Raw genomic sequence first — 57,671 nt, forward strand, 5'->3', positions numbered from 1 at the left:
CGAGCCGTCCCGCCAGATTCCCTGGCCGGTCGCTCTTCCGCTAGAGGCGGCGCTTTCCGCTTTGTTTCTCCTAAGTTACCACGCTTTTCTCGGAGGCGCCTAATCGGCATTTCCGGGAAGTCCGCGGTAAGTCGCCCTCGCATGATTCCGGGCGGTCGGAGAACCGCTGGAACAGACTAACAGTGCGGAGACAGTGCTCCGACCGTTCGGTCTTGGAAGGGATGCGGTCCGGTTCCGGCCCCGGAGGGCCGCCGTCCCGCAGCGACTCGTCAACTATAGGTGCCGCGCCGAAGGTCGTCAAACCACCCTCCGGGGAGTCTCCCGGAGGGAGGGGCTTCGGCTCGCGAACCGGGTCCTCGGGCTCCCCGGAGCGGGGCGGGGTCACCGGTTTCGCGGTAGGTCGTATGTGGTTGCAGCGGATTACCTCCCCGGCGGCCCCCTGGGCTAAACGCCCCTCCGGCCGCTTTTTCCCGGGTTCGTCCGCGGTACTCCCCGGTCCGGTGCCCCCGGTCCGGTGCCCCTGAACGGCGGCGGCCCCGGTGCCCGCGGGGATACCGCGGGCACCGGGGCCGTTCCGGCGGCTCGGGATCAGCCGGCGACGTCGACGCCGCCGACGTTCCGCTTGCCCCGGCGCACCACCAGGAAGCGGCCGTGCAGCAGATCGGCCTCGGTCGCCTTCGCCTCCAGGTCGGTGACCTTGGTGTTGTTGAGGTAGGCGCCGCCGTCCTGGACCGCGCGGCGCGCGGCGGACTTGCTCGGCACCAGCCCGGTCTCGGCGAGCAGGTCGACCACCAGGACCCCGTCGCCCAGGGCGGGCAGCTCGGTCCGGGGCACCTCGGCGAGCGCCGCGCCGAGCGTGGCGGCGTCCAGGGCGTCCAGGTCTGCCTGGCCGAACAGGGCGCGGCTCGCGTCGATGACCTTGCGGCACTCCTCCTCGCCGTGGACCAGAGTGGTGAGCTCCTCCGCCAGGGCGCGCTGGGCGGCGCGCGCGGCGGGGCGCTCCTCGGTCAGCCGGGCCAGTTCGTCGATCTCCTCGCGGGTGCGGAAGCTGAACACCTTGAGGTAGCGGACGACGTCGCGGTCGTCGGTGTTGAACCAGAACTGGTAGAAGGCGTACGGCGTGGTGAACTCCGGGTCCAGCCAGACCGCGCCGCTCTCCGTCTTGCCGAACTTGGTGCCGTCGCTCTTGGTCAGCAGGTTGGTGGTGAGCGCGTGCGCGGGGCCGTGCGGGACGTTGGCGTCCATCCGGCGGATGAGCTCCAGCCCCGCGGTGATGTTGCCCCACTGGTCGCTGCCGCCGGTCTGCAGGGTGCAGCCGTGGTCCCGGTAGAGGCGGACGAAGTCGTAGGACTGCAGCAGCACGTAGCTGAACTCGGTGTAGCTCATGCCCTCGCCGTCGAGGCGGCTGCGCACCGTCTCACGCTGGAGCATCTGGTTCAGGCTGAAGTGCTTGCCCACGTCCCGGAACATCTCGATCGCCGACATGGAGCGGAGCCAGTCGGCGTTGTTCGCCATGATCGCGTCCGTGGGGGCCGGGGCCTCCCCCTCCGGGGTGAAGCGGAGGAAGGGGGCGAGCTGCCGGCCGAGCCGGCCGACCCACTCCGCGACGGTGTCCTCGGAGTTGAGGCTCCGCTCGGAGTTGGGCTTGGGGTCGCCGATGAGGCCGGTGCCGCCGCCCACCAGGGCGATGGGGCGGTGCCCCGCCCGCTGGAAGCGCGCCAGCGTCAGGATCTGGGTGAGGTGTCCGACGTGCAGGCTTCCCGCGGTGGGGTCGAAGCCGCAATAGAGGGTGACCGGGCCATCGGCGAGCGCCTTGCGAAGTTCGTCAAGGTCGGTGGTCTGCGCGAGGAGGCCGCGCCATTCGAGTTCGTCGATGATGTCGGTCACTGTGTTCTTCCGTCGTGTCTCGTCGGCCGGCGGCCGGTTCGGGCCGCCGGATTACACCTGGTGCCGTCTACGCTATCCGCTGCTCAGGAGAGCTCCGCAACCGGTTTCCCCTCCGCCGGACGCCGGCGGGGGCCGGCACCCGGCCCGCCCCTGTTTTTCGGCGGGGATGCGGGCCCGGTTTTCGGACTCCGCTAATCGGTCCGATCGTGCGGATTCCTCTGTCCCGTAAGGATTCTCGCGATCCGCCCACCGGGACGGCCGGCGCGCCGTAATCCCGCCCCGCACTTCGCCGCGAAGCGGCGGTATACCGCTTTTCCCGGACATGACCAGGGCGATCACCGAATGGAGCGGAGTGTCCGGTCGGCTTCCCGCGACCGGTCCAGCGGCCGCGGTGTCCGCGGCACCGGTCGACCTGTGACCGGCGTCACACCTCACAGCGCACTCATACGGTCCGTAGTCGGTGATCATGGTCCCTGGCTCCCGGGCGATCACCGTCCGAAAGACCCCCGGGGCCGCCCGTGTCCGGCTCCGGTTCCCCCTATCGCTGCCGACATGCGGCGGTCCCGGGCCTGTCCGTCCTGTTCAGCAGGGAAAGGACGGGTGCGGCGCGCACGGCCGCGTGTCCGCTCCGGGAGAGCACCGACCCCCCTGCCGCCCCGGCCCGCCGCCCGCCGGCCATGTCCCCGCCGGTCCGATGCCGGTCACGCACGATCTGACTCTGCGCATCCACCGGGCGGCGGCCGGGAGCCGGCGGGGCCGATGGGGCGCCGCCGAGCAGGCGGCCGCGCGTCCGGCGGAGCGGAGCGGGAAGGCGCGGCGTTCAGCGCGCCGCGAGCGTCTTCTCCCCCAGGTACTCCGCGATGGCCAGGGAGGACGTGGCCGCCGGGGAGGGGGCGTTGCGCACGCAGACGAACCTGCCGTGCACGTCGATGGCGAAGTCGTCGAGCAGCGATCCGTCCCGGGCCAGCGCCTGGGCGCGGATGCCTGCGGGAGCGGGGCGGAGGTCGGCCGCGGTGATGCCGGGGACCAGCCGGGAGGCCTCCCGGGCGAACACCGCGGCCGAGGCGGACACCGCGACCTCCCGGGCGCCGACCGCCCAGTGCTCGCGGGCCAGCCGCCAGAAGCCGGGCCAGGACAGGGTTTCGGCCAGGTCCCGGCGGGCCACATCGCGGAGCCGGTAGCCCTCGCGGGCGGCGGCCAGGATCGCGTTGGGGCCGGCCATCACCTCGCCGTGCACATGCCGGGTGAGGTGCACCCCGAGGAAGGGGTAGCGCGGGTCCGGCACCGGGTAGACCAGGCCGCGGACCAGGTCCCGGCGCTCGGGGACGAGCTCGTGGTAGAGGCCGCGGAACGGCACGATCCGGGGGTCGGCCCCCGCCCCGGCCATCCTGGCCAGCCGGTCGGCCTGGAGTCCGGCGCAGATCACGACGGTGTCGAAGCGGTGCCGGGTCCGCTCCCCCGCCGGATCCCCGGTGAGCACCTCGGCGCCGCCGACGCCCTGGCGGAGCGCGATGACCGGGGCGCCGAGCCGGACCCGCCCGCCGGAGCGGCGCACGTCGTCGGCGAGCGACTCGGCGACCGCGATGAAGTCGGTGATGGCGGTGTGCGGGGAGTGCAGCGCCTCGACGCCCTCGGCGTGCGGTTCGATCTCGCGGAGCCCTTCGGGGCCGAGCCGGCGCACCCCGGGGACGCCGTTCTCCCGGGCGGTCCGCTCGATCCGGTCCAGGCGCTCGGCGTCGTCGGCGTCCCGGGCCACCAGGACCTTGCCGACCTCCTGGTAGGGCAGGTCGCGCTCGGCGCAGTACTCGCGGAGCAGGAGCATGCCGCGGCGGCAGAGCTCCGCCTTGAGCGACCCCGGCCGGTAGTACAGGCCGGCGTGGACCACGCCGCTGTTCCGGCCGGTCTGGTGCGCGGCGACCCGGTCCTCCTTCTCCAGCACGGTGACCCGTGCCCCGGGCCGCTCCCGGGTGATCCACCGCGCCAGGGCCAGCCCGACGATTCCGCCGCCGATGATGCCGATGTGGTCGCTGCTCACGGCGGACCACGCTAGCAAGGGCCGGTTCCACCCGAATCAGCGCCCGCCCAGGCTCAGCGCCCGCCCAGGTAGGCGTCGGCGGGGACGGCGACGGTGTGCCCGGAGTCGAAGCGGATCTCGACGCCGTCCTCGTCCCAGTCCGTGCCGGTGATGCGCGGCGGGTCGTCGGGGAGGGCCGCCGGGATGCGCACCGGGTGGAAGTACACGTCCGGCTCGCGGCCCAGGCGCAGCTCGTACCGGGTCCCGCCGAGCGTCAGGTGCCGGACCAGGAGGAGTTCGCCCTCGCCCTGCTGCTCCCGGTGGACGACCTCGGTGTGCAGCGGGACGTCGGCCGCCGCCGCGCCGAGCGGAACACCGGCGGCCAGGGTCGCCAGGACCGCCGCGCCGATCGCGGTTCTCGTGCGCACGTCACCTCCGTTCAGGGCCGGCCGAGCGGTCGACGGGAAGGACGCCGGCGGGCCCTTCCGCCCGGCCCCGATCCTGGCGGCCGGCGCGCCTTCCCGGCAACCGCGAAGACCGGAGGGCGGACCGCCGCACGCACCCGTGGTCGGGTCGGGCACCGCCTCGGGAAGGGCACCGCGTCGGAGAGGGGTGAGAGGGGGCGTGCCGGTCGGTCAGCCGGTCGGGCGCGGCACCCCACAAGGTGAAGGTCCAAGCAGGCGGCAACGGCACAGGCAGGGGCCAGGGCGAAGGCGATCACCCGAGCGCGGCGCCTCACGGAGCGAAGGTCCAAGCAAGCAGCGACGGCAGCGGTAGGAGCGGGACGCAGCCGGCCACCCGAGCGCGGCGTCTCGCGGGGTCGGGGTTCAGGCCAGCGGCGACGGCAGCGGTAGGGGCGGGGCGCAGGTGGTCGCCCGGGCGCGGCACCCACGGGGTTGGGCTTAAAGCGAGCAGCGAAGGCGGGGAGGAGCACCGGCCGGTCGGTCGGGCGCGGCACCCCGCGAGGCGAAGGTCAAGACGGGCGGCGACGGCGGAGGTGGGGGCGGGGCGGAGGTGGTCGCCCGGGTACCGGGCCCCACGGGGTCGGGGTTCAGGCCGGCGGCGAGGGCGGGAGCGGGGTGGGCGCCGCGTTCACCGGCCGGGCCCGGCGCGTGCTCCCGGCGAGGGGGGAGGCGGTGCTCCGGTGAAGGGGGCAGGCCCACTTGCCCCGGCCCACCTGGGGGCCTTATCCCTATATGCCTGGTTCGCAGCGGGGATCGGGCGAGGGTGGAGGCGCCCTGCGCACCGCGAGAGCACCCCGATTACATCTACCAGCGAGTAGTGAACCTCGAGGACCCCACCGCCCCTTCGTCGATTACCCAGAGTGGTCAAGGCGGGCCCTCCCGGGAGAACAAAAGCGACATCTCACCCCCACCCCTGCTCTTCCAGGGTTCCGGCCCCCTTCATCCCGGTCTTCCGGGCGACTCGAACCCCCGAACACCGGCCCGATCGAGGCGATCCGGGCCTCCCGGGGCCGATCCGGGCCGGGATGCGCGCCCGGGAATCACCGGGGTGCTCTCGCGGTGCGCAGGGCGCCCCACCCCGCCATCACCCTGCGCAATCACCCAGGGCAGGGAGGTGAAGCGGTTTCAAGGGCGGCCGACTCCGGCGCCCGGGCGACGCGGGCACGGCGAACCCGCCACCCAGACCCGCCCCGACCGCCCCCACCCCTCTGCCGCGCCAGACCGACCAGCCGGTCCCCTGCCGCCCTCGCCGCCTGCTTGACCCCCCGCCCCGTGGGGCCCGACGCCCGGGCGACCGCCTCCGCCCCGCCCCTACCGCTGCCGTCGCCGCCGGCCTGAGCCTTCGCTCCGTGGGGCGCCGCGCCTGACCGACCAGCCGGTCCCCACCGCCGCCATCGCCGCCAGCTTGAGCCCCCGCCCCGTGGGATGCCGCGCCCGGGCGACCACCCCTCGCCCCGCCCCTACCGCTGCCGTCGCCGCCCGTCTTGACCCTCGCTCCGCGAGGTGCCGCACCCGACCGACCGGCACGCCCTCCCGCCCTCGCCGCCTGCTTGAACCCCCGCCCCGTGGGATGCCGCGCCCGGGCGACCACCTCTGCCCTGTCCCTGCCCTGTCCCTGCCTGTGCCGTCGTCGGGGCCGTCCGGTCGGCGGGGTGGCGGTTCTGGGCGTCCTGGCGGTGGCCGGGCTCATAGGGAGCGCAGGCCCTCCAGGACGCGGGTGAGGATGTCGGTGCCGCGCTCCGGGCGCGGGGGGCCACAGGGGTGCTCCGGGAGCAGGCGTCCCTCGGCGATGAGCTCGCCGGTCAGGTGGCGGAGCAGGTTGAGCGGCATGCCCAGGTCGGCGGCGAGGTCGGCGACCCGGCGCGGTGCCGTGCAGGCCCGCAGGATCGCCACGATCTCGGGGGCGGGCTCCCGGTCGGCGTCGCCGAGGTCGGCGGTGCGCACCGCGGCCAGGACGTCGGGGACGCCGCCGCGCCGGGGACGCCCGGCGGGGGCGGCCGCCGGGCTCCCCGCGCGCAGGGCGAACGGGCGGACCAGCGGCCCGGCGTCGACCATCCCGTCCGCGCCGTCGTCTCTGCCGACTCTGCCGTTTCTGCCGTTTCCGCGGCCTCTGCCGTCTCTGTCTTCTCTGCCGCTGCCGCTTCTGCTTTCTCCACCGGTCATCCGCGGGCACCGCCCTCGGCCGCCGTTCCGCCTGCTCCGCCTGCGGCGACCGCCGCGGGTGGGGCGGGCCTTCCGTCGGACTGGGTCTCCAGCAGGTCGGTGGGGATCAGGGCGGTGGCCCGGGTGCCGCCGTAGGGCGAGGGGCTGAGCCGGACCGCGATGCCGTGCCGGGCGGCGAGCCGGGCGACCACGAACAGGCCCAGGCGCGGCTCGTCGATCAGCGCCATCACGTCGAACTCCGGCGCCTCGGCCAGGGTGCGCTCGGCTTCGGCGTGGCCCTCGGCGGTCATGCCCAGGCCGCGGTCCTCCACGTCGACCGCGAGGCCGCCGGAGACCGAGCCGCAGTGCACGTCCACCGGGGTGCCCGCGGGCGAGAACTGCGCGGCGTTCTCCACCAGTTCGGCGAGGAGGTGCACGACGTCGGCGACGGCCGCGCCGCGCAGCAGCGCCCCGGGGGCGGAGGTGAGCCGGACCCGCTCGTAGTCCTCGGTCTCGGAGATCGCGGCGCGCAGCACGTCCACCATGGGCATGGGGTCGCGCCAGCGGCGGGCGCCCTGCGCCCCGCCGAGGATGATCAGGTTGTCGGCGTAGCGGCGGGCCCGGGTGGCCAGGTGGTCCAGGCGGAAGAGCTTCTTCAGGGTCTCCGGGTCGTCCTCGGCGTACTCGATCTCGTCGAGCAGCCGCAGCTGCCGCTGGACGATGGCCTGGTTGCGGTAGGCGATGCCGAGGAAGGCCCGGTTCGCGCCCTCCCGGATCTCGGCCTGCTTGACCGCGGCGCCCACCGCGGTCCGCTGGGCGGTGTCGAAGGCGTCGGCGACCTCGCCGATCTCGTCCTCGCCGTGGTCCAGCCGGGGCAGTTCGGCGCCGACGTCGACCTTGCGGCCGCTCTGCGCGCGCTCGACCAGCTCGGGCAGGCGGGTGTCGGATAGCGCCAGGGTCTCGGCGCGCAGCCGGCGCAGCCGCCCGGTGAGCCGGCGGGCGGAGCGGACCGCGACCACGATCGCCGCGGTCCCTGCCGCCAGGGTGAGCAGGGCGCCGCCCGCGCTCAGCCCGATCAGCCGCAGCGCGCTGTTCCACGCGGCGGCGTAGGCGTGCTCCAGCTGGGACTCGGTGAGCGCGTCGAAGGCGGTCCCGGCGGCGCCGGCGGCCTGCTTCCACTCCCCGGCCGCGACGCCGATCTCGTCGTTCCAGACCGCGGGGTCGCCGGGGAACTCCGGTTCGGTGACGGGAGGCCGGGTGACGACGCTGCGGCTGAGCCGCTCGGTGCGCGCCCAGTCCCGTCCGGCGGTCATCTCCTCGTAGTCGGCGCGGACCTCGCCGCGCAGGTCCGGGGCGACGCGCTGCAGGGTGTCCCGGTAGGAGGCGGTGAGGTAGGTGAAGTGCGAGGTGTCCTGGTAGTCCATGGCGCCGGCGGCGATGGCCCCGGCGAGCAGCGCCTCGGCCCGGGAGTACTCCTCGCGGGCGTCCTCCAGGTCCCGGGCCGGGCCGGCCTCGGTGGCGTCGGCGGCGGCGCGCAGCAGGGCGGAGCGGAGCACCTGCACGTCGGTGAGGATCTCGGAGTAGCCGTCCAGGACCTCGGCGCGGTCGCCGTCGCCGCCGTCGGCCTCGGCGCGCAGCCGGTCCAGGGTGCGCGAGGCGCCGCCGTCCTCGCCGGAGAGGCCGGCCGCGGCCCGCCGGGTCTCCCGGTCCGGGTCGCCGGTGAGCGCGGCGGCGGCGCCGGCCGCGGCGCGCAGCGAGGCGTCGGTGGCGGCGCGCTGCTCGGTGAAGCGCTCGCCGACGCGTTCGGCGCCGGGGTCGCCGAGCAGGATCTGGCCGAGCCTGCGCTCCTCGCGCAGGTCGTCGCCGAGGGCGTCGAAGGCGGCGGTCCCGGTCCGCCCCTGCTGGACGGCGCGGGCGGTCTCCACCGCCTGGACCGCCCCCGCGGCGGTCATGAGGGTCCACAGGACCAGGAAGCTGACACCGGGAATGAGGACCATTCGGGTGAGCTGCCCGCGGATCGTCTTCGGACGCGCTGCGGGCGCACTGCTCGACGTCGCGGCCATCGGCTCCCCCTCATCCAGTGGCACGCCGTAGAGGGGTCCGAGGCTACCGGAAGATCGCTGCGCTCAGTGTCGGAACGGTTACATCCCGTGCTGTGCGGGGGGTTCGGAGGCGACGGCGCCCCTGGGCGGACCGTGCGGGGGCGGTCCGCTCAGGGGCGCGTCGGCCGGTCTCGGGAGGACCGGTCAGCTCTCCGGGCGGTGCCGGGAGCCCACCGGGGCGGGCAGGTCGTCGACGCTGGGCGGGGTCTCCACGCCCAGGGCGTTGAGGATCTCCGCGTAGCGCAGCGCGGCGATCTTCGCCAGGGTGCCGCCTGCGCCCAGCGGGGCGCTGGTCCGGGCGGAGTGCCGCTCGGCGAGCTCCTCCAGGCGCCCCTCGGGGAGTTCCGGCCCGACCACGCACGGCGCGATCACCGGGCGGGTGCAGCCCGCTTCGCGGAGCTGGCCGACGGCGGCGTTGAGCGCGGCGTCGTCGTCGAGGTCGGCGGGGAGCACGGTGATGCCCAGCCGCGCGGCGAGCAGCACCGCGGTGACGCCGGCGGCCGCGGCGGCCTCGGCGCCGCCCGAGGAGCCGACGATGACCCCGTCGGCCATGCTGGTGCTCGGGGCGACCACGCTGATCAGCCGCATCCGGTCGGCGCGGACGAAGCCCGCTTCGGCCAGCCGCAGGTGGAGCACCTCGGCGAGCATCGGGTGCGGGCCGAGCCCTTCGGTGACCCGGACGTCGGCGCCGGAGGCGGCGACGGCCTCCTCGATCGCCCGGGCGGTGGCCGCGTGCGGGCCGGTCACCAGCGGGACGACGACGCCGGCCAGGGCCCGGCCCTCCTTGGCCTCCAGGCCGTCCAGGGCCGCGGCCAGGCCGCCGTCGCCCTCGGCCCCGGCGAGGCCGTGGCGGATGCCCACCTCGGGGCGGTAGGAGCGGAGCAGGCCGACCATCTGGTCGCCGATCTCCTCGGCGGCGCCGCTCCGGCCTCCGGGAACGGCGAGGACCAGCTCAGGGGTGCCGATCCAGCTGTCGAAGGAGAGGGGGTTGCGGTGCCGTCCGGAGCGCCGGCGCGGGAGGTCGCGAGGGGGGAGTCGGTCCGGATTATGCGTACTGTCAGGATTCACGTGCAAAATGCTAACGACTCGTGTGCGATGATCTTGCTCTCGAACGGATTCCGATTTCCGAACGAACACGCGGGGGGACGCGCCGCCGCCGGGGAATCCGTCCGGCAGACCACTGGCATGCGGGGGCTGGCCGCCGCACGGGCCATGCTACCGGTCACCCGCTCATCGCCGGGCTGCGTCGCCGGATCACGTGCTCGACCAGTGCCACCAGCACCTCCTTGCCGGACTCCCGGAGCCGGGCGTCGCCCGGCACCACCGGGACGTCCGGCCCCAGGTCGACGGCTTCGCGCACCTCTTCGGCGGAGTACCGGGAGGCGCCGTCGAAGCGGTTGACCGCCAGCGCGAACGGGATCCGGCGCCGCTCGAAGAAGTCCACCGCGGGGAAGCAGCTGTCCAGCCGGCGGGTGTCGGCGACCACCACCGCGCCCAGCGCCCCCTCGGCGAGCTCGTCCCAGAGGAACCAGAACCGGTCCTGGCCGGGGGTGCCGAAGAGGTAGAGCACGACCTCGTCGGCGATGGTGATCCGGCCGAAGTCCAGCGCCACGGTGGTGGTGCTCTTGTCCTCCACCCCGGCCGTGTCGTCCACGCCCGCCCCGGCCTCGGTCATCACCTCCTCGGTGCTGAGCGGGGTGATCTCGCTGACCGAGCCGACCAGCGTGGTCTTGCCCGCCCCGAAGCCGCCCGCCACGAGGATCTTCAGCGCGACGGGGATGTCGGGTCGTTCGCGGGTGTCCGGTTCAGAGCCGTCTGATGCCATCGAGGACCGCCTGGAGTAGGTTGCTTTCGGGTAGGTCTGCCGCGGGCAGCGGGGCGCGGGCGGCCACGTCGCCTCCGGCGATGAGGTCGCCCACGAGCACCTTGACCACGGTGATGGGGAGGTCCAGCCGGGCGGCGAGCTCGGCCACCGAGACCGGCCTCCGGCAGATGCGCAGGATCCGGGCGTGCTCGGGCTGGCGCACCGCGCCGCCGGCGCGGTCCCGGACCGCCACCACGACGCTGATCATGTCCAGCCCCGCCCCGGGGCCGGGGCGGGTGCGCCCGCGCGTCACCGCGTACGGGCGCACCAGCGGGCCGGCCGGGTCGGCCCGGACCCCCGTCCCGCCCCTCACGAGCCCCCGCCGACCGGGAGCGTCCCCGCCTCGGCCCGGGGGAAGCGCGGCGCGGAGGTGAGGAACCGGCCGACCCTGCGGACCCGCATGTTCATCTCGTAGGCGACCAGGCCGACGTCGGCGTCGCCCGCGGCGAGCACGGCCAGGCAGGCCCCCTCCCCCGCCGCGGTGACGAACAGGAACGCCTGCTCCATCTCCACCACGGTCTGGCGCACCGCGCCGCCGCCGAACTGGCGCCCGGTGCCCCGGGCCAGGCTCTGGAAGGCGGAGGCGACCGCCGCCAGGTGCTCGGCGTCCTCGGTGCCCAGCCCGTGCGAGCGCCCGATGAGCAGGCCGTCGGAGGAGAGCACGATCGCGTGCTCGGCCCCCACGGCCCGGTCGGTGAGGTCGTCCAGGAGCCAGTTGAGGTCCCCCGCTGCGTCACTGCCGTCGTACACCATCTATTCGCTGCCCTCTCCCGTGTGCTCTCCCACCGGCACCGGTTCCCCCTCCGGGGGCTCGCCCCCGGCCCGGCGCCCGCGCCTGGTCCCGCTCTGGAACGCGCTCATCACCTGCCGGCTCTGCTCCGGCGTGGGCGGTTCCGCGCCGCCCTCCCCTGCGGCGGGCTCGGTGCGCAGCCGGGGGTCCAGCCCCGCCTGCCGCCGGCGCTTGGGCAGCGCCGGGCGCCCCTCCCCGTCCTCTGCGGCCCGCTGCGGCCGGGGCGGCTCCTCCGCCCGGGTCCGGCTCAGCGGCGCCGGGGCCGCGGGCGGCTCCTCCCGGGGACGCTCGGACGCGGGCGGGGCGGGCTCGTTCCGGGCGATCAGCGCCGCGGGGAGCAGGACCACCGCGCGCGTCCCGCCGTAGGGCGAGGGGCGGAGCTGGACCCGCACCCCGTGCCGGGCGGCCAGCCGCGCGACCACGAACAGGCCGAGCCTGAGGTCCTGGTCGAACGCCATGACGTCGAACTCCGGGGCCTCGCGCAGCGTCGCGTTGGCCCGGTCCAGGGCGCCCGCGGACATGCCCAGGCCGCGGTCCTCCACCTCGACCGCGACGCCCTTGGGCACCGCCTCGCTGCGGACCTGCACCGCGGTGTGCGGCGGGGAGAAGGCGGTGGCGTTCTCCACCAGTTCGGCGAGGAGGTGGATGACGTCGGCGACGACGGCCCCGGAGAGCGCGAGGTCGGGGACGGCGCACAGCTCGATCCGGGCGTACTCCTCGGTCTCGGAGATGGCGCCGCGCACCACGTCGACCAGCGGGATGGGGTCGTGCCAGCGGCGGCCGGGCTGCCCGCCGGCGAGGATGACCAGGTTCTCCGCGTTGCGCCGGCCCCGGGTGGCGAGGTGGTCCAGCTTGAAGAGGCCGTCCAGGAGGTCGGGGTCCTCCTCCTCGCGCTCCAGCCGGTCCAGCAGCCGCAGCTGGCGCTGGACCAGCGACTGGTTGCGGTGGGCGATGCCGAGGAAGACCCGGTTCACCCCGGCCCGCATGTCGGCCTGGCGGACCGCGGCGCGCACCGCGGTGCGCTGGGCGGTGTTGAACGCGTCGGCGACCTGCCCGACCTCGTCGCCGCCGTGGTCCAGCGGGCGGACCGCGGTGTCCGGGTCGACCTGCTCGCCGCGCTCCAGCCGCTCGACCACCCGGGGCAGGCCGGTGCGGGCCAGCTCCAGGGTCTCCGCGCGCAGCCGGGCCAGCCGGGCGGTGAGCCGGCCCGCGGAGCGGGACGCGGCGCCGTAGGCCAGGGCCCCGGCGAACAGCGAGAGCGCGGCGCCGCCGACGGCCAGCCAGGCCATCCGGACGGCGGCGGTGCGGGCCAGCGAGGCGGCCTCGTCGGCCCGGATGGTGCTCAGCTCGGCCAGGCCCGCGCCGACCCGGTCGGCGCTGTCCCGCCAGTCCTCGACCGAGGGGTTCTCCGAACGGTCCCAGGCGGCGGAGCCGGTGAGCTCGGCGTGGGTGCGGGCGGCCCGGCCGGTGAGCACCTGGGCGGCCTCCTCCAGCCGGAGGCGGGCGGCGGAGATCAGCGCGGCCGGGCGGGTCCGGGCGCCGGGGTCGGCGGAGAGCCGGGCGTCGGCCTCGGCGAACAGCTCCTGGGCGCGCATCAGGGCGACCGCGTCGGAGCCGGCCGCGGCGGCGGGGCCGTGGTGCAGGGTGCGGGTCAGCGCGTCGTAGGCGCCGATGCCCTGCCGGACCACCGCGCCGTAGCCGTCCAGGACCGCGTCCAGGCCGGTGTCGCCGGCGGCGACCCGGGCGCGCAGCCCGTCCAGCCGGCCCAGTTCGGTGCGGAAGGCCGAGGCGGCCGTCCCGGAGGTGCGCAGCCGGTCGCCGGCGGCCTCCAGGGCGGCGATGGCGGTGTCGGTCCTCTCCGCCTGGGTGCGCAGGCCGCTCAGCGCCCCGTCGGAGGGGTCGGCGGTCTGCTCGGCGGCCAGCCGGCGCTCGGTCTGCAGCTCGGTGAGGGCCTGGACCAGGTAGACCCCTTCGCGCCCGCCGCGGTAGTCGAGGTACCTGGAGGCCGCCTGGGTGAGGGTGACGGCGGCGAGCATGGCGAACAGCGCCAGGAACGTGGCGCCGGGGATCAGCACGATCCGGTTGAGCTGCGCCCTGATCCCCCGCCGGGCTCCGTCCGGCTCCCTCATCTGCCTCCCCTCCCCCTGCGGGCCGCCCACCGGCCCGTTTGACCCTGAGTGAAGGGGTCGCGACCCGCAGTGCCCGCGAATTCTGGACGCTACCGCATCCGGAGGGGGCCGGAGGGGGTTTTCCCGGTGTTGACCGCGGCCGCGGCGGTGCGCGCCGCCCGGGGGCGGACCTGCGGGCGGGCCCGGTCGGCGCGGCGCGGCGGCGCAGCCGCGGAAAGGGCCCCGGCGGGCCGGTGCGGACCGCGCGGTCCGCACCGGCCCGCCGGGGCCCGGTGCGTGTTCGGGGAGGCTCCGGGGCGCTACCGCGGGGCGGCCTCGGCGAAGTCCTTCCGGTAGCCGGCGGCCAGGGTGCGGACCCGGGCCAGCTGCTCGCCGACGCGGGCCGGCGCGGTGCCGCCCTTGGCGGACCGGGAGGCCATCGAGCCCTCCACCGTGAGCACCTCGCGCACCTGCGGGGTGAGGTGCTCGGAGACGGCCGCGAGGTCGGCGTCGGAGAGGTCCGGCAGGTCGATGCCGCGCTCCTCGCAGACCCGGACGCAGGCGCCGGCGATCTCGTGCGCCTCGCGGAACGGCACCCGCTGCCGGACCAGCCACTCGGCGATGTCGGTGGCGAGCGAGAAGCCCTGCGGGGCCAGCTCGGCCATCCGCTCGCCGTTGAACCACAGGGTGGCGACCATGCCGGTGAACGCGGGCAGCAGCAGGTGCAGGGTGTCCACCGCGTCGAACACCGGTTCCTTGTCCTCCTGCAGGTCCCGGTTGTAGGCCAGCGGCAGCCCCTTGAGCGTGGTGAGCAGCCCGGCCAGGTCGCCGATGAGCCGGCCGGACTTGCCCCGGGCCAGTTCGGCGATGTCGGGGTTCTTCTTCTGCGGCATGATCGACGACCCGGTGGAGTAGGCGTCGTCCAGGGTGACGAAGGAGAACTCCTTGGTGGCCCAGAGGATGATCTCCTCGGAGATCCGGGACAGGTCCACCCCGGTCATCGCGGCGGCGAAGCCGAACTCGGCGACCACGTCGCGGGCGGCGGTGCCGTCGATGGAGTTCTCCGCGGAGGCCGGGAAGCCGAGGTCGGCGGCGACCGCCTCGGGGTCCAGGCCGAGGGAGGAGCCGGCCAGCGCGCCGGAGCCGTAGGGCGACACCGCGGCGCGCCGGTCCCAGTCGCGCAGCCGCTCCACGTCGCGCAGCAGCGGCCAGGCGTGCGCGAGCAGGTGGTGGGCGAGCAGCACCGGCTGGGCGTGCTGCAGGTGGGTGCGGCCGGGCATGGCCACCGCGGCGTTGGCCTCGGCCTGGTCGGCCAGGGCGGAGACCAGGTCGAGCAGCTCGCCGGCGATGCCGCGGGCCTCCTCGCGCAGGTACATCCGGACCAGGGTGGCGATCTGGTCGTTGCGGGAGCGGCCGGCGCGCAGCCGCCCGCCCAGCTCGGGGCCGACGCGCTCGATGAAGCCGCGCTCCAGCGCGGTGTGCACGTCCTCGTCCTCCAGGACGGGGGTGAAGTCGCCGGAGGCGACGTCGGCCTCCAGCCGGTCCAGGCCCGCGAGCATGGCCTCCAGCTCGTCGGCGGTGAGCAGCCCGGCGGAGCGCAGCACCCGGGCGTGCGCCCTGGAGCCGGCGATGTCGTGCCGGGCCAGCCGCCAGTCGAAGTGAGTGCTCAGGGAGAGCGCGGCGAGCGCGTCGGAGGGTCCGCCGGCGAAGCGGCCTCCCCAAAGCCGGGTCACCTCTGGGTTGCTCACGGTCGGGGTTCCTTTGCTGTCGTGTGCCGTCTTGTTCGGGGGGTTCGGGTTCCGGCGGCCGCGGGCGCCGGTCAGGTCCTGCGGTCGGCCAGCCGGAGCAGCGCCGCGGCGAGCTCCTCGCCGCCCTGGGGGTCGCGGGAGACCACCAGGATGGTGTCGTCGCCGGCGATGGTGCCGAGGATGGCCGGGAAGTCGGTGTGGTCGATCGCCGAGGCCAGGTACTGGGCCGCCCCGGGCGGGGTGCGGACCACCACCATGTTGGCCGAGGCCTCCGCCGAGACCAGCAGCTCCTCGGCGATCCGGGTGAGCCGGGAGCCGGCCGAGGCGCCCAGGTCCAGCCCGCCGCCGCCGGCCCGCTGCAGCCGCTCGCCGCCCTCGCCGGGCAGCCGGTAGATGAGGTCGCCGTCCGGGGTGCGCAGCTTCACCGCGCCGAGCTCGTCCAGGTCCCGGGAGAGGGTGGCCTGGGCGACCTGCACGCCGGCGTCGGCGAGCAGCCGGGCCAGCTCGCCCTGGGAGCGGACGTCGTTGCGGGTCAGCACCTCGGTGATCCGGGCGTGCCGCGCGGCCTTGGTCATCGGGGCCGAGAGGGCGCCCTCGGAGGTCATCGGCGCCTCTCCTCCCGGGCCGCGTCCAGCAGGAAGCAGAGCAGGGCCTTCTGCGCGTGCCTGCGGTTCTCCGCCTCGTCCCAGACCGCGCCGGCCGGGCCGTCCAGGACCGAGGCGGTGATCTCCTGGCCCCGGTAGGCGGGCAGGCAGTGCAGTACGACCGCGTCGTCGGCGGCGAGGGCCAGCCGGGCGTCGTCGACCGCGAAGCCCAGGAAGGGGGCGACCCGGTCGGCGGCCTCGGCCTCCTGGCCCATCGAGGTCCAGGCGTCGGTGGCGAGCACGTCGGCGCCTGCGGCGGCCTCGTCCGCGGAGCCGAGCACGGTGGCCGACCCGCCGGTCTCGGCGGCGATCGCCTCGGCGCGGGCGAGCACCCCGGGGTCGGGCCGGTAGCCCTCCGGTGCGGCGATCCGCACGTGCATGCCGGCGGTGGCGCCGCCGAGCAGGTAGGAGTGGGCCATGTTGTTGGCGCCGTCGCCGAAGTAGGCGAGGACGAGGCCCTGGGTGCGGCCCCTGCGCTCGCGCACGGTCTGCAGGTCGGCGAGGATCTGGCAGGGGTGGTAGGTGTCGGAGAGGGCGTTGACCACCGGCACCGAGCTGTGCCGGGCCATCTCCTCCAGGCCCTCCTGGGCGAAGGTGCGCCACACGATCGCGGCGACCTGGCGCTCCAGCACCCGGGCGGTGTCGGCGACGGGTTCGCCGCGGCCCATCTGGCTGCTCTGGGCGTCGATCACCAGGGGCTGGCCGCCGAGGTCGGCGATGCCCACCGCGAACGAGACCCGGGTGCGGGTGGAGGCCTTGTCGAAGATGACGGCGACGGTCTCCGGGCCCTCCAGCGGGCGCCGGGAGAACCGGTCCTGCTTGAGGGCGTCGGCCAGGTCGAGGACCTTCGCCTGCTCGGCGGGGGTCAGGTCGTCGTCGCGGAGGAAGTGCCGGACGGTCGGGGTCATGCGGTCACCTCGTCGAGGATGGCGGGCAGCGCGCCGGTGAACTCCCGGGCTTCGGCTGCGGTGAGGATGAGCGGAGGGGCGAGCCGGACGGTGTCCGGGGCGACGGCGTTCACCAGGAAGCCGTGCCGGGCGGCCGCGGCCTGCACGGCGGGGGCGGAGTCGGAGGCGAGCGCGATGCCGAGCCACAGCCCGGTGCCGCGCACGCCGGTGATCAGCGGGTGGTCCGCGGCGCGGACACCGTCGGCGAGCAGCGCGCCGGTGGCGGCGGCGTTCTCCAGCAGGCCGTCGGCCTCGATGGTGTCGAGCACCGCCAGGGCCGCGGCGGCGGCGACCGGGTTGCCGCCGAAGGTGGAGCCGTGGTCGCCCTTGGCGAAGGCGGAGGCGTGGCGGCCGAAGCCGACGCAGGCGCCGATGGGCAGCCCGCCGCCCAGCCCCTTGGCCAGGGTGAGGATGTCGGGGCGGACGCCTTCGGCCTGGTGGGCGAACCAGTGGCCGGTGCGGCCGATGCCGCTCTGGATCTCGTCCAGCACGAACGCGGCGCCGGCGGCGTCGCAGATCTCCCGGACCCGGGCCAGGTAGCCGGCGGGCGGGGTGACCACGCCGGCCTCGCCCTGGGCGGGCTCCACGATGACCGCGGCGACGGTCTCGTCGACCGCGGCGGCCAGCGCGTCGGCGTCGCCGTGCGGGACGAACCGCACCTCGGTGCCGAACGGGCCGAACGGTTCGCGGATGGCGGCCTTGCCGGTGAGCGCGAGGGCGCCGGCGCTGCGGCCGTGGAAGCCGTTCTCGGTGGCGACGAAGACCGGGCGGCCGGGGCCGGCGGCGCGCTTGGCCAGTTTGATCGCGGCCTCGTTGGCCTCGGTGCCGGAGTTGGCCAGGAAGACCCGGGCGGCGGTGTCGCCGAGCAGCGCCTGGAGCCGCTCGGCCAGTTCGACCTCGCGCTCGTGCAGGAACAGGTTGGAGGTGTGGGCGAGCGCCGCGGCCTGCTCGGCGACGGCCTCGGCCAGCGCCGGGTGGCCGTGGCCGAGGGCGGAGACGGCGATGCCGGCGATCAGGTCGAGGTACTCGCGGCCGTCGGCGTCGGTGACCCTGCTGCCCTTGCCGCGGGCCAGCGCCAGGGGCGGCACCCCGTAGTTGGGCATCAGGGCCGCTTCGAAGCGGGCCTGCAGGGCCCGGGTCGCGGGCCCGGGGGTTCTGTCGGTGGTCATGCCGGGATGCCTCCGAGGGGCCGGTCCGTTTCGGCGACGACCATGGTGCCGACGCCGTCGTTGGTGAAGACCTCCAGGAGCATGGAGTTGGGGGTGCGGCCGTCGAGGACGTGCGCCTGGGGGACGCCGCCGCGCACGGCGCGCAGGCAGGCCTCCATCTTGGGGACCATGCCCGAGGCGAGCTCCGGGAGGAGCGCCTCCAGTTCGGAGGCGGTGAGTCTGCTGATCAGCTCCTCGCAGGCCGGGTAGTCGGCGTAGAGGCCCTCGATGTCGGTGAGCATGATGAGCTTGCTCGCCTCCAGCCCGACCGCCAGTGCCGCCGCCGCGGTGTCGGCGTTGACGTTGTACACGGTCTCGCCGTCGCCCTGGGCGCGGGCGATGCTGGAGACGACCGGGATGCGGCCGTCGTCGAGCAGGGTGGCGACCACCCCGGCGTCGACGTCGACGACCTCGCCGACCAGGCCGATGTCGACCGGTTCGCCGTCGACCATGGCGGGTTTGCGCTCGGCGGTCATCAGCCGGGCGTCCTCGCCGGAGATGCCGACGGCGAACGGGCCGTGCCGGTTGATCCGGCCGACGATGTCCCGGTTGACCTGGCCGACCAGGACCATCCGGACGATGTCCATGGTGGCCTCGTCGGTGACCCGGAGCCCGCCGGCGAACCGGCTCTCCAGGCCGACCCGCTCCAGGTGGGCCTTGATCTGCGGGCCGCCGCCGTGCACCACGACCGGGCGGAGCCCGGCATAGCGGAGGAAGACGACGGTCTCGGCGAAGCGGTCCTGCAGCTCGGGGTCGGTCATGGCGTTGCCGCCGTACTTGACCACGACGGTGCGCCCGTGGAAGCGGCTCATCCAGGGGAGCGCCTCGATCAGGGTGTCGGCCTTGTCCATGGCCTGCTTGCGGGAGTTCATGAGGAGTACGCCGAGTTCTCGTGGACGTATTCGTTGGTGAGGTCGGTGGTCCACACGGTGGCCGAGGCGCCGCCGGCGGACAGGTCGACGGTGACGGTGACGTCCCGGCCGGTGAGGTCGACCCGGGAGCGGTCCTCGCCGACGCCGCCCTTGCGGCACACCCACACGCCGTTGATGGCGACGTCGAGCTGGTCCGGTTCGAAGGCGGCCGAGGTGGTGCCGACCGCGGCGAGCACCCGGCCCCAGTTGGGGTCCTCCCCGTACATCGCGCATTTGAAGAGGTTGTTGCGGGCCACCGCGCGGGCCGCCTCCAGGGCGTCGTCCTCGTCGGCGGCGCGGATCACCTCGATGGCGATGGACTTGGTGGCGCCTTCGGCGTCGGCGACCATCTGCCGGGCGAGGTCGTCGCAGACCTCGGCGAGCAGGGCGGCGAACGCCTGCTCGTCGGGGGCGGTCCCGGAGGCGCCGGAGGCCATCAGCACCACGGTGTCGTTGGTGGACATGCAGCCGTCGGCGTCGATCCGGTCGAAGGAGGCGGCGGTGGCGGCGCGGAGCAGCCGGTCGCACTGGTCGGCGGTGAGGTCGGCGTCGGTGGTGACCACGGCGAGCATGGTGGCCAGGGCGGGGGCGAGCATGCCGGCTCCCTTGGCCATGCCGCCGATGGTGTAGCCGTCGCCGCGGCGGAAGGAGATCTTGGCGACGGTGTCGGTGGTGCGGATCGCGTCGGCGGCGTCCAGGCCGCCGTCCCGGGCGGCCGCGGCGACGGCGGTGTCCACCCCGGAGAGCAGTTCGGGCATGGGCAGCCGCTCGCCGATCAGGCCGGTGGAGCAGACCAGGATCTCGGCGGCGGAGTCGCCCAGGGCGTCGGCGGTGCGCTCGGCGGTGGTGTGCGCGTCGGCGAAGCCGGGGGCGCCGGTGCAGGCGTTGGCACCGCCGGAGTTGAGCAGTACGGCGCGGACCCGGCCGCCCTTGGCGACCTGCTCGGACCAGAGCACCGGGGCGGCCTTGACCCGGTTGCGGGTGAAGACGGCGGCGGCGGCGCGGGACGGGCCGTCGTTGATGACGACGGCGACGTCCCTGGCGTCCTCGGACTTGATGCCGGCGGCGACGCCGGCGGCACGGAAACCGCGGGGTGCGGTGACGCTCACGGTGGGGCCTTTCGGGCGTGAATGGATCGGAGGGGCGCCGGTCAGGGGGCGACGGCGGCGGTGGGCAGGCCTGCGGTCTCGGGGAGGCCGAGCGCGATGTTGGCGCTCTGCACCGCTCCGCCCGCGGTGCCCTTGGCCAGGTTGTCGAGTGCGGCGCAGGCGACCATCCGCCCGGCGGCCTCGTCGACGGCGACCTGGACCAGGGCCGTGTTGGCGCCCAGGGTCATGCCGGTGGTGGGCCAGGTGCCCTCGGGCAGCAGGTGCACGAAGGGCTCGGCCTCGAATCGTCGCTCGTAGGCGGCGCGGACGGCCGCGGTGCCGGTGCCGGGTGCGATCCGGGCGGTGCAGGTGGCCAGGATGCCGCGGGGCATCGGGGCGAGCACCGGGGTGAAGGAGAGGGTGACCGGGCCGTCGGCGACCCGGGAGAGGTTCTGCACGATCTCCGGGTTGTGCCGGTGCACGCCGCCCACGCCGTAGGGCGCGACCGAGCCCATGGTCTCGCTGCCGAGCAGGTTGGGCTTGAGCGAGCGGCCGGCGCCGGAGGTGCCGGTGACCGCGACGACCACCAGGTCCTCGGCGGAGGCCAGGCCCTCGGCGAGGGCGGGGAAGAGCGCGAGGGTGGCGGTGGTGACGTGGCAGCCGGGCACCGCGACCCGGCGGGCCCCGGTCAGCGCTTCGCGCTGGCCGGGCAGTTCGGGCAGGCCGTAGGGCCAGGTGCCGGCGTGCTCGGAGCCGTAGAACCGCTGCCAGGCGCCGGCGTCGGTGAGCCGGAAGTCGGCGCCGCAGTCGACGATGAGCGCGGCGTCGCCGAGGGCGGCGGCGATCTCGGCGGAGCGGCCGTGCGGCAGGGCGAGGAAGACGACGTCGTGCCCGGCCAGCACCTCGGGGGTGGTCTCGGCGAGGACGCGGTCGGCCAGCGGGACCAGGTGGGGCTGGTGCTCGCCGAGGCGGGTGCCGGCGTTGCCGCCCGCGGTCACCGCGCCGATCTCGATCGACGGGTGGCCGAGCAGGATGCGCAGCAGCTCGCCTCCCGCGTAGCCGCTGGCTCCGGCGATCGCCGCCGTGTACCCCATGCTCGCAACTCCCGTCCAGGTGCCGTCCGGTCCCGATGGGACCATCATGCACCTGACTGGAATTTTATGCAACCCACTGGATAAATTATCTATGCCCGGCGATCCTGGAGGCGACCGCGGCCAGCCGCGAGGTGGTGGACAGCCGGCTGGTCTCCCGCCGGTCGGCGCCCCGGTACAGGCCGTGCGCGACCTTGCCGCCCAGCCGGCGCAGCGGGTGCGCGGCGCCGTCGGCCCCGGACGCCCAGGGCAGCCGGGCCAGGTCGCCGCGCTCGCCCAGGACCAGGTCGCGCAGGGTCCGCCCGGCCAGGTTGGCCAGCGCGACGCCGCTGCCGGAGTAGCCTCCGGCCCAGGCCAGCCCGGTCGCGGTGTCCAGCCCGACCCGGGGGCGGCGGTCCGCGGGCACCCCGGTCGGCCCGGCCCAGGCGTGCGCCACCGGGACCTCGGCGGCGGCCGGGAACATCCGCGCCAGCACCCGCCACAGCTCGGCGATGGCCTGCGGCGGGGCCGCGCCGGCGGCGGCCCCGGCGCCCATCCGGTGCGGCGCGCCGCGGCCGCCGAGCGCGATCCGCCCGTCCGCGGTGCGCTGGGCGAAGACCGGCGAGTGCGCGGCGTCGGAGAGCACCTGGCCGCCCTCCCAGCCGATGTGCTCCCACATCTGCTCGGGCAGCGGCTCGGTGGCGATCATCGCGCAGGCCTCCGCCGCCCATTCGGCCCGGCCCTCGCCGAGCCCGCCGACGTAGCCCTCGACCGCCTGCACCACCACGTCGGCCCGGACCTCCCCGGCCGGGGTGAGCGCCGCGGGGCGGTTCTCGCCCTCGCCCGGCCGGACCCCGGTGACCTCGGTGTCCTCGAAGACGTCGGCGCCCAGCCGCTGCACCGCCCCGGCCAGCCCGGAGGCGAGCCGGCCCGGGTCGATCCGGGCGGCGTGCGGGGTGTGGGCGGCGGCGAGCTGGCCGTCCACCCGCAGCCACGGCTCGTGGCCGTGCTCGACCAGGTGCAGGTCCTCGGGCCAGTAGCCCCACTCCTGCAGGTGCTCCACCCGCTCGTGCAACCGGTCCTTCTGCGCCGGGTTGGTGGCGGTGATCCGCATCCCGCCCTTGACCGCGCCGGCGTCGATCCCCTCCTCCCCCGCCACGTCGAGGATCTCGTCGACCGAGGCCATCAGGGCGCGCTGCAGGGCGATCATCGCGCCCTTGCCGTACTCCCGGGCGTGCTGCTCGCGCGAGCCGGGGAAGTCCGCGGTGACCAGGCCGCCGCCCCGGCCGGAGGCGCCGAACCCGGCGAACTCCCGCTCCAGCACCGCCACCCGCAGCGAGGGGTCGGCCCGGAGCAGGTAGTAGGCGGTCCACAGGCCGGTGAACCCGGCGCCGACGATGCACACGTCGTAGTCGGCCGGGCCCGGCAGCGCCGCGCGGCGCTCGGGGAGACCGGTGTCCCGGTACCACAGGGACACCCCTCCGTTGCGGAACTCCTCCGAGCGGGGTACAGCGCGCATCTCGGCCGCGCTGGCGAAGAGTTTCACTGGGCCGCCCCTCCGTGGCCTCTGCTGTTCTACTGCCGGCCAAGCGTATCGGGGCGGCCCGGGCGGTGCGCGGGCAGGACCGGCCGGTCAGTCCCGCGCGCTGTCCCGCAGCCGGCGCGCCAGGGAGCCGAGGGTGCGCACCCCGTCCGGGCCCAGCACGTCCAGCACGTGCCGGCGGAGCAGCTCGGCGTGGCGGGTCTTCACCTCGCCGGCGAGCTCGCTCCCGGCAGGGGTGAGCGCGGCGTAGACCACGCGGCGGTCCTCCGGACAGGACTCCCGGGCCAGGTAGCCCTTGGCCGCCAGCCGGTCGGCGAGCTTGGTGAAGCCCCCGCTGCTCAGGCTGACCTCGCGGGCCAGCACGCTCATCGGGAGCCGGTGGCCGGGCGAGCGCTGCAGCCGGAGCAGCACCTCGAACCAGGGCCCGGACATCTCCTCCCCGCCGGGGTGCACCCCCTCCAGCAGCAGCGGGGAGACCGCCTTGAACGCCTCGACCAGCAGCCCCCAGTCGGTGATCAGCTCGTCGTCGGCCTGTTCCTGCGCCGACCGCGCGCGGTCGGCCTCCAGCGCGTCCCCCATGGCCCCGTCTCTCCGTTCCCCGCCAATGTAAGTATCTTCCTAGTAAACTAACACTGGTGCGGAGCGCTCTGTTCCCGACCCCGCCCGCAGGGCCCGCCGGGGCGGGCACGCGGAACGGGGCGGAGCGCCGCTGCGGCGCTCCGCCCCGTTCCGCGTCTCCGGGGGCCGGTCCCGGTCAGCGGGCCGCGACCGCGTCCAGGGCCGCGCGCAGCGTGGCCACCAGGTGCTCGATCTGCTCCCAGGTGATGACCAGCGGCGGCGAGACGAGCAGCGCGTTCGGCACCGCGCGCAGGATCACCCCGCGCGCCCGCGCCTCGGCGAACACGTCCGCGGGGCGCACGCCCCGCTCGGTCAGCGCCTCCTCGGTGAGCTCCACCGCGGCCATCACCCCGGTGCCGGAGCGGACCTCGCGCACCAGCGGGTGGTCCTCCAGGGTGCGCACCGCCGCGTCCAGGTGGGTCTCCACCTCCAGCGCGACGGTGAACAGGTCCTCGCGCTCCAGGATGTCCAGGTTGGCCATGGCCGCCACGGCGCAGGACGGGTGGCCGGCGTAGGTGGTGCCGTGGTGGAAGGGGTTGCCCGGGCGGTCCCAGAACGGCTCGGCGATCGCGCCGGCCGCGACCACCCCGCCCAGCGGCAGGTAGCCGCTGGAGACGCCCTTGGCGAAGACGATCATGTCCGGGCGCACGCCGAACCGCTCGATCCCGAACCAGTTGCCCATCCGGGCGAAGCCGCAGATCACGCTGTCCGCGATGAACAGCACCCCGTGCCGCCGGCAGATCTCGGCGACCGAGGCGAAGTACTCCGGGGAGGGCGGGTACACCCCGCCCGCGCCGATCACCGGCTCGGCGAAGAAGGCGGCCACCCGGTCCGGGCCCACCCGCAGGATCTCCGCCTCCAGGGCCTCGGCGGAGTCGTGCGGGACCACCGAGGCGCTCTCCACCATCGGGCCGAAGCCCTCGCGGAACCGGTCCATCCCGATGATGCCGGTGCCGATGCCGTGCAGCCCGTGGTAGCCGCCGGTGCGCGAGATGAGGTGCACCCGCTCGGGCCGGCCCAGCGCCGCGAAGTACCGCCGGGCCAGCTTGGCCGCGGTCTCGATGGACTCGCCGCCGCCGCAGGTGAGGATGATCCGCGGGTCGGCGACCGGGGCGTGCGCGGCGAGCCGCTCGCTCAGCTCCAGCGCGGGGGCGTTGGCGAAGTCGCCGTAGACCGTGTAGGCCTCCAGCCGGGTCATCTGCCGGTGCACCGCGTCGGCGATCTCCCGGCGGCCGTGGCCGACGTTGCAGTACCACAGGCTGGCGGTGCCGTCGAGGTAGCGGTCGCCGGCGTCGTCCCACAGCCACACGCCCTCGCCCCTGGCGACGACGAACTTGGGCCCCTGGACGACGGTGTTCATATCGGAGAAGGTGTGCCAGAAGCGGCCGGGCTCCCGTTCTCCTGACGGTACACGCGTATACGAAACCACTGTTTCGGTCATATGGCGACCTCCGAGTCGGCCGGTGCGCGCCGGAGCACGCAGAAACGCCAATTCAGACAGCTGGTCCGCGTTGCCCGGAGAGCCCGGTGCGCGGCAGGTGCCTGCAGGCTAAGTCCCGGAGGCCTCCCCGTTCAAGAGACGAAACAGAAAACCCTGCCCGGATTAACCGGAGGCATGCGCACCGCCCCCCGCAGAGAACACTGATCTCCCTTATGACCTGGGAAAACAGCGTCGATAATTTTTTTCTCCCGATCCCTCGGAACAGGCCCCGGCGGGTGCCTCGACACGCGGAGGCCCCGCACCGGGTCGCCCGGTGCGGGGCCTCCTCCGCTTCGGTCCGCGGTCAGCCGCGCAGCACCGCGCCGGTGCGGCGGGCCGCCTCGGCGACGGCGGCGTCGCGGGCGGCGCCCGCCTCCTCCGCGGTCAGCGTCCGGTCCGGGGCGCGGAAGCGCAGCGCGTAGGCGAGCGACTTGCGCCCCTCGCCGGCCTGCTCCCCGGTGTAGACGTCGAACAGCCGGACCTCCTCCAGCAGCTCGCCGGCGCCGTCCCGGAGCGCCGCCTCCACCTCGCCGGCCGCCGTCTCCGACGGCACGACCAGCGCCACGTCCTGGGTGGCCACCGGGTAGCCGGAGACCTCCGGGGCGCGCGGACCGGCCGCGGCCCGCTCCACCAGGTCCAGGTCGATCTCCATGGCGGCGGTCCGCTCCGGCAGCCCGAAGGCCTTGACCACCCGCGGGTGCAGCTCCCCGGCGTGGCCCACCAGGACCTCCTCGCCGCCGGCGAGCACGTACAGCGCCGCGCACCGGCCCGGGTGCCACGGGGCGGTCCGGCCGGCCCGGACGGTGAGCTCGGCGCCGGCCGCGCGGGCCGCCTCCCGGGCCGAGGCGATCGCGTCCGCCCACAGCGCCGGGCGGCCCTCGCCCCACCAGCCGGCCGGCTCGCGCCGCCCGGCCAGCACCGCGCCCACCCGCATCGGCTGGTGCGGCAGGGCGGCGTCGATCCCGGCGCGCTCCTCGGCGGAGGGGGCGCGGTCCACCCCGGGCAGCGGGGCCCGCTCCGGGGCGCCCGGCACCGGGAGGTAGACCCGGCCCGCCTCGAACAGGGCGACGTCGGCGAAGCCCCGCCCGGTGTTGCGGACCAGCGTCTTGAGCAGGCCCGGCAGCAGGGTGGTGCGGAGCAGCGGCTCGTCGTCGTTGAGCGGGTTGGCCAGCCGGACCGAGGACCGGCGCGGGTCGCCGGCCTCCAGCTGCAGGGCGTCCAGGTCGCGCCCGCCGGTGAACGGGTAGTTCAGCACCTCGGTGTGGCCGGCGGCGGCCAGCGCCCGGCCCACCGCGCGGTGCCGCCGCTGGGTCGCGGTCAGCCCGCGCCCGGCCGGCGCGCGCGGCGGCACCGACGGGATGTTGGCGTACCCCTCCAGCCGGATGACCTCCTCGGCGAGGTCGTTGGGGTCGGTGAGGTCGGGGCGCCAGGTCGGCGGGGTGACGTCCAGTGCATCGCCGTCGGCCCGCACCGCGCAGCCGACCTCCTCCAGTCGGCGCAGCACCGTCTCCCGCGGGTACTCCAGGCCGGCGATCCGGCCGGGCAGCCCCGCGTCGATCCGGATCGGCTCCGGGGGCGCGCCCGCGCCGATGTGCGTGCCGCCCCGCTCGGCCCGGCCGCCGCCCAGCTCGACCAGGAGGGCGGTGGCGCGGGAGGCCGCGGCGGGCTGCAGCGCGGAGTCGACGCCCCGCTCGAACCGGCGCGAGGACTCCGAGGAGAGCTGGTGCCGGCGCGAGGTCCGGGCGATGTGGGTCGCGGAGAACAGCGCCGCCTCGATCACCACGTCGGTGCTGGACAGGCCGATCTCGGTGGCGGCGCCGCCCATCACCCCGGCGATGTTGACCGGGCCGCGCTCGTCGGCGATGACGATGTCGTCCGGGTCGAGCCGCCGCTCCGTGTGGTCCAGGGTCTCCAGCGTCTCGCCGGGCCGGGCGGCGCGCACCTCCAGGGCGCCCTTGAGGGCCCCGCCGTCCCAGGCGTGCAGCGGCTGGCCGAGCTCCATCATCACGTAGTTGGTGACGTCGACGGCGAGCGAGATCGGGCGCACCCCGCACAGCGCGAGGCGGCGCTTCATCCACACCGGGGTGGGCGCCTCCGGGTCGAAGCCGGTGACGGTGCGCAGCACGTAGCGGCCGCACAGCGCCGCGTCGTCCACCCGGGCCGGCTGCGCGCCCTCGCCGGGGGCGATGTCCTCGGCGCCGGCCGCGGGGTCGCGGAACGGCACCCCGTAGACCGCGGCGGCGTCCCGCGCCACGCCGCGGACGGACAGCGCGTAGCCCCGGTCCGGGGTGACCGCGATGTCCAGCACCTCGTCGCGGAGCGGCAGGTAGGAGAAGGCGTCGTCGCCGGGCTCGGCGGTGCCCTCGGCCAGCACCATGATGCCCGTGTGGTCCTCCCACAGCTCCAGCTCGGAGGCGGAGCAGATCATGCCCTCCGACATCCGGCCGTAGGTCTTGCGGGCGCCGATCTTGAAGCCGCCGGGCAGTTCGGCGCCGGGCAGCGCCACGGTGACCAGGTCGCCGGCGGCGAAGTTGGTCGCGCCGCAGATGATCTGCTGCGGCTCGCCGGTGCCGTTGGCGGCGCCGACGTCGACCCGGCAGTAGCGGATCGGCTTCTTGAAGCCGGTGAGCTCCTCGATCTCCAGCACCCGGCCGGCCACCAGCGGGCCGGTGATGTCGGCGCCGACCGACTCCACCGTCTCGACCTCCAGGCCGGCCTCGGTGAGCCGGGAGGCCAGGCCGCGGGCGGTGGTGCCCTCCGGCAGATCGACGTGGGCGCGCAGCCAGGAAAGCGGGACGCGCATCAGACCTCCATCCCGAAGGCCGAGGTGAAGCGGACGTCGCCCTCGACCATGTCGTGCATGTCCTTGACACCGTTGGCGAACATCAGGGTCCGCTCGATGCCCAGCCCGAAGGCCCAGCCGCTGTAGCGCTCGGTGTCCACCCCGGCGGCGGTGAGCACCCGGGGGTTGACCACGCCGCAGCCGCCGATCTCGATCCAGCCCTCCGAGGAGCAGGTCCGGCACGGGGCGTCCGGGTCGCCGACCGAGGCGCCGCGGCACACGAAGCACTCCATGTCCACCTCGGCCGAGGGCTCGGTGAACGGGAAGTAGGAGGCGCGGAAGCGGGTCTTCAGGCCGCTGCCGAACATCCCCTCGACGAAGGCGTCGATGGCGCCGCGCAGGTGCGCCAGGGTGATGCCCTCGTCCACCACCAGGCCCTCCAGCTGGTGGAAGACCGGGGTGTGGGTGGCGTCCAGCTCGTCGGTGCGGAAGGTGGTGCCGGGGGCGACCACGTAGACCGGCAGCTCGCGCGAGAGCAGCGCGCGGACCTGCACCGGGGAGGTGTGGGTGCGCAGCACCTGGCCGGAGGGGCCGCCGGAGGGCGCCTCGACGAAGAAGGTGTCCTGCATGGTGCGGGCCGGGTGGTCAGGCAGGAAGTTGAGGGCGTCGAAGTTGTACCACTCCGCCTCGACCTCGGGGCCCTCGGCGACCTCGAAGCCCATCCCGACGAAGATGTCGGTCATCCGCTCGGCGACGGTGGTGATGGGGTGCCGGGCGCCGCGCGGGGACCGGTCCCAGGGGAGGGTGACGTCGACGGACTCCTCGACCAGGACGCGGGCGTCGCGCTCCTCCTCCAGGGCGGCCTGGCGCGCCTTGAGCGCCTCGCCGACCTTCTTCCGGGCGCCGCCGACGCGCTTGCCCGCCTCGGCCTTGGCCGACGGGGGGAGCGCACCGATCTCCCGGTTGGCCAGGGCCAGCGGCGAGCGGTCGCCCGCGTGCGCGGCCTTGGCCTCCTTGAGCGCCTCCAGGGAGTCGGCGGCGGCGATCGCGGCCAGCGCCTCGTCCAGCATCCGGGCGACCTCGTCCGGGTGCAGCGCGGTCACCTCGACCGGGTCGTAATCATTAGGTGCAGACATGGTTCTTTCGCCTCGCGTCCCGCCGCGCCGCGGCGGGCTCCGGTGAGCAGGGCAGGATGAAAGCGTGGTGCGTCGGCACGCGCCGGGGCGCGTGCCCGCGTGCCGGGGAAGCGCGGCCCGTCGGCGGCCGGTCCGCTCAGGCGAACTCGGGGGTGCCGGCGGGCATGGTAAATCGGAACTCGGCGCCGCCGGTGGGCGCGCGGCCGACGGTGATCGCACCGCCGTGCGCCTCGATCAGGCCTTTGACGATGAACAGGCCGAGACCGGTCCCGCCGCGGCGCCGCGAGCGCCAGAACTGGCGGAAGACGCGCGGCACGGCCTCGGGCGGGATGCCCGTGCCTTCGTCGCGCACCGTCACGGCCGCTCCCTCCTCATGGGGCTCGATCACTACAGTGACAGTACCAGCGCCGTGCCGCACGGCGTTTTCCAGCAGGTTGGACATGATCTGCTCGATCTTGTCCGCGTCCAGCCACAGCTCCGGCAGCGGGCCGCGGACCTGGAGCCGGAAGCCGTCGGCGGGGTCGCCGGCGGCGACCCGGCCGGCGATGATCTTGCGGACCCGCGCGGGCAGGTCGACCACGGCCCGGCGCAGTTCGAGCCGGCCGGACTCGATCCGGGAGACGCTGAGCAGCTCGGTGATGAGCCGGGTGACCCGGTCGGCGTCGGCGTTGACCGTCTCCAGCATGAAGATCTTCTGCCGCTCGGTGAGCCGGTCCCAGCGGGCCAGCACGGTGGCGGTGAACCCCTTGACGCTGGTCAGCGGGGAGCGCAGTTCGTGGGCGACGGTGGAGACCAGGTCGGCGCGGCTGCGCTCGCCGCGCTCCCGCGGGGCGCAGTCGCGGACCGTGACCACCAGGCGGGACAGCTCCCCGGCCGGGCGGTCGCGCACGTAGCGGGCGGCCATCAGCACCTCGCGGCCGTCCGGCAGCAGCAGCCGCTGCTCCGGCTGGCGGGTGCGGATGCGCAGGCCCCCGTAGGGGTCGGAGAGCTTCCACCAGTCGCGGCCGTCGGGGTCGGTGAGCGGGAGGGCGTCGCGGAAGTCGCGGCCGATCGCCGAGGAGGCCGGGATACGGCACAGCCGCGCGGCCATCCGGTTGAAGGCGACCACGCGGCCGTCGCGATCGGCGACGAGCAGGCCGTCCGGTAGGTCGTCGGCGGCGAGCGCCGCGCCGGGTTCCGCCGATTGGTCGCCGCCCACGACCGCCTCCCGCACCGTGCTCCCCCTCCGCCCTCCCGCGGTGCGCAGGGGGCGTCACCCTATGTCATTACCCTGCCTTGAGCGCCGCTATCCGCGAACGTCGATGACACAGAGAGTATCGGCGACGGCGGGGGCATGGGCAACCCGCGGGCGACCCGTAATCCGGGTCGCCGCCGCGGGCCGCTAGGACCGCTCCGCATCGCGGCGCTGCTCGCGGGCGGTGGTGTAGAGGCACACCGCCGCGGCGGTGGCCAGGTTGAGGCTCTCCGCGCCGCCGTAGATGGGCACCCGGACGGCGCCGTCGGTCAGTGCGATGGTCTCCTCCGGCAGCCCCCAGGCCTCGTTGCCGAAGACCCACGCCACCGGGCCGTCCAGGGCGCCGGAGTCGGCCGCCTGGTGCAGGTCGCGGTCGCCGGCGCCGTCCGCGGCGAGCACCGCCGCGCCCTCGGCCCGCAGCGCCGCGGTGACCTCGGCGGCCGGCGCGCCGACCACCACCGGGAGGTGGAACAGGCTGCCCGCGGAGGCGCGGACGCACTTGCCGTTGTAGGGGTCGACCGAGGCGTCGGTGAACACGACGGCGTCGGCGCCCGCGGCGTCCGCGGTGCGCAGCACGGTGCCGGCGTTGCCGGGGTCGCGCACGTGGGAGAGGACCGCCACCAGGCGGGCGCCGGAGACCTCGGAGAGCGGCACGTCGAGGAACTCGCAGACCGCGACGATGCCCTGCGGGGTGACGGTCTGCGCGAGCTCGGCCATCACCTCCATGCTGACCCGGTGCACCGGGACGCCGGCGGCGTAGGCCGCGTCGGTCAGTTCGAGGTGGCGCTGCACCGCCTCGGCGGTGGCGAACACCTCCACCGCCGCCCCGGGGCGGGCCAGCGCCTCGCGCACCGCCTGCGGCCCCTCTGCGAGGAAGCGCCGCTCACGCTGCCGGAACGCGCGTTTGGCGAGCCGACGAGCCGCCTTGATCCGGGGGGAGCGGATGCTGGTGAACTCGTGGCCCGCCGTCACGCGATCGCCTTCGGCGCTCAGGCCGCGGCCTGCTGCCGGGCGGAGTCGGGCAGCGCCTTCTTCGCGGTCTCCACCAGGGAGGCGAAGGCGGCCTGGTCGTTCACCGCGAGCTCGGCGAGCATGCGGCGGTCGACCTCGATGCCGGAGGCCTTGAGGCCCTGCATGAACCGGTTGTAGGTGAGGCCGTTGGCGCGGGCGCCGGCGTTGATGCGCTGGATCCACAGGCGGCGGAACTGCCCCTTCCGGTCCTTGCGGTCCCGGTAGGAGTAGGTCATGGAGTGGAGCATCTGCTCCTTGGCCTTGCGGTACAGGCGCGAACGCTGGCCGCGGTAGCCGCTGGCGCGCTCGAGGACGACCCGGCGCTTCTTCTTGGCGTTGAGAGCCCGCTTCACGCGTGCCATGTGACTCCCTCAAGGTTTCCGGCGGCGCTCACCGCGCCGCCGCCGACCCGGGCGGATCCGCCCGCGGCCGATCATCGAACGTGTACGGTCGCGAAGTCCGGGCTCAGCCCAGCAGCTTCTTGATCTTCTTGGCGTCGGCCGGGGCCATCGGGACGTCGCCGCTGAGGCGGCGGGTGCGCTTGGTCGGCTTGTGCTCGAGAAGGTGGTTCTTGTTGGCCCGGCGGCGCATGATCTTGCCGGAGCCGGTCACCCGGAAGCGCTTGCTGGCTCCGCTGTGCGATTTGTTCTTCGGCATATCGCCGTCGTCTCCTCGTCGTCGGGCGCACCTCGGCGAGGCCTCGGTGCTTCTGGTGTTCGGCGCGATGGCGCCGGGCCGCGGTGCTGCGGCCCGGCGCACCGTACTCGCGCCCTGGCGCGGGAGCGGCCGGTCAGCCCTGGCCGCTCTGCTGCTCCTCGCGCTGCTCGCGGCGGGTCCTGCCGCCCCCCGCCGCGGCGCGGGCCTCGGCCTTGTGCTCGGAGCGGCGCTTGTGCGGCCCGAGCACCATGACCATGTTGCGGCCGTCCTGCTTGGGCTGCGACTCGACCGCGCCGAGGTCGGCGACGTCCTCGGCGAGCCGGGCGAGCAGCCTGCGGCCCAGCTCCGGACGGGACTGCTCGCGGCCGCGGAACATGATCGTCACCTTGACCTTGTCCCCGCCCTTGAGGAACCGCACGACGTGACCCTTCTTGGTGTCGTAGTCGTGCGCGTCGATCTTCGGGCGGAGCTTGATCTCCTTGATGATCGTGTTCGACTGGTTCTTGCGCGACTCGCGCGCCTTGACCGCGGACTCGTACTTGAACTTGCCGTAGTCCATCAGCTTGGCGACCGGAGGACGCGCGGTCGGCGCGACCTCGACCAAGTCGAGGTCGGCCTCCTGGGCCAGACGCAGCGCGTCCTGCACGGAGACGATGCCGACCTGCTCTCCGTTGGGTCCGACGAGTCGGACCTCGGGAACCCGGATGCGGTCGTTGATGCGGGGCTCGGCGCTGATGAGACCCCTCCCTAGCCTTGTCGTATGGGTGGTTCGTTCCCTGTTGGGGATCCGCCCTCCGCCCTTCCGGAGAAGGGTGCGGGAAAGCGAAAGACCCCGCCGGCCATGTGCAAGCGGGGTGATCCACCGGACGAGGCGAGGGGAGCGCGCACGGAGGCCATCGCCTCCGTGATGCGGCGCCCGCCGCCGACCGGAACCCGTTCGGGTCTCGCCCCGACGGGTGGGAGGATCCGCCTCCGCTTACGCTTCCGGGCGCACGGTGACGCCCGGATCAGGTCAGGAACCCACTCTACCAGCTGTCCCGCAGTGCGCCGCGCCGCTCCAGCTCGGCCTCGCCCGCGGCCCGCATCGCCTCCACCGGGGCCCGGCCGCACCCGGTCATCAGCTCCACCTGCACCGCCGCCTGGTGCAGCAGCATCGGGAAGCCGCCGACCACGGTGCGCCCGGCGGCGCGCGCGGCCCGGGCCAGCACCGACGGCCAGGGGCTGTAGACCACGTCGAACACGGCCGCGCCGGAGGCGGCGACCGCCGGCGCCAGGGCGTCTGCGGCGCCCGCGGGCAGGGTGGAGGCCACCAGGTCGACGCCGAGCCTCCGCTCGGCCTCGGCCAGCGGGGCCAGCTCCACCCGGGCGCCGGCCCGCTCGGCGGCCTCGGCCACCCCGGCGGCGCGGGCCGGGTCCCGGGCGAGCACGGTGACCGACTCGGCGCCCATCCGGTGCAGCGCCGCGACCGCGGAGGCCGCGGTCGCGCCGCCGCCGAGCACGGCGGCGCTGCGCACCTCCCCCGGCCCGGCCTCGGCCAGCGCCCGGACGATGCCGGCCACGTCGGTGTTGTAGGCGTGCCGGCCGCCGTCCGCGAAGACCAGCGTGTTGGCCGCGCCGACCTCCCGGGCGGCCGCGTCCGCGGTGTCCGCGGCGGCCAGCGCCGCCTTCTTCAGCGGCATGGTCAGCGAGAGGCCGGCCCACTCCGGGCCGCAGCCGGCCAGGAAGCCGGGGAGCCCGGCCTCGTCGCACTCCACCGCGGTATAGCTCCACTCCCCGGCGATGCCCAGCGCGGCGTAGGCCGCGCCGTGCAGCACCGGGGAGAGCGAGTGGGCGATCGGAGAGCCCAGCACCGCCGCGCGCATCATCCCCCCTGCCAGTTGTTCTGGAAGCGCTCCTTGAGGACCAGGAACTCGTCGTAGGTCTCGGCGAACTCGGTGGTGCCCTGCTCGGGGTCGGTGGCGACGAAGTACAGCCAGTCGCCGTCCGCCGGGTTCAGGGCCGCCTTCATCGCGTCCTCGCCGGGGCTGACGATCGGGCCGGCCGGCAGCCCGGTGCGGCCGTAGGTGGCGTAGTCGCTCTCGGCCGCCTTGCACTCCGCCAGCTGGTCGTTGGTGAGCGCGATGCCGTGCTCGCCGATGACGTAGAAGCAGGTGCTGTCCATGCCGAGCTCCATGCCCTCGTCGAGGCGGTTGTAGACCACCGCCGCGATCTTGGGCATGTCCTCCACCGACCCGGTCTCGGCCTGGACGATCGCGGCGACGCTCATCACCTCGTCGGGCTCCAGGCCCACCTCGTCCGCCCGCTTCTCCAGGTCGATCTCGGGGTCCTCGGCGGCCTGGTCGTAGCGGCGCACCATCATCCCCAGCACCTCCTCGGCCGTGTCGTCCGGCGAGAAGGTGTAGGTGTCGGGGAAGAGGTAGCCCTCGGCGCCCTCCTCGGCGTACTCGGGCAGCTTCAGCGCCTCGGTGTCCTCGTAGGCGGCCTCCAGCTCCTCCAGCGGGATGCCGACCTGCTCGGAGAGCTGGGCGAGGATGGCGTCCGAGCGCTCGCCCTCCTTGATGGTCACCTTCACCCCGATCCGCGCCTCCGGGTCGAGCAGCAGCCCGACGGCGGCGTCCGCGCTCATCTCCGAGCGCATCAGGTAGGTGCCCGGGGAGGGGTGCGCGTCGGCGTCCAGCGCGTTGACGAACGCCCTGGAGCTGGCGACCACGCCGGCCTCCTCCAGGATGTCGCCGATCTGGGAGCCGGTGGCCCCGTCCGGGACCACCACCTCGACCTCCCCGGACCCGGCGCCGTCGTAGTCGGCGGGGAACAGGTAGGAGCGGGTGACGAAGCCGCCCGCGGCGACCACCACGAGCAGCGCGGCGCCGGCCGCGATCAGGGTCGTCCGCCGGCCTCCCCGCTTGCGGCCGCGGCCGGCGGAGCGCCGGCCGGAGGCCCGGCGGCCGCGGCGGGGCCGGTCCTCTCCGCCGTCCTCGTCGTCGGGGGGCTCCGGTGCGGCGGCCGCGGCGGCGGCCTCCTCGGCCTCCGGCTCCTCCGCCCGGTCCGGGCCGGACCGGCGACGGCGGCGGCGGCGCGGGGCGGGCTCCTCGGCGGCGGGCTCCGCCTCCTCCGGCTCCTCCGAGCGGCGGCGGCGCCGGCGCGGTGCCTCTTCCGGCTCCGGGTGCTCCTCCTCCGGCGCGGCGGGGTAGGGGCCCTCCGGGGCGGCCTCCGCGTCCCCGGCCGCGCGGCGGCGCCGGCGGCGGCGCGGCGGCTCCTCCTCCGCCTCGGGGCGCTCCGGGGCGGCGCGGCGGCCCGCGCGCGAACCGGCCTCCTCGGCAGCGGGCTCCTCGGCCTGCGCCGGGCCGGCCCGGCGGCGGCCGCGCCGGGGGGGCTCCTCGCCCCGGTCCGGCTCCGCCCGGTTCTGCCTGCGCCGCACCGGGACCGCGTCGAAGTCGAGGGGGCGGTGGCGCACCGGCTCCTCGAAGGGGTCGGGGTGGTCGCCGGAGTCGCGCAGCGCGCCGAAGCCCAGCGGGTCGTCCTCGTCGGCCGCGCGCCGGTGGCGGCGGCCGCGGGGGCGCCGCTCCTCCTCTTCCGGCGCGGCCGGGCGGGGCGCCTCCCGGGCGTCCGGGTCGGTCTCGGGTTTGCGGCGGCGGCCGCGGCGCGGCGCGGCGCCGGAGGGGTCGGTCCCGGAGGGGGCGGCGCCGGAGTGGCGGTGGCCGCCGGCCCCGGTGCGGGGCTGCGCCCCGGTGTCGGCGTAGCGGTGCCCGCCGGTGTCGGTGCGGGGCTGCGCCCCGGTGTCGGTGTACCGCCGGGCGCCGGTGTCGGCCCCGGGGGCGGACCACGGGTCGGTGAGCGGGTCCGCGGGGCGGGGCTCGGTGCCGGCGGCGCGGTGCCGGGAGCCCCGGCGGCCGGACGGCCAGGGGTCGGTCAGCGGGTCGGCGGCCGGGGCCGGCCCGGCGAGCGGGCCGTCGGCGGGCCCCGCCTCGGGGCGCGGCTCCAGCCGCTCGCGGCGGCCCCGGTAGCGGCGGCCGCCGTAGTGGTCGTCCTGCTCGTCGCCGTTCATCGCTCCACCTCGACGATCTCGCCCGGCGGGCGCCCCGACGAGCGCTCGGCGTCCAGTGCGGCCTGCAGCAGCACCACCGCGGCGGCCTGGTCGATCACCGAGCGGCGGGCCTTGCCGCCCTTGGCGCCGCGGCGGCCGTAGGAGGCGCCCGCCTGCAGCTGCTGCTGCGCGGTGACGGTGGTCATCCGCTCGTCGACCAGGCGCACCGGGACGGGGTCCAGCCTCCGGGCGAGGAGCGCGGCGAACGCGCGGGCCTTGCGTGCGGCGGGGCCCTCCGCGCCGGAGAGCGACGCCGGGAGTCCGACGACCACCTCGCGCGCCTCGCGCTCCAGCACCAGGGCGGTGATCCGGTCGACGTCGCCGGAGCCGCGCCGCACCGTCTCCACCGGGCTGGCGATGAGTCCGCTCGGGTCGCTGGCGGCGACGCCGATCCGGGCGTCTCCCGGGTCGACCGCGAGTCGTACGCCGTGCCTCAACGGCTCGGCTCCCCCATGCGGGTGCACGGGGTGGCGGGGGGAGCGGTCACGATCTTGGTCCTTTCTCGGCTCGCGCCGCTGCAGGCGCTCGGGCGCCGCGCACCGAGGGCGCGGCAGCGGGCGCCGCGCGCCGGACGGGTCCGGCGCGCGGCGGGCGTCTTATGTCGCAGTCTGCCTCGGCTCGGGGCTATGCGGAGGTCGCGACGCGCGCTTCGACCGCGCTCAGCGCAGCGTCCACGGCGCCGGTGTCGGTGCCGCCGCCCTGGGCCACGTCCGGCTTGCCGCCGCCGCCGCCGCCGAGTTCGCGGGCGGCCACGCCGACCAGCTCGCCGGCCTTGAGGCCGCGCTGGTTGGCGGCCTTGTTCGCGGCGACCACCACGACCGGGCGGTCCTTGGGCACGCCGGCGACGGCGACCACGACGGGCCGGTCGGCGTCCAGCCGGCCGCGCACGTCCAGGGCGAGCCGGCGCAGGTCGTCGCCGGTGGCGCCGTCCTCGGCGCGGTGCACGACCAGCAGCGCCCCGGCGGTCTCCCGGGCGTTCGCGGCCAGGTCCGCGGCGGCCTGCAGCACGCGCTCGGCGCGCATCCGCTCGATCTCCTTCTCCGCGGCGCGGAGCCGGGAGACCATCGCCTCGATCCGCTCGGGGAGCTCCTCGCGCGGCGTCTTGAGCTGCTCGGAGAGCTGGCCGACCAGGAGGGACTCCTTGGACAGCCGGCGGAAGGCGTCGATGCCGACGGCGGCCTCCACCCGGCGCACGCCGGAGCCGATCGAGGACTCGCCGAGCAGCTTGACCACGCCGAGCTGGCCGGTGGCGCCGACGTGGGTGCCGCCGCACAGCTCGCGGGAGTAGTCGCTCATCTCGACGACCCGGACCCGGTCACCGTACTTCTCGCCGAACATGGCCAGCGCGCCCATCTTGAGCGCCTCGTCCAGCGTGGTCTGGAAGTCGCGCACCTGGATGTCGCCGGCCAGGACGGTGTTGACCTCCTCCTCGACCTCGGCCAGCTCGGCCTCGCCGAGCGCCCGCTCGGCGGTGAAGTCGAAGCGGAGCCGGCCCGGCCGGTTCTCCGAGCCCGCCTGCCCGGCGGAGGGGCCGAGCGCGTTGCGGAGCGCGGAGTGGATGAGGTGGGTCGCCGAGTGCGAGCGGGAGACCGAGGCGCGGCGGTCGGTGTCGATGGCCGCGCGGACGGTGTCGTCCACCACCAGCTCGCCGCTGCGCACCGTGCCGCGGTGCACGAACAGCCCGGGCAGCGGCTTCTGCACGTCGTCGACGTCGACGGCGCCGCGGCCGTCGGCCTCGATCACGCCCTTGTCCGCGAGCTGGCCGCCGGACTCCCCGTAGAACGGGGTGCGGTCCAGCACGACCTCCACCTGCTCGCCGGCCCGGGCCGCGCCGACCGCCTCGCCGTCCACGATCAGGCCGAGGACGCGCGCCTCGTTCTCGTGGTCGGTGTAGCCGAGGAACTCGGTGGCGCCGGAGGCGTCCAGCAGCCGCGCGTAGACGCTGATGTCGGCGTTGCCGAGCTTCTTGGCCTTGGCGTCGCGCTTGGCGGTCTCCTTCTGCCGGGTCATCAGCTCGGTGAAGGCGTTCTCGTCCACCTGCAGGCCCTGCTCGGCGGCCATCTCCAGGGTGAGGTCGATGGGGAAGCCGTAGGTGTCGTGCAGCTGGAAGGCGTCGGCGCCGGAGAAGGTGCCGCCGCCGGCCGCGCGGGTGCGCTCGGCGGCCCGGTTGAACAGGGCGGTGCCGGAGCGCAGGGTGTCGGCGAAGTTCTTCTCCTCGGTGTCGATGACGCCGAAGATGACCTGGGCCTTGTCCAGCAGGTCCGGGTAGATGTCCTTCATCGCGTCGATGCTGACCTCGGTCAGCTCGTGCAGGAAGGCGGTCTCGGTGCCGGAGAGCAGCCGCAGGTTGCGGATGGACCGGCGGAGGATGCGGCGCAGCACGTAGCCGGCCTTCTCGTTGCCGGGCCGGACCCCGTCGCCGACCAGCATCACGGCGCTGCGCACGTGGTCGGCGACCACCCGGAGCATGACGTCCTGCTGGGCGTCGTCGCCGTAGCGGGTGCCGGTGAGCTCGGCGGCCCGGTGCAGCACGCGGCCGATGATGTCGGTCTCGTAGATGTTGTCGACGCCCTGCAGGACCGCGGCGAGGCGCTCCAGGCCCAGGCCGGTGTCGATGTTCTTCTTCGGCAGCTCGCCGAGGATCGGGTAGTCCTTGCCGGACCCCTCCCCCCGCTCGTACTGCATGAAGACGAGGTTCCAGATCTCGATGTAGCGGTTCTCGTCGGCCGCCGGGCCGCCCTCGGCGCCGTACTCCGGGCCGCGGTCGTAGAAGATCTCCGAGCAGGGGCCGCAGGGTCCGGGGACCCCCATGTCCCAGTAGTTCTCCTCCTTGCCCATGCGCTGGATGCGCTCGGGGCGGACGCCGACCTTGTCCCGCCAGATCTCGGCGGCCTCGTCGTCGTCGAGGTAGACCGTGACCCAGAGCCGGTCCGGGTCGATGCCGAAGCCGCCCTGCTCGACCGGGGTGGTGACCAGTTCCCAGGCCAGCGGGATGGCCCGCTCCTTGAAGTAGTCCCCGAAGGAGAAGTTGCCGAGCATCTGGAAGAAGGTGGCGTGCCGGGAGGTCTTGCCGACCTCCTCGATGTCCTTGGTCCGGATGCACTTCTGCACGCTGGTCGCGGTGGCGTGCGGGGGCGTGCGCTGCCCCAGGAAGTAGGGCTTGAACGGCACCATGCCGGCCGGGACCAGCAGCAGGGTGGGGTCCTCTGCGATCAGGCTCGCGGAGGGGACGACGGTGTGTCCGTTCTTCTCGAAGAATGCGAGGAAGCGGCGCGCGATTTCTGCCGTCTCCATCAGGGGCCGTCCTTCTTCTCGGGCGCGTCGTGGGCGCCGTGCGGTTCGATCAACGGCCGTGCCGGCCCTCCGGGGGGTGGGAGCGCGGGTCTGCCGTGGCTCTTCCGAGGAGGGGCGTAGAGGCGGCGCAGCTCGGCCTCCCGCTCCTCGGTGGCGGCGTGGACGTCCTCGTTGAACTCGCGCAGCGCGGCACGGTAGTCGGCGATCCGCCCCTCGACGCGGCCGGCGATGCCGTCCGGGCTCCACGCACGGGCCGTGCGGTTGAGCCTGTGGACAACATACCCGCCGAGGGCGGCACCTGCGACAAGATAAGCGAGCCTGCGGATCATCGCCGCTCCCTCCTCCTGCGGGTGCGCACCAGGGCGAGCGCCTTGCGCTGCCCCATGACCCGCCGCACCCCGTAGGAGAAGGAGGCGAGCCTCACCAGCGGCCCGGTCACCACCGAGCGGGTGAGCGCCGTCATGGTGGACAGGTCCTCGGTGGTGGTGGCCACGTTCGCGGTGATCTCCTCGACGCGCTCCAGCGAGGCGTCGGTGCGCTCGACCGTCGCGGCGACGTCGTCCAGCAGCGGCCGGGAGCGCTCGCCGAGCTCGCGGACCACCTTGGTGGTCTCGGAGAGCAGGCGGGTCAGCTTCACCAGGGCCACGCAGAGGAAGGCCACCAGGACGGTCCAGACCACCGCCGCGATGAGCGCGGCGAGCTCTCCTCCGGTCAGCATGCGGGCTCCCTAGGCGGTTCAGGGGAGTTCGGGGAACGAGCGGGGGCACGAGGGCGCACCCGGGATTCGGATATCCGAATGGGGACGACCCTATCGCGTCCGGCGGGGCCCCGCCCCGCTTCCCCGCTCCGCGCCCCGGACCGCCCCGCCCTCCGGGCCCGGTGCGCCGGGCGGTCCGGGGCGCGGCCGGGCCCGCCGGGGCCGCGGCCCCCTTTCCGCCCGGTTCCTCTACCATTGCGCCGCGACCCCCTCGGCAACCGCCCCACCGTCAGACAGGACCCCCATGAGCCGACGCTCCCAGCACGAGATGTCCGTCCTGGTGCCGCCGAACATGGGCGGCCTCTCCCCGGAGGACCCGCGGCGCATCGGGCCCTACCTGGTCATCGGCCGGATCGGCGGGGGCGGGACGGGCACCGTCTACGCCGCGGTGGACCCGATGGGCGGGGAGGACCCGCTGGCCGCGGTGAAGGTGCTGACCTCCCCCGTGCTGGCCGACCCCGGCCGCCGCGCCCAGCTCCGCGAGCGGCTGCAGGCGGTGGCCGGGGCGGACGGCCGGATCTTCGTGCCCCCGGCGCGGCACGACGCCGACGCCGACCCCCCGTGGCTGGCGATGCCCTACATTTCGGGCATCCCCCTCGCCGCCTACATCCGGCGCCGCGGGCCGATGGGGAGCGGGCGGCTGCTGGCGCTGGCGGCCGGCCTCGCCGAGGGGCTGCTGGCGCTGCACCGGCACGGCGTGGCCCACGGCGACCTCAAGCCGGGCTGCGTGCTCATCGGCGCGAACGGGCCGCGCATCCTGGACTGCGCGCTGCCCGGCGACGAGGAGCACCTGCGGCGCACCGCGGGCGCCTGGCTCAGCCCGGAGCGGCACCGGGGCGCCGAGCCCTCCCCCGCCTCCGACGTGTTCTCCTGGGGCGCGGTGATGGCGTTCGCCGCCACCGGGCGGCTCCCGTTCGGCCTGGGCGAGCCGGAGGAGCTGGCCCGCCGGGTGCAGGAGGAGGAGCCGGTGCTGGACGGCGCCCCGGCGTCGCTGGTGCCGCTGCTGGAGCGGACGCTGGACAAGGACCCGGGGCGGCGGCCGTCGGTGCGCGAGCTGATGGGCGCGGCGATCGCGGTCTGGGAGGAGGAGGACCGGTCCGAGGCGGCGAACGGGGTCAAGGGCACCGCGATCACCAAGGTGCTGTCCCGGGAGTGGCAGGGCGTGGTGGAGCCGGCCCGGCTCCCCCGGGTGATCCACCTGGAGGAGGGCGGGGTGCGCCGCCGCGGCCGGACGCCGCTGCTGGTCGGCGCGGCCGCCCTGGCACTGGCGCTGGTCGGCGGGGGCGCCTGGGCGGCGCTGTCCGCGCTCGGCGGCGGCACCGCCCCGCCGGAGGAGGCCGGGGGCGCCTCCCCTTCGCCGTCCGCCTCCCCCTCCGCGGAGGAGCCCCGGGTGGAGACGGTCCGCTTCGACCCCACGGCGCAGCGGAACCCGGTGGACGGCCCGTGGGCCTTCACCCCGGTGCAGCGGGTCGAGGGCATGGAGCCGCCGGAGGGGGTGCTGCTCTCCCCGGACACCTGGAGCGGCTACTGGACCGACGCCGAGGGCGAGCCGGAGGAGGCGGTGATCGCCGAGAACGCCGAGGTGCTGTGCGCGAACTTCTGCCGCCCGGGCCCCGGCCACATCGAGGACGGCCGCGGCACCTACGAGATGACCGGCCGGGACTTCATCGACTACCTGGGCTGGGGCCGGGTGGTCATCGCCGAGGTGGAGATCGCCCCGGGTGAGGGCGGCGACCCGGAGATCACCCGGATCACCGAGCTCTTCCCGGACCCGGCGGCGGTCTGACCCGGAGCGCCTTCCCCCGTTGATCTTGGACTCATCGAGTCGATGAGTCCAAGATCAACGCGAAGGGTCCGGGCCGGGGTCGCGGCGGCGCTGGACCTCCTTGATCCGCTGCAGGACCTCGCCGTAGCGGCGCTCCGCGCCGTGCGCGGTGGGGCGGTAGTAGTCCCGGCCGTCGAGGCCGTCCGGGGCGTACTGCTGGGCGGCGACCCCGCCGGGGAAGTCGTGCGCGTAGAGGTAGCCCTTGCCGTGGCCGAGCGCCTCGGCGCCCTTGTAGTGGCCGTCGCGCAGGTGGAGCGGGACCGGTCCGGCCCGGCCGGCCCGGACGTCGGAGAGGGCCTCGTCGATGGCGGTGATCACCGCGTTGGACTTGGGGGCCAGGGCGATGTGCAGCACCGCCTGGGCGAGGTTGATCCGCGCCTCGGGCAGGCCGATGAGGTCCACCGCCTGGGCCGCGGCGACCGCCGCCTGCAGCGCGCTCGGGTCGGCCAGGCCGACGTCCTCGCTGGCGTGCACCACGATCCGGCGGGCGATGAACCGCGGGTCCTCGCCGGCCTCGATCATCCGGGCCAGGTAGTGCAGGGCCGCGTCCGGGTCGCTGCCGCGCATGCTCTTGATGAACGCGCTGACCACGTCGTAGTGCTGGTCCCCGGAGCGGTCGTAGCGGACCGCGTGCCGGTCGACGGCGCGCTCCAGGTCGGCCAGGGTGATCTCGGGGCGGCCGCCGGCCACCAGCGAGGCGGCCTCCAGGTAGGTGAGCGACCGGCGGGCGTCGCCGCCGGCCAGCCGGACCAGGTGCTCCTCCGCCTCGGCGGCCAGGGTGTGCCGGCCGGCCAGGCCGCGCTCGTCGGTGAGCGCCCGGTGCAGCACGCCGCGGACGTCGTCGTCGTCCAGCGACTCCAGGGTGAGCAGCAGCGAGCGGGAGAGCAGCGGGCTGACCACGGAGAAGAACGGGTTCTCGGTGGTGGCGCCGATGAAGCTGACCCAGCGGTTCTCCACCGCGGGCAGCAGCGCGTCCTGCTGGGTCTTGCTGAACCGGTGCACCTCGTCGACGAAGAGCAGGGTGCGGGTGCCGTGCATGCCCATCCGCCGCTTGGCCTCGTCGATGACGGCGCGGACGTCCTTCACCCCGGCGCTGACCGCGGACAGCTCGACGAACCGCCGGTCGGTGGCCCGGCTGACCACGGTGGCCAGGGTGGTCTTGCCGGTCCCCGGCGGCCCCCACAGGAAGAGGGACATCGGGGCGTCGTCCTCGACCAGGCGGCGCAGCGGGCTCCCGGCGCCGAGCAGGTGGCGCTGGCCGGCGACCTCGTCGAGGGTGTGCGGGCGCATCCGCACCGCGAGCGGCTCCTGCCCCCGCTGGGCTTCGGCCCCGGCGTCGTCGAACAGTGTTTCGGACACGGCTCCACAGTACCGGCGCCGCGGCCGGGCGGCCGCCGGTCGATCCGGGCGGGCGCGGGCAGACGGGCGGGACCAGGCGGCGCGGACCGATGGGCGGGCCGGCGGGCGGACGCGGGCCGGCCCGGATCCGGGCGGGTGCGGGCCGGGTCAGTCCAGGCGGGCGAGGAGGATGGCGATGTCGTCGCCGCGGCCCGCCGGGGCGAGGGCGGCCAGGGAGGTGGCGGCGGCGTGCACGTCCGGGGCCATGGTGTGCAGCGCGTCGCCGACCGCGGCGATCCCGTCGTCCATCGCGACCTCGGAGCTCTCCACCAGCCCGTCGGAGCACATCAGCAGGGTCTCCCCCGGGTTGAGCACCCGGGTGGTGACGGCGTACTTGCTGTCGCCGTCCACCCCGACCGGCGGGCCGGTCTCCGGTTCCCAGACCTGGTAGCCCTCCTCGGAGGCGATGACCGCCGGCGGCTGGCCCGCCCAGGCGGCCTGCATCTGCCCGGTGTCCAGGTCCAGCACCAGGTAGCCGCAGGTGGCGAAGACGATCTCGCCGGTCTCGGTGAGCAGCCGGTTGGTCTCGGCCAGCACCACGCCGGGGTCGATCTGGGTGGTGGCGTAGGCCCGGAAGGCCACCCGGATCTGGCCCATGGCCGCGGCGGCCTCCACCCCGTGGCCCTGCACGTCGCCGACGACCAGGCCCACCCGCCGCTCGGGCAGCCGGATGACGTCGTAGAAGTCGCCGCAGACCCGCCAGCCGGCGCGGGCCGGCAGGTAGCGCACCGCGATGTCGATCCCGGGGACCTCGGGGATCTGCGGCGGCAGCATGCGCCGCTGCACCTCGTCGGCGAGCTCCAGTTCGGCCTGCTGGCGCTGGACCCGCTGCAGGGCCTGGCCGGCCAGCCCGGCGAGGGTGAGCATCAGCGCCCGCTCGTCCGGGGTGGCGTGGTGCGGCTGGTTCCAGGCGACCTGCCAGACGCCCAGCGCCACCCGGCGGTCGCCGAAGATCGGCACGGTGGCCCAGGACTGGGCGCTGCTGTGCACGAGGATCTCGCCGACGGCGGGGAACCGCTCCAGGATCTCCGCGCGGCTCTCGAAGAAGCGCGGCTGGCGGTCCTGGACCACCGCGCCCATCGGGTAGGAGGTGTCGGCGGCGTCGCGGCCGTCGATCATCGACGCGGTCCCGGTGCGCTGGGCGCTGCTCGGGTAGGAGCGGAGCAGGCCGTCCTCGACCAGCATCACCCCGGCGGCGCTGCCGCCGAAGATCGGCACGAACTCCTCGGTGAGCAGCCCGGTGACCTCGTCCACGGTGGTGGCCGAGACCAGTTTGGCGGCCAGCTCGGTGACCTGCCGGCCCTGCGCGGCCTCGATCCGGCGCCGGTCGGCGAGCCTGCGGATGAGCTGGACGTGCTCGGTGACGTCGTCGATGACGCCGACCAGGCGGGCGTCCTCGGGGCCGCCGATGAACCGGGCCTTGGCGTGCAGCACCCGCTCGTCGCCGAACCGGTCGGTCATCCGGAACCGCTGCTCGTAGTCGCGGCCCTGCTTGGAGGCCTCCATCGCGTCGCGCACCCGGGCGATGTCGTCCCGGTGCACCCGGGCCAGGCAGTCCTCCAGGCTCCGGGCGTCCCCGGCGAGCATCCGGCCCAGCGGGGAGGGGCCGAACAGCTCGCGGAGCCGGCCGGTGCGCAGGTCCAGGCTCCACAGCGCGGTGTCGGAGCCGGCGGTGCGCAGCTCGGTGATGGCGCGCAGCACCTCCTCGTCGCGCATCGCCTCCTGGAGCATGACCACCGCGGCGGGGCCGTCCGCCCCGTTCCCGGGCAGGGCGCGGCCGCGCACCGCCATCCGGCGGCGCTCTCCGTCGACGCCGAGCAGGGCGAGGGTGCGCGGCCGGGGCTCGGTCTGCTCGAAGGCGTCGCGGTGCAGGTCCCAGCCGCGGCCGCAGTCGGCGTCGGCGAGCAGGTCCGGCCAGGCGCGGCCGGACAGCTCCGCCTCGGAGCGCCCGGTCAGCGCGGTGAGCGCCCGGTTGGCCAGCAGGATGGAGCCGGACCGGTCGACCACCGCCATCGCGGCGGGCGCGCCGTCGAAGGCCGCGGCGACCGTCCGGTCGGCGCCGCGCTCGTCCTGGCGGGCGGCCGGCGGCTCTGCGCGCCCCTCCGCTGAGCCGGTTGTGCGGTTCACGAGTTGTTTCAATCCCTGCTGTCGATCCGACGCGTATGCCGAACCGGCGTCCTCCCGTCGAGCATCCGATTCGGCCCAGTTTAGCGAGGGGTCCCCCCTCCGCGGGTAGTGGAAAGCGCCCCTTCCGCGGCCGGCGTGCGGCGCCGCCTCCGGGAATGGCGGTCGGCGCCGGGCCGCGAGGGGCGTCGTGCCCGCGGCGGTCCGCGGCGCCCCGCCGTTCCCCTCGCGCAGCGGCGGCGCCCTCCCCGCGGATCCGCGGTCCGCACCACCGTATGCGACCCGGGCCGTTCTCCGCCTCCCCCACCGCACGTGCCGGGCCGCCCCGATCGCCGAGAACCGGATTCCGGAGCGGAAAACACCCGGAAGAACGGCCGAAACCGGACGTGTCGCGACCGATTCCGTTGCCGTTCCGCTATTCCCTCCGCCGCTCCCGGAATTGCCGAACTACCGTCCCCGAATCGGACTTTTAACCAGAAATGGAAAACCGGGGCCGCCGTCGGCGGCCCCGGTCGGTGCGCTCCGGCGGGCCGCCGCGCGGCGGCCCGGGAGGGCTACTCCTTCTTCTCCCCGGCGTCCTGCTCCGGGTCGTGGTCGATGCCGGCCTCGGCGCGCTGCGCCGCGGTGATCGGCGTCGGCGCGCCGGTCAGCGGGTCGCCGCCGGAGGCCGTCTTGGGGAACGCGATGACGTCGCGGATCGACTCGCCGCCGGTGAGCAGGGTGATGATGCGGTCCCAGCCGAAGGCGATGCCGCCGTGCGGGGGCGGCCCGAAGGCGAAGGCGTCCAGCAGGAAGCCGAACTTGGACCGGGCCTCCTCCTGGCCGATGCCCAGGGTGGCGAAGACCCGCTCCTGCACGTCGACCTGGTGGATGCGGATCGAGCCGCCGCCGATCTCCGACCCGTTGCAGACCATGTCGTAGGCGTAGGCCAGCGCGTTGCCCGGGTCCTTGTCGAACTCCTCGGCCCACTCCGGCTTGGGGCCGGTGAACGGGTGGTGCACCGGGGTCCAGCCGCCCTCGCCGTCCTCCTCGAACATCGGGGCGTCGACCACCCAGAGGAAGGACCACTGCGACTCGTCGATCAGGTCGAGCCGGCGGCCGATCTCCAGCCGGGCCGCGCCGAGCAGCTCCTGGGAGGCGCGGCGCCCGCCGGCCGCGAAGAAGACCGCGTCGCCGGGCTCGGCGCCGACCTTGCCGGCCAGCCCGGACCGCTCGGCGTCGGAGAGGTTCTTGGCGACCGGGCCGCCCAGCGTGCCGTCCGGCTGCACCAGCACGTAGGCCAGGCCCTTGGCGCCGCGCGCCTTGGCCCAGTCCTGCCAGCCGTCGAGCTCGCGGCGGGTCTGCGAGGCGCCGCCGGGCATCACCACCGCGCCCACGTAGGGCGCCTGGAAGACCCGGAAGGAGGTGTCGGCGAAGAAGTCGGTCAGCTCGGTGAGCTCCACCCCGAAGCGGAGGTCCGGCTTGTCCGAGCCGTAGCGGGACATCGCCTCGGCGAACGGCATCCGGGGCAGCGGCAGCGGGATCTCGTAGCCCAGCACCTCGCTCCAGAGCCGGGAGACGATCTTCTCGCCGACGGCGATGACGTCCTCCTGGTCGACGAAGCTCATCTCGATGTCGATCTGGGTGAACTCCGGCTGCCGGTCGGCGCGGAAGTCCTCGTCGCGGAAGCAGCGCGCGATCTGGTAGTAGCGCTCCAGCCCGCCGACCATGAGCAGCTGCTTGAACAGCTGCGGCGACTGGGGCAGCGCGTACCAGCTGCCGGGCTGCAGCCGCACCGGGACCAGGAAGTCGCGGGCGCCCTCCGGGGTGGAGCGGGTCAGGTAGGGCGTCTCCACGTTGGTGAAGTCCAGCTCCCGCATGACGTCGTGCACCGCGTAGGTGGCCTTGGAGCGGACGCGCAGCGCGTCGGCCAGCTCGGGGCGGCGCATGTCCAGGTAGCGGTAGCGCAGCCGGGTCTCCTCGGCGATCTCCTGCGAGCCGTCCAGCGGGAACGGCAGCGGCGCCGCGGGGCTGAGCACCTCGGTCTCCGACGCGGTGACCTCGACCGCGCCGGTGGGGATCTCCGGGTTCTCGTTGCCCTCCGGGCGGATCCGCACCGAACCGGTGACCTTGATGCAGTACTCGGCCCGCAGGTCGTGGGCGAGGTCGTCCTCGCGGACCACGACCTGGACGACGCCGGAGGCGTCGCGCAGGTCGAGGAAGACCACGCCGCCGTGGTCGCGGCGGCGGGCCACCCATCCGGCGAGGACGACGGTCTCGTCTGCATGCTCGGCGCGGAGCGCGCCGGCGTCATGCGTGCGGATCAACGGGGTTCTCCTTGATCTGGGATCTATCGGCGGCGAAGGGCCGCGGCGACGGCCCTTCCATCATGCCTGACGTGCACGGGGACCGGGGCCGCCGGTGGGCGGACCGGTCAGCGGCCGCCGCTATCTCGGACGTCGCGCAGGAACGGGTTGGTCGCCCGCTCCCGGCCGATGGTGGTGCGCGGGCCGTGCCCGGGGAGCACCACGGTCTCGTCCGGCCTGCTCAGGCAGGTGCGCGCCAGGCTGCGCAGGATCTCGGCGTGGTCGCCGCCGGGGAAGTCGGTGCGGCCGATGGAGCCCGCGAACAGCAGGTCCCCGGTGAACAGCACGTCGGGCTCGCCGTCCCCGGTCTCCAGGGCGTAGGCGACCGACCCGGGGGTGTGCCCGGGGGCGTGGTGCACGGTGACCGGCAGCCCCGCGTGGTCCGTGCGGAGGCCGTCGGCGGCCTCGGCCAGCCGCTTCGGCTCGCCCGGGGCGCCGCCCGGCAGGAGCGCGGACAGCTGCGCGGCCAGCGCCGGGTCGAGCCCGGCGGCGGGGTCGGTGAGCAGGGCCCGGTCGGCCGGGTGCAGCAGGACGGGCACGTCGTAGGCGTCGCCCACCTGCGCGGCCGACCAGACGTGGTCGAAGTGGCCGTGGGTGAGCAGCACCGCCGCCGGGGTGAGCCGGTGCTCGGCGAGCAGCGCCTCCAGCGGCTCGGCCGCCTGCTGCCCGGGGTCGACGACGACGCACTCGGCCCCCGCCTCGGGCGCGGCCACGTAGCAGTTCGCGGCGAGCGGGCCGGCGGGGAAGGCGGCGATGAGCACGGTGGTCGGCGACCTCGCTTCCGGGTGTCCTCACTGGGGCGTCGAGCGGCCCCTCCGAGCCTACCGACGCCGCCCGCCTGCGGCGAACCGTTTCCGGCGCCGCCCGGGGACCCTTTGGTCACCATTGGGTCACCGGGGGCCGGGCCGCCCTTTCACCATGGGCCCCCGCGGTGCCATATTGGTCGGCGTCGGTATCCCGCCCACCGTACGGATATCGTGCATAGTCACGGCGGTGGCCGCGGACGCGACCGCCCGGACGACACCGGACCCGGCCGGACCCGGCCGGGCTCATCACAGCTGGAGGACACGGTGACCACCGACCCCTGGGGCCGCGTAGACGACGACGGCACGGTCTACGTGCGCACGAGTGAGGGCGAGCGTGTCGTGGGGTCTTGGCAGGCGGGTGCGCCGGAGGAGGCGCTGGCCTTCTTCCGCCGCAAGTACGACTCCCTGGTGACCGAGGTCGAACTGCTGGAGAAGCGGCTGCGCACCACCGACCTGTCCGCCGCCCAGGCACTGGCCGGGGTGGACAAGCTGCGCTCCGCGGTGCGCGAGGCGCACGCCGTCGGCGACCTGGACTCGCTGATGCGCCGGCTGGACGCGCTGGCCGAGCGGGCCGAGGAGCGCAAGATCGAGCAGAAGCACGCCCAGGAGCAGGCCCGCACCCAGGCCCGCGAGGTCAAGGAGCGCATCGTCGCCGAGGCCGAGCGGGTGGCCGAGGAGACCACGCACTGGAAGTCCGGCGCCGAGCGGATGCGCGCCCTGATCGACGAGTGGAAGGCGGCGCCGCGCGCCGACCGGCCCACCGAGCAGGCGCTGTGGAAGCGGATGTCGGCCGCGCGCAACTCCTTCTCCAAGCGGCGCAAGGCCTACTTCGCCGGGCTGGACGCCCAGCGCGAGGAGGTCCGCGAGGCCAAGGAGCGGATCGTGGCGGAGGCCGAGGAGCTCTCCGGCTCCACCGAGTGGGGCCCGACCTCGGGCCGCTACCGCGAGCTGATGCAGCGCTGGAAGGCCAGCGGCCGCGCCGACCGGGCCAGCGAGGACCGGCTGTGGGCCCGGTTCAAGGCCGCCCAGGACGCCTTCTTCCAGGCCCGCAACGCGGTGTTCGCCGAGCGCGACGCCGAGCTGCGGGTGAACGCCGAGGCCAAGGAGAAGATCCTGGCCGAGGCCGAGCAGGAGCTGCAGTCCATCTCCGACCCGCGCAGGGCCCGCGCCCGGCTCCGGGACTACCAGGAGGCCTGGGAGGAGGCCGGCCAGCTGCCCCGGGACTCCCGGGACCGGCTGGAGGGCGCCTTCCGCCGGATCGAGGAGGACGTGCGCCGCGCCGAGGAGAAGGAGTGGCAGCGCACCAACCCGGAGGCCCGGGCGCGCGCCCAGGCCACCGTGGACCAGCTCCGCGGCTCCCTGGAGGACATGGAGAAGAAGCTGGAGAAGGCGCGCGCCGCCGGTGACGACCGGAAGGTGCGCGACCTGGAGGACGGCATCGCCACCCGCCGCTCCTGGCTGCAGGAGGCGGAGAAGGCGCTGGAGGAGATGAGCTAGCGGTACCGCGCTCCGCCATGTCCGGGCCCCACCGCACGGCGGGGCCCGGACCCGTTTCCCGCCCCGCCCGCGGAAGCGGTCGGCGGCGCGGCGCCCCGCCGCACGGCGCCCGCGCCGAGGCCGCCGGCGGCCGGTCGGCCGGACCCGTACGGACGGGTGCGGCGGCGGCCGGCAGGGGCGCGGACGCGGCCGAGCGCCCGCGCGGAGGCGGCCGGCGGGGCCGGCCCCGGGGCGCTGTCGGCCGTCAGGTCTTGGCGATACTGAGCAGGACCACCGAGTCCTCCAGGGCGCGCAGGCCGTGCTTCTCTTCAGGGACGATGAGCATGTCCCCGGTGCGGCCCTCCCAGGAGTCCGCCTCGGTGGTCAGCTCCACCCGGCCGCGGAGGACCGCGACCGTGGCGTCCCCCGGGTTGGGGTGGTCCCCCAGCGCGCTTCCGGCGGTGAGCGCGATCAGGGTCTGGCGCAGGGTGCGCTCGTGGCCGCCGTAGACCGTCTCGGCGCTGCGCCCCGACGCGGCGCCCGCCGCCTGCTCCAGGTGCCGCCGGGCCAGCGCGTCCAGTGAGAACTTCCTCATGGCAGCAGTCTGCCGGTCCGCGGCCCGGACACCTAGCACCCTTCCCCGATGATCTTGACGTTGCGGGGGTATCGGAGCGCTCTGATACCCCCGCAACGTCAAGATCATCGGGAGGGTGCGGCCGTCAGTTCTTCAGCCGGTAGACGTCGTAGACGCCGTCCACCCCGCGCACCGCCTTGAGCACGTGGCCCAGGTGGGTGGGGTCGGCCATCTCGAAGGTGAACCGGCTCAGCGCGACCCGGTCCCTGCTGGTCTGCACGGTCGCCGACAGGATGTTGACGTGCTGGTCGGAGAGGACCCGGGTGATGTCGGAGAGCAGCCGGGACCGGTCCAGCGCCTCCACCTGCAGGGCGACCAGGAACATGGAGGACTCCCCCGGGCGCCACTCCACGTCGACCATCCGCTCCGGGTCCAGGGCCCGGGTGTTGACGCAGTCCCTGCGGTGCACCGACACCCCGTTGCCGCGGGTGACGAAGCCGACGATCGGGTCGCCCGGCACCGGGGTGCAGCAGCGGGAGAGCCGGACCCACACGTCCGGGTCGCCCTCGACGACCACCCCGGAGCCGCCGGCCGGGCGGCGCCGCGGCGGGGCCTGGGTGGGCAGCGCCGACTCGGCGATGTCCTCCTCGGCGCTCTCGATCCCGCCGAGCGACTCCACCAGCTTCTGCACCACGCTCTGCGCGCTGACGTGGTTCTCCCCCACCGCCGCGTAGAGCGCGTCCACGTCGGAGTAGCGCAGGTCGCGGGCGAGCGCGATCAGCGCCTCGCCGCTGAACAGCCGCTTGATCGGCAGCTCCTGCTTGCGCATCACCCGGGCGATGGCGTCCTTGCCCTGCTCGATCGCGGCCTCGCGGCGCTCCTTGGTGAACCACTGCCGGATCTTGTTCCGGGCCCGCGCGCTCTTGACGAAGTTGAGCCAGTCCCGGCTCGGCCCGGCGTCGGGCGCCTTGGAGGTGAGGATCTCCACCGTCTCGCCGTTGCTCAGCTCGCTCTCCAGCGAGACCAGCCGCCCGTTCACCCGGGCGCCGACGGTACGGTGGCCGACCTCGGTGTGCACCGCGTAGGCGAAGTCCACCGGGGTGGCGCCCTGCGGCAGCGAGATGACGTCGCCCTGCGGGGTGAAGACGAAGACCTCCTGCACCGACAGGTCGAAGCGGAGCGACTCGAGGAACTCGCCGGGGTCCTTGGTCTCCTGCTGCCAGTCGATGAGCTGGCGCAGCCAGGCCATGTCGCCGGCGCCCTTGGCCTTGCCGCCGCCCTCCTTGCCGGAGACCCGGTCCTCCTTGTACTTCCAGTGCGCGGCGATGCCGTACTCGGCGCGCCGGTGCATGGCGCGGGTGCGGATCTGCAGCTCCACCGGGTTGCCGGAGGGCCCGATGACGGTGGTGTGCAGCGACTGGTACATGTTGAACTTCGGCATCGCGATGTAGTCCTTGAACCGGCCGGGGACCGGGTTCCACCGCGCGTGGATCGTGCCGAGCGCCGCGTAGCAGTCGCGGACGCTGTCCACCAGCACCCGCACCGCGACGAGGTCGTAGATCTCGTCGAAGCCGCAGTTGCGGGCGATCATCTTCTGGTAGATCGAGTAGTAGTGCTTGGGCCGGCCGCGCACCGTGGCCTTGATCCTGGCCTCGCGCAGGTCGGCGGAGACCGCCTCGATGACGTCCTGCAGGTAGATGTCGCGGCGCGGGGCGCGCTCGGCGACCAGCCGGGCGATCTCGTCGAACCGCTTGGGGTAGATGGTCGCGAAGGCGAGGTCCTCCAGCTCCCACTTGATGGTGTTCATGCCCAGGCGGTGGGCGAGCGGAGCGAAGATCTCCAGCGTCTCGCGGGCCTTCTTCTCCCGCTTGGCCTGCGGCAGGTAGCGCAGGGTGCGCATGTTGTGCAGCCGGTCGCAGAGCTTGATCACCAGGACCTTGATGTCGCGGGACATCGCCACGACCATCTTGCGCACCGTCTCGGCCTGGGTGGCCTCGCCGTACTTGACCTTGTCCAGCTTGGTCACGCCGTCGACCAGCTCGGCGATCTCGTCGCCGAAGTCGGCGCGGAGCCGGTCCAGGGTGTAGGGGGTGTCCTCGACGGTGTCGTGCAGCAGCGCCGCCGCCAGGGTGGGCTCCTGCATGCCCAGCTCGGCGAGGATGGTGGCGACCGCCAGCGGGTGCGTGATGTAGGGGTCGCCGCTCTTGCGCTTCTGGTCGCGGTGGTAGTGCGCGGCGACCTCGTAGGCCCGCTCGATCAGCCGCACGTCGACCTTGGGATGCGTCGCCCGGACGGTCTTGATCAGTGGTTCGAGGACCGGGTTCATGGTCACCCCCCGCTGGGCGCCGAGGCGCGCGAGCCTGCGGCGCACACGCACACTGGAGGACGGGCCGGGGCGGGCCTCCGGAGCGGATTTCGGCTGCTCCGCCGGCTCTTCTCCGGCCTTCTGGGACTCTGCGGGCGCCGCGCCGGGCGCGGCGCCCGCGGGACAGGACTCGTGCTCGGGCGACCGGTCCAGGACCGCCTCGGTCGGTGTCACCTCGCCTTGCATGGGCATCCCTCCCGCGGCTGTCCCGGGGGCCGTCGGTGCGGGGGTCCGCCCGACCGTCCGGCGACCCGCCGGCCTGTTCGTGCACGAACGGCTCACCTGGTTCAACGCGCCTGCACCGGTGGAGTATGCCCGCAAGTGTAATGCCCGGTTCATGCGGTATCTCCGCATTTCAGGGCGGTCGGGCGGGGCCGCGTGCGCGGCGCGGGTCAGGCGGCGGTGAGCGCGGAGACGTCCACGTCGGTCAGTTTCCCACGGCCGCTGAGGAACCCGAGCTCCATCAGGACCGAGAATCCAACGACCGTACCACCGGCCTTGCGGACCAGGTCCACCGCGGCCCGCCCGGTGCCGCCGGTGGCCAGGACGTCGTCCACGATCAGCACGCGGTCCCCCGGCGCGATCGCGTCGACGTGCATCTCCACGGTCGCCGTTCCGTACTCCAGATCATAGGACTCGCGGTAGGTCTCGGCGGGCAGTTTCCCCGCTTTGCGCACCGGGACGAAGCCCGCGTCCAGCTCCAGGGCGACCGGCGCGGCGAGGATGAAGCCGCGGGCCTCCAGCCCGACCACCGCGTCGACGCCGCCCGCGCGGTGCGGGTCGGCGATGGCCGAGACCACCGCGCGCAGCGAGGCCGGGTCGGCCAGCAGCGGGGTGATGTCCTTGAACAGCACCCCCTCGCTGGGGAAGTCGGGGATGTCGCGGATCCCGGCCTTGATCACCGCGTCGAGGTCTGCGTCGGCGGGCATTTCGGTGCGTTCTCTCCTGCTCGTGGGGCGGGGTGCCGCCGGCGCGCGCCGGCGGCACCCCCGGTCGCCGCGGGCGCGGCTACTTCTTGTCGCCGGAACCGTCGGAGTCGGAGTCGGAGTCGGATCCGGGGAAGTCGGGGCGGTCCTCGACCGGGGTGTCGTCGCCGGCGCCCGGCTCGGGGACGACCTCGGCGATGCCGGCCTTGAGGATCCGGATCCGCGACCCGGGGGAGATCTCCAGCTCGACCTCGTTGTCGCGGACCTCGACGATGGTGCCGTAGAACCCGGCCTGGGTCAGCACCTCCTGACCGGGCCGCAGCCCGCTCTGCATCTCCATGTGCTGCTTGCGCCGCCGCTGCTGCGGCCTGATGATGAGCAGCCAGAACACGATCACCAGCAGTGCGATCATCAGAATCGACTGCATGGTGCCGCTCCCTGCCGGGGCGGACTGGGCGAGAATGATGTTGCCCTGCACGGGGGCGTCCTTCCTGATGTATTTCGCGGCCGCCGCCCCGCCTTCGGCGGGCTGCGGCTCGGCGTCACGCCGAGTGGGAACGAACGGGCACGCCCCCGCGTTCCCCACCGGCCACCCTATCCCTCCCGGCGGCACCACCCGGGGGAGGGAAGGGGGCGGCCTCAGGGGGCCAGGCCCTGGGGCGGTTCGACCCCCATGTGCTCCCAGGCCTCGGGGGTGGCGACGCGGCCGCGCGGGGTGCGGGCGATCAGGCCGGCCCGGACCAGGAACGGCTCGGCGACCACCTCGACCGTCTCCGGCTCCTCCCCCACCGACACCGCGAGCGTGGACAGCCCCACCGGGCCCCCGCGGAACCGGCGCAGCAGCGCGTCCAGCACCGCCCGGTCCAGCCGGTCCAGGCCGCGCCCGTCGACCTCGTAGAGGGAGAGCGCGGCGCGGGCCGTCCGGAGGTCGAGCCGGCCGTCGCCGCGCACCTCGGCGTAGTCGCGGACCCGGCGCAGCAGCCGGTTGGCGATCCGCGGCGTGCCCCGGGAGCGGCCCGCGATCTCGGCCGCGGCGTCGGCGTCCAGCTCGACGCCGAGCAGCCGCGCCGAGCGGGTCACGATGAGCTCCAGGTCGGCCGGGTCGTAGAAGTCCATGTGCGCGGTGAAGCCGAACCGGTCGCGCAGCGGTGAGGGCAGCAGCCCGGCCCGGGTGGTGGCGCCGACCAGGGTGAACGGGGCGATGTCCAGCGGGATGGCGGTGGCCCCGGGGCCCTTGCCGACCATCACGTCGACCCGGAAGTCCTCCATCGCGACGTAGAGCATCTCCTCGGCGGGGCGGGCCATCCGGTGGATCTCGTCCAGGAAGAGCACCTCGCCCTCCTGCAGGGTGGACAGCACCGCGGCCAGGTCGCCGGAGCGCTCGATGGCCGGCCCGGAGGTGATCCGCAGCGGCGCGCCCAGCTCGGCGGCGACGATCATGGCCAGCGTGGTCTTGCCCAGGCCGGGGCCGCCGGACATCAGGATGTGGTCCGGGGCCCTGCCCCGGTTGCGCGCGCCGCTGAGCACCAGGGAGAGCTGCTCGCGGACGCGGTCCTGGCCGACGAAGTCCTCCAGCAGGCGGGGGCGGAGCGCCCCTTCCAGGTCCCGCTCCTCCAGGTCGGCACCGGGGGAGACGATGCCGCGCTCGTGGTCGTCCATGAGGGGTCGGTGGCTCCTTCTCCGGGGTTCAGGCCCTGCTCAGCTTGCGCAGCGCGGCGCGCAGCAGCACCGCGACGTCGGGGGCCTCGCCCGCCTCCGGGGCCACCGCGTCCGCGGCGGCCTCGGCGTCCCGGGCCGACCAGCCCAGGCCGGTCAGGCCGGCCACCACCTGCGGGCGCCAGTGCGCGGGCGCCTGCGGCGCGGCGCCGGCCGGGCCGTCCTGCACCGCGCCGGACGGGTCGCCGAGCTTGTCCCGCAGCTCCAGCACGATGCGCTGGGCGCCCTTGCGGCCGATGCCCGGGACGGCGGTGAGCGCGGCGGTGTCCTCGGCCGCCACGGCCTTGCGCAGCGCCTCGGGGGTGTGCACGGCCAGCATCGCCAGGGCCAGCCGGGGGCCGACGCCGGAGGCGGTCTGCAGCCGCTCGAAGACGTCCCGCTCGTCGGCGTCGGCGAAGCCGTAGAGGGTGAGCGAGTCCTCCCGGACCACCAGCGAGGTGGCGACGGTGGCGGTCTCCCCCACCCGGAGCCGGCCCAGGGTGGCCGGGGTGCACTGCACCGTCATGCCCACCCCGCCGACATCGATGACGGCGGTGCCGCCGCCGCGGCCGGCCACCCGGCCGGTCAGGAACGCGATCACGGGCGCGGACCCCTCCCCTGCCCGCGCGAGGCGCGGGCCAGCTCGACCTTGCGGGCGAATTCCTGGGTGGCGCGGGCGACCCGGTCCTGGGCCCCGCCGCGCCAGATGTGGCAGATGGCCAGTGCGACGGCGTCCGCGGCGTCGGCCGGCTTCGGCGGGCCCTCCAGCCGGAGGATGCGCGCCACCATGGCGCCCATCTGCGCCTTGTCGGCGCGGCCGCTGCCGGTGATGGCGGCCTTGGCCTCGCTGGGGGTGTGCAGCGCCACCGGCAGGCCGCGGCGCGCCGCGCACACCATGGCGATCCCGCTGGCCTGCGCGGTGCCCATCACGGTGCTCAGGTTGTGCTGGGCGAAGACCCGCTCCACCGCGACGGCGTCGGGCTCGTAGGCGTCCAGCCACTCCTCGATGCCGCGCTCGATGCCGAGCAGCCGCAGCGGGAGGTCGGTCCCGTGGTCGGTGCGGATCGCGTCGGCGCCGAGCAGGGCGAGCTGCCGCCCGACGGTCCCCTCGACGACTCCGACCCCGCACCGGGTCAGCCCGGGGTCGATCCCCAGCACCCGCACCTCGTGCCCCCTCCTCGAACGCCCGTTCGCAGGCTACCGAGCCTATACGACGGCGGCCCCGCCACCGCGCCGGTGGCAGGGCCGTGCCGTACTGCGGACCTCAGCCGATCTTCTCCATCACCTCGTCGGGGATGTCGGCGTTGGTGAAGACGTTCTGCACGTCGTCGGAGTCCTCCAGCGCGTCGACCACGCGCAGCACCTTCTTGGCGTCCTCCTCGCCCAGCGGGACCTCCATGCTGGGCAGGAAGGAGGTCTCGGCGGACTCGTAGTCGATGCCGGCCTCCTGCAGCGCGGTGCGGACCGCGACCAGGTCGGAGGCCTCGCTGACCACCTCCCAGGACTCGCCGAGGTCGTTGACGTCCTCCGCGCCGGCCTCCAGGGCGGCCATGGTGACGTCGTCCTCGGTGGCGCCCTCCTTGGAGACGACCACCACGCCCTTCCGGTTGAACATGTAGGACACCGAGCCGGCGTCGGCCATGTTGCCGCCGTTGCGGGTGACCGCGACGCGCACCTCGGAGGCGGCGCGGTTGCGGTTGTCGGTCAGGCACTCGACCAGGAGCGCGACGCCGCCGGGGGCGTAGCCCTCGTACATGATGGTCTGCCAGTCGGCGCCGCCGGCCTCTTCACCGGAGCCGCGCTTGCGGGCGCGCTCGATGTTGTCCAGCGGGACCGAGTTCTTCCGGGCCTTCTGGATGGCGTCGTAGAGGGTCGGGTTGCCGTCCGGGTCGCCACCTCCGGTGCGCGCGGCCACCTCGACGTTCTTGATCAGCTTGGCGAAGAGCTTGCCTCGCTTGGCGTCGATGGCGGCTTTCTTGTGCTTGGTGGTGGCCCACTTGGAGTGGCCGCTCATGCCGTTCCTTTCACGATGTCGACGAAGAGTCCGTGGATACGCGCGTCCCCGGTGAGTTCGGGATGGAATGAGGTGGCCAGCAGGCTCCCCTGTCGTACCGCGACGATCCTACCGGCAGCCCCGTCGTCCGCGGGGAGCCGTCCGAGCACGCTGACACCGGGGCCCACCGACTCCACCCAGGGCGCCCGGATGAACACCGCGTCCACCGGGCCGCCGTCCACCCCGTCGATGCCGACCGATCCCTCGAAGGACTCGGTCTGCCGGCCGAAGGCGTTGCGCCGCACCGTCATGTCGATGCCGCCGACGGTGCACTGGTCGGCGGTGCCGTCCAGGATACGGTCGGCGAGCAGGATCATGCCCGCGCAGGTGCCGTAGACCGGGAGGCCGGCCCGGACGCGCTTGCGCAGCGGGTCCAGCAGACCGTACCGGACCGCCAGCTTGGACATGGTGGTCGACTCACCGCCGGGCAGGACCAGGCCCTGGAGCTGGTCGAGTTCGCCGGGGGCGGTGACGGGCACCGCGGTGGCTCCGATCCCGCGC

The 57,671-nt window shown here is 74.8% G+C and carries 48 protein-coding genes (1 of these 48 running past the window's edge); 2 read left to right on the top strand and 46 right to left on the bottom strand.

Features of this window, described 5'->3' with window-relative positions:
• Positions 1–588 precede the first annotated feature (588 nt).
• The 33 genes from tyrS to D459_RS0121845 form a co-directional block, all read right to left on the bottom strand.
• A complete protein-coding gene (gene tyrS, locus D459_RS0121685; RefSeq protein ID WP_017595108.1) occupies positions 589–1,887 on the bottom strand; it encodes a tyrosine--tRNA ligase in 1,299 nt (432 codons plus the stop codon).
• An 820-nt stretch (positions 1,888–2,707) separates the two neighbouring features.
• Entirely contained in the window at positions 2,708–3,922 is a 1,215-nt protein-coding gene (gene lhgO, locus D459_RS0121690; protein ID WP_017595109.1) for an L-2-hydroxyglutarate oxidase, read from the bottom strand.
• Positions 3,923–3,975: 53 nt separating this feature from the next.
• The gene (locus D459_RS33820; protein ID WP_017595110.1) at positions 3,976–4,329 is read right to left on the bottom strand and encodes a hypothetical protein; all 354 of its coding nucleotides are present in this window, start codon (positions 4,327–4,329) and stop codon (positions 3,976–3,978) included.
• Between the two features lie 1,722 nt (positions 4,330–6,051).
• Positions 6,052–6,420, bottom strand: coding sequence for a DUF742 domain-containing protein (locus D459_RS0121700; protein ID WP_017595111.1), 369 nt, complete (start codon positions 6,418–6,420; stop codon positions 6,052–6,054).
• Between the two features lie 104 nt (positions 6,421–6,524).
• Entirely contained in the window at positions 6,525–8,504 is a 1,980-nt protein-coding gene (locus tag D459_RS0121705) for a sensor histidine kinase (protein WP_017595112.1), read from the bottom strand.
• A 249-nt stretch (positions 8,505–8,753) separates the two neighbouring features.
• Positions 8,754–9,503 (bottom strand): sirohydrochlorin chelatase, encoded by a 750-nt coding sequence (locus D459_RS0121710; RefSeq protein WP_017595113.1) that lies wholly within the window; start codon positions 9,501–9,503, stop codon positions 8,754–8,756.
• Positions 9,504–9,831: 328 nt separating this feature from the next.
• Positions 9,832–10,434, bottom strand: coding sequence for a GTP-binding protein (locus tag D459_RS0121715; protein WP_026120637.1), 603 nt, complete (start codon positions 10,432–10,434; stop codon positions 9,832–9,834).
• Entirely contained in the window at positions 10,415–10,786 is a 372-nt protein-coding gene (locus D459_RS0121720; protein WP_017595115.1) for a DUF742 domain-containing protein, read from the bottom strand. The genes D459_RS0121715 and D459_RS0121720 overlap by 20 nt, the downstream gene beginning before the upstream one ends.
• A complete protein-coding gene (locus D459_RS0121725) occupies positions 10,783–11,226 on the bottom strand; it encodes a roadblock/LC7 domain-containing protein (protein WP_017595116.1) in 444 nt (147 codons plus the stop codon). The genes D459_RS0121720 and D459_RS0121725 overlap by 4 nt, the downstream gene beginning before the upstream one ends.
• Positions 11,227–13,392, bottom strand: coding sequence for a sensor histidine kinase (locus tag D459_RS0121730; RefSeq protein WP_017595117.1), 2,166 nt, complete (start codon positions 13,390–13,392; stop codon positions 11,227–11,229).
• 299 nt (positions 13,393–13,691) lie between these two features.
• Positions 13,692–15,119 (bottom strand): argininosuccinate lyase, encoded by a 1,428-nt coding sequence (gene argH / locus D459_RS0121735; protein WP_026120638.1) that lies wholly within the window; start codon positions 15,117–15,119, stop codon positions 13,692–13,694.
• 71 nt (positions 15,120–15,190) lie between these two features.
• Complete coding sequence (locus D459_RS0121740; protein ID WP_017595119.1) at positions 15,191–15,724, bottom strand: arginine repressor; 534 nt, start codon at positions 15,722–15,724, stop codon at positions 15,191–15,193.
• A complete protein-coding gene (gene argF / locus D459_RS0121745) occupies positions 15,721–16,671 on the bottom strand; it encodes an ornithine carbamoyltransferase (RefSeq protein WP_017595120.1) in 951 nt (316 codons plus the stop codon). The genes D459_RS0121740 and argF overlap by 4 nt, the downstream gene beginning before the upstream one ends.
• Positions 16,668–17,879: an acetylornithine transaminase gene (locus tag D459_RS0121750; RefSeq protein WP_017595121.1), complete on the bottom strand. Its 1,212-nt coding sequence runs from the start codon at positions 17,877–17,879 to the stop codon at positions 16,668–16,670. Before D459_RS0121750 ends, argF begins: the two co-directional genes overlap by 4 nt.
• Entirely contained in the window at positions 17,876–18,790 is a 915-nt protein-coding gene (gene argB, locus D459_RS0121755; RefSeq protein ID WP_017595122.1) for an acetylglutamate kinase, read from the bottom strand. Before argB ends, D459_RS0121750 begins: the two co-directional genes overlap by 4 nt.
• Positions 18,787–19,938, bottom strand: a complete 1,152-nt coding sequence (argJ, locus tag D459_RS0121760; RefSeq protein WP_017595123.1) for a bifunctional glutamate N-acetyltransferase/amino-acid acetyltransferase ArgJ — start codon at positions 19,936–19,938, stop codon at positions 18,787–18,789. The genes argB and argJ overlap by 4 nt, the downstream gene beginning before the upstream one ends.
• Positions 19,939–19,979: 41 nt before the next feature.
• Entirely contained in the window at positions 19,980–21,011 is a 1,032-nt protein-coding gene (gene argC, locus D459_RS0121765; RefSeq protein ID WP_017595124.1) for an N-acetyl-gamma-glutamyl-phosphate reductase, read from the bottom strand.
• A gap of 85 nt (positions 21,012–21,096) precedes the next feature.
• Positions 21,097–22,533, bottom strand: a complete 1,437-nt coding sequence (locus D459_RS0121770; RefSeq protein WP_017595125.1) for an NAD(P)/FAD-dependent oxidoreductase — start codon at positions 22,531–22,533, stop codon at positions 21,097–21,099.
• 87 nt (positions 22,534–22,620) lie between these two features.
• Positions 22,621–23,109 (bottom strand): MarR family winged helix-turn-helix transcriptional regulator, encoded by a 489-nt coding sequence (locus D459_RS0121775; protein ID WP_017595126.1) that lies wholly within the window; start codon positions 23,107–23,109, stop codon positions 22,621–22,623.
• Between the two features lie 175 nt (positions 23,110–23,284).
• Complete coding sequence (locus tag D459_RS0121780; RefSeq protein ID WP_017595127.1) at positions 23,285–24,508, bottom strand: aminotransferase family protein; 1,224 nt, start codon at positions 24,506–24,508, stop codon at positions 23,285–23,287.
• Positions 24,509–24,932: 424 nt separating this feature from the next.
• A complete protein-coding gene (gene pheT / locus D459_RS0121785; RefSeq protein ID WP_017595128.1) occupies positions 24,933–27,431 on the bottom strand; it encodes a phenylalanine--tRNA ligase subunit beta in 2,499 nt (832 codons plus the stop codon).
• Complete coding sequence (gene pheS / locus D459_RS0121790) at positions 27,431–28,546, bottom strand: phenylalanine--tRNA ligase subunit alpha (RefSeq protein WP_026120640.1); 1,116 nt, start codon at positions 28,544–28,546, stop codon at positions 27,431–27,433. The genes pheT and pheS overlap by 1 nt, the downstream gene beginning before the upstream one ends.
• Positions 28,547–28,682: 136 nt before the next feature.
• Positions 28,683–29,759 (bottom strand): sensor histidine kinase, encoded by a 1,077-nt coding sequence (locus D459_RS0121795; RefSeq protein ID WP_017595130.1) that lies wholly within the window; start codon positions 29,757–29,759, stop codon positions 28,683–28,685.
• A gap of 168 nt (positions 29,760–29,927) precedes the next feature.
• Positions 29,928–30,752: a TrmH family RNA methyltransferase gene (locus D459_RS0121800; protein ID WP_017595131.1), complete on the bottom strand. Its 825-nt coding sequence runs from the start codon at positions 30,750–30,752 to the stop codon at positions 29,928–29,930.
• A gap of 17 nt (positions 30,753–30,769) precedes the next feature.
• Positions 30,770–31,153, bottom strand: a complete 384-nt coding sequence (gene rplT / locus D459_RS0121805) for a 50S ribosomal protein L20 (protein WP_017595132.1) — start codon at positions 31,151–31,153, stop codon at positions 30,770–30,772.
• Between the two features lie 103 nt (positions 31,154–31,256).
• Positions 31,257–31,448 carry a 50S ribosomal protein L35 gene (gene rpmI, locus D459_RS0121810; protein ID WP_017595133.1) on the bottom strand — a complete coding sequence of 64 codons (192 nt, stop codon included), beginning with the start codon at positions 31,446–31,448 and terminating at the stop codon, positions 31,257–31,259.
• A 133-nt stretch (positions 31,449–31,581) separates the two neighbouring features.
• The gene (gene infC, locus D459_RS32380) at positions 31,582–32,235 is read right to left on the bottom strand and encodes a translation initiation factor IF-3 (RefSeq protein WP_040710776.1); all 654 of its coding nucleotides are present in this window, start codon (positions 32,233–32,235) and stop codon (positions 31,582–31,584) included.
• A 238-nt stretch (positions 32,236–32,473) separates the two neighbouring features.
• Positions 32,474–33,310 (bottom strand): shikimate dehydrogenase, encoded by an 837-nt coding sequence (locus tag D459_RS0121820; RefSeq protein ID WP_017595135.1) that lies wholly within the window; start codon positions 33,308–33,310, stop codon positions 32,474–32,476.
• The gene (mltG, locus tag D459_RS0121825; RefSeq protein ID WP_017595136.1) at positions 33,310–35,493 is read right to left on the bottom strand and encodes an endolytic transglycosylase MltG; all 2,184 of its coding nucleotides are present in this window, start codon (positions 35,491–35,493) and stop codon (positions 33,310–33,312) included. Before mltG ends, D459_RS0121820 begins: the two co-directional genes overlap by 1 nt.
• Positions 35,490–35,969: a Holliday junction resolvase RuvX gene (gene ruvX, locus D459_RS0121830; protein WP_017595137.1), complete on the bottom strand. Its 480-nt coding sequence runs from the start codon at positions 35,967–35,969 to the stop codon at positions 35,490–35,492. The genes mltG and ruvX overlap by 4 nt, the downstream gene beginning before the upstream one ends.
• 187 nt (positions 35,970–36,156) lie before the next feature.
• Positions 36,157–38,826: an alanine--tRNA ligase gene (alaS, locus tag D459_RS0121835; protein WP_017595138.1), complete on the bottom strand. Its 2,670-nt coding sequence runs from the start codon at positions 38,824–38,826 to the stop codon at positions 36,157–36,159.
• The gene (locus tag D459_RS0121840) at positions 38,826–39,155 is read right to left on the bottom strand and encodes a hypothetical protein (RefSeq protein ID WP_017595139.1); all 330 of its coding nucleotides are present in this window, start codon (positions 39,153–39,155) and stop codon (positions 38,826–38,828) included. The genes alaS and D459_RS0121840 overlap by 1 nt, the downstream gene beginning before the upstream one ends.
• Positions 39,152–39,544 carry a DUF948 domain-containing protein gene (locus tag D459_RS0121845; protein ID WP_017595140.1) on the bottom strand — a complete coding sequence of 131 codons (393 nt, stop codon included), beginning with the start codon at positions 39,542–39,544 and terminating at the stop codon, positions 39,152–39,154. The genes D459_RS0121840 and D459_RS0121845 overlap by 4 nt, the downstream gene beginning before the upstream one ends.
• 283 nt (positions 39,545–39,827) lie before the next feature.
• Here D459_RS0121845 and D459_RS0121850 point away from each other — a divergent pair, with 283 nt between their 5' ends.
• Positions 39,828–41,369 carry a protein kinase domain-containing protein gene (locus D459_RS0121850; RefSeq protein WP_026120641.1) on the top strand — a complete coding sequence of 514 codons (1,542 nt, stop codon included), beginning with the start codon at positions 39,828–39,830 and terminating at the stop codon, positions 41,367–41,369.
• Between the two features lie 54 nt (positions 41,370–41,423).
• Here D459_RS0121850 and D459_RS0121855 read toward each other — a convergent pair whose 3' ends face one another.
• From D459_RS0121855 to D459_RS0121870, 4 genes are all read right to left on the bottom strand, one after another.
• Positions 41,424–42,767: a replication-associated recombination protein A gene (locus D459_RS0121855; protein ID WP_017595143.1), complete on the bottom strand. Its 1,344-nt coding sequence runs from the start codon at positions 42,765–42,767 to the stop codon at positions 41,424–41,426.
• 147 nt (positions 42,768–42,914) lie between these two features.
• Positions 42,915–44,933: a SpoIIE family protein phosphatase gene (locus D459_RS0121860; protein ID WP_017595144.1), complete on the bottom strand. Its 2,019-nt coding sequence runs from the start codon at positions 44,931–44,933 to the stop codon at positions 42,915–42,917.
• A 551-nt stretch (positions 44,934–45,484) separates the two neighbouring features.
• Positions 45,485–47,236 carry an aspartate--tRNA ligase gene (gene aspS / locus D459_RS0121865; RefSeq protein WP_017595145.1) on the bottom strand — a complete coding sequence of 584 codons (1,752 nt, stop codon included), beginning with the start codon at positions 47,234–47,236 and terminating at the stop codon, positions 45,485–45,487.
• 107 nt (positions 47,237–47,343) lie between these two features.
• Positions 47,344–48,036 (bottom strand): MBL fold metallo-hydrolase, encoded by a 693-nt coding sequence (locus tag D459_RS0121870; RefSeq protein WP_017595146.1) that lies wholly within the window; start codon positions 48,034–48,036, stop codon positions 47,344–47,346.
• Between the two features lie 309 nt (positions 48,037–48,345).
• On the opposite strand from D459_RS0121870, the gene D459_RS0121875 reads away from it, so the two are divergent.
• Positions 48,346–49,578, top strand: a complete 1,233-nt coding sequence (locus D459_RS0121875; RefSeq protein WP_017595147.1) for a DUF349 domain-containing protein — start codon at positions 48,346–48,348, stop codon at positions 49,576–49,578.
• A 244-nt stretch (positions 49,579–49,822) separates the two neighbouring features.
• Here the strand turns inward: D459_RS0121875 and D459_RS0121880 are convergent, their stop codons facing one another.
• The 9 genes from D459_RS0121880 to pdxT all read right to left on the bottom strand — a co-directional run.
• Entirely contained in the window at positions 49,823–50,152 is a 330-nt protein-coding gene (locus D459_RS0121880) for a cupin domain-containing protein (RefSeq protein ID WP_017595148.1), read from the bottom strand.
• Positions 50,153–50,276: 124 nt separating this feature from the next.
• Positions 50,277–52,457: a RelA/SpoT family protein gene (locus D459_RS0121885; RefSeq protein WP_026120642.1), complete on the bottom strand. Its 2,181-nt coding sequence runs from the start codon at positions 52,455–52,457 to the stop codon at positions 50,277–50,279.
• 431 nt (positions 52,458–52,888) lie between these two features.
• Positions 52,889–53,425, bottom strand: a complete 537-nt coding sequence (locus D459_RS0121890) for an adenine phosphoribosyltransferase (RefSeq protein WP_017595150.1) — start codon at positions 53,423–53,425, stop codon at positions 52,889–52,891.
• Between the two features lie 79 nt (positions 53,426–53,504).
• A complete protein-coding gene (gene yajC / locus D459_RS0121895; RefSeq protein WP_017595151.1) occupies positions 53,505–53,900 on the bottom strand; it encodes a preprotein translocase subunit YajC in 396 nt (131 codons plus the stop codon).
• A gap of 161 nt (positions 53,901–54,061) precedes the next feature.
• Positions 54,062–55,081, bottom strand: a complete 1,020-nt coding sequence (gene ruvB, locus D459_RS0121900; RefSeq protein ID WP_017595152.1) for a Holliday junction branch migration DNA helicase RuvB — start codon at positions 55,079–55,081, stop codon at positions 54,062–54,064.
• A 28-nt stretch (positions 55,082–55,109) separates the two neighbouring features.
• The gene (gene ruvA, locus D459_RS0121905) at positions 55,110–55,718 is read right to left on the bottom strand and encodes a Holliday junction branch migration protein RuvA (protein ID WP_017595153.1); all 609 of its coding nucleotides are present in this window, start codon (positions 55,716–55,718) and stop codon (positions 55,110–55,112) included.
• Positions 55,715–56,281, bottom strand: coding sequence for a crossover junction endodeoxyribonuclease RuvC (gene ruvC / locus D459_RS0121910; RefSeq protein WP_017595154.1), 567 nt, complete (start codon positions 56,279–56,281; stop codon positions 55,715–55,717). Before ruvC ends, ruvA begins: the two co-directional genes overlap by 4 nt.
• Before the next feature lie 100 nt (positions 56,282–56,381).
• Positions 56,382–57,131 carry a YebC/PmpR family DNA-binding transcriptional regulator gene (locus D459_RS0121915; protein WP_017595155.1) on the bottom strand — a complete coding sequence of 250 codons (750 nt, stop codon included), beginning with the start codon at positions 57,129–57,131 and terminating at the stop codon, positions 56,382–56,384.
• On the bottom strand, positions 57,128–57,671 hold the 3' portion of the coding sequence (gene pdxT / locus D459_RS0121920; RefSeq protein WP_026120643.1) for a pyridoxal 5'-phosphate synthase glutaminase subunit PdxT. Its footprint extends 68 nt past the window's final position; 544 of the gene's 612 nt are visible here — the last part of the coding sequence; its start codon lies beyond the right edge, outside the window — the gene reads right to left on this strand; the stop codon is at positions 57,128–57,130. The genes D459_RS0121915 and pdxT overlap by 4 nt, the downstream gene beginning before the upstream one ends.

Origin of the sequence: Nocardiopsis potens DSM 45234 (assembly GCF_000341105.1) — a bacterium.
Lineage (GTDB): Bacteria > Actinomycetota > Actinomycetes > Streptosporangiales > Streptosporangiaceae > Nocardiopsis_A > Nocardiopsis_A potens.

What these genes read in the sequence shown, in the direction of transcription:
- D459_RS0121780 (WP_017595127.1), bottom strand. Translation starts at nt 24,508, where the DNA reads ATGAACACCGTCGTCCAGGGGCCCAAGTTCGTCGTCGCCAGGGGCGAG.
- D459_RS0121915 (WP_017595155.1), bottom strand. Translation starts at nt 57,131, where the DNA reads ATGAGCGGCCACTCCAAGTGGGCCACCACCAAGCACAAGAAAGCCGCC.
- D459_RS0121740 (WP_017595119.1), bottom strand. Translation starts at nt 15,724, where the DNA reads ATGACCTCCGAGGGCGCCCTCTCGGCCCCGATGACCAAGGCCGCGCGG.
- D459_RS0121890 (WP_017595150.1), bottom strand. Translation starts at nt 53,425, where the DNA reads ATGCCCGCCGACGCAGACCTCGACGCGGTGATCAAGGCCGGGATCCGC.
- pheT (WP_017595128.1), bottom strand. Translation starts at nt 27,431, where the DNA reads ATGCGCGTCCCGCTTTCCTGGCTGCGCGCCCACGTCGATCTGCCGGAG.
- D459_RS0121845 (WP_017595140.1), bottom strand. Translation starts at nt 39,544, where the DNA reads ATGCTGACCGGAGGAGAGCTCGCCGCGCTCATCGCGGCGGTGGTCTGG.
- argF (WP_017595120.1), bottom strand. Translation starts at nt 16,671, where the DNA reads ATGACCCCGACCGTCCGGCACTTCCTCCGCGACGACGACCTGACCCCC.
- D459_RS0121750 (WP_017595121.1), bottom strand. Translation starts at nt 17,879, where the DNA reads ATGACCACCGACAGAACCCCCGGGCCCGCGACCCGGGCCCTGCAGGCC.
- D459_RS0121715 (WP_026120637.1), bottom strand. Translation starts at nt 10,434, where the DNA reads ATGGCATCAGACGGCTCTGAACCGGACACCCGCGAACGACCCGACATC.
- D459_RS0121775 (WP_017595126.1), bottom strand. Translation starts at nt 23,109, where the DNA reads ATGGGGGACGCGCTGGAGGCCGACCGCGCGCGGTCGGCGCAGGAACAG.
- alaS (WP_017595138.1), bottom strand. Translation starts at nt 38,826, where the DNA reads ATGGAGACGGCAGAAATCGCGCGCCGCTTCCTCGCATTCTTCGAGAAG.
- D459_RS0121820 (WP_017595135.1), bottom strand. Translation starts at nt 33,310, where the DNA reads ATGCGCGCGGCGGTGCTGGGCTCTCCGATCGCCCACTCGCTCTCCCCG.
- D459_RS0121700 (WP_017595111.1), bottom strand. Translation starts at nt 6,420, where the DNA reads ATGGTCGACGCCGGGCCGCTGGTCCGCCCGTTCGCCCTGCGCGCGGGG.
- D459_RS0121880 (WP_017595148.1), bottom strand. Translation starts at nt 50,152, where the DNA reads ATGAGGAAGTTCTCACTGGACGCGCTGGCCCGGCGGCACCTGGAGCAG.
- D459_RS0121840 (WP_017595139.1), bottom strand. Translation starts at nt 39,155, where the DNA reads ATGATCCGCAGGCTCGCTTATCTTGTCGCAGGTGCCGCCCTCGGCGGG.
- D459_RS0121710 (WP_017595113.1), bottom strand. Translation starts at nt 9,503, where the DNA reads ATGGTCGGCCTGCTCCGCTCCTACCGCCCCGAGGTGGGCATCCGCCAC.
- D459_RS0121850 (WP_026120641.1), top strand. Translation starts at nt 39,828, where the DNA reads ATGAGCCGACGCTCCCAGCACGAGATGTCCGTCCTGGTGCCGCCGAAC.
- rplT (WP_017595132.1), bottom strand. Translation starts at nt 31,153, where the DNA reads ATGGCACGCGTGAAGCGGGCTCTCAACGCCAAGAAGAAGCGCCGGGTC.
- pheS (WP_026120640.1), bottom strand. Translation starts at nt 28,546, where the DNA reads ATGTCTGCACCTAATGATTACGACCCGGTCGAGGTGACCGCGCTGCAC.
- mltG (WP_017595136.1), bottom strand. Translation starts at nt 35,493, where the DNA reads ATGAACGGCGACGAGCAGGACGACCACTACGGCGGCCGCCGCTACCGG.
- D459_RS0121730 (WP_017595117.1), bottom strand. Translation starts at nt 13,392, where the DNA reads ATGAGGGAGCCGGACGGAGCCCGGCGGGGGATCAGGGCGCAGCTCAAC.
- D459_RS0121725 (WP_017595116.1), bottom strand. Translation starts at nt 11,226, where the DNA reads ATGGTGTACGACGGCAGTGACGCAGCGGGGGACCTCAACTGGCTCCTG.
- rpmI (WP_017595133.1), bottom strand. Translation starts at nt 31,448, where the DNA reads ATGCCGAAGAACAAATCGCACAGCGGAGCCAGCAAGCGCTTCCGGGTG.
- ruvB (WP_017595152.1), bottom strand. Translation starts at nt 55,081, where the DNA reads ATGGACGACCACGAGCGCGGCATCGTCTCCCCCGGTGCCGACCTGGAG.
- D459_RS0121885 (WP_026120642.1), bottom strand. Translation starts at nt 52,457, where the DNA reads ATGAACCCGGTCCTCGAACCACTGATCAAGACCGTCCGGGCGACGCAT.
- D459_RS0121705 (WP_017595112.1), bottom strand. Translation starts at nt 8,504, where the DNA reads ATGGTCCTCATTCCCGGTGTCAGCTTCCTGGTCCTGTGGACCCTCATG.
- argC (WP_017595124.1), bottom strand. Translation starts at nt 21,011, where the DNA reads ATGGGGTACACGGCGGCGATCGCCGGAGCCAGCGGCTACGCGGGAGGC.
- argB (WP_017595122.1), bottom strand. Translation starts at nt 18,790, where the DNA reads ATGAACTCCCGCAAGCAGGCCATGGACAAGGCCGACACCCTGATCGAG.